The 55,237-nt window shown below is 65.5% G+C and carries 54 protein-coding genes (1 of these 54 cut by a window edge); 16 read left to right on the top strand and 38 right to left on the bottom strand.

Annotated features, from left to right (window positions below):
• The 3 genes from AvAM_RS24940 to AvAM_RS24930 all read left to right on the top strand — a co-directional run.
• Positions 1 to 289 carry the 3' portion of a nitronate monooxygenase family protein gene (locus AvAM_RS24940; RefSeq protein WP_137749599.1) on the top strand. It extends 665 nt beyond the left edge of the window, so the window shows 289 of its 954 coding nt (coding positions 666-954); its start codon lies off the left edge, out of view; its stop codon occupies positions 287 to 289.
• Positions 290 to 541: 252 nt separating this feature from the next.
• Positions 542 to 1,675, top strand: coding sequence for an ABC transporter substrate-binding protein (locus tag AvAM_RS24935; RefSeq protein ID WP_137749598.1), 1,134 nt, complete (start codon positions 542 to 544; stop codon positions 1,673 to 1,675).
• A 181-nt stretch (positions 1,676 to 1,856) separates the two neighbouring features.
• Positions 1,857 to 2,975: an acyltransferase gene (locus tag AvAM_RS24930; RefSeq protein ID WP_137749597.1), complete on the top strand. Its 1,119-nt coding sequence runs from the start codon at positions 1,857 to 1,859 to the stop codon at positions 2,973 to 2,975.
• A gap of 53 nt (positions 2,976 to 3,028) precedes the next feature.
• Here AvAM_RS24930 and AvAM_RS24925 read toward each other — a convergent pair whose 3' ends face one another.
• The 4 genes from AvAM_RS24925 to mdlC all read right to left on the bottom strand — a co-directional run bounded on the left by AvAM_RS24925 (position 3,029) and on the right by mdlC (position 6,910).
• Complete coding sequence (locus tag AvAM_RS24925; protein WP_137749596.1) at positions 3,029 to 3,421, bottom strand: hypothetical protein; 393 nt, start codon at positions 3,419 to 3,421, stop codon at positions 3,029 to 3,031.
• A 268-nt stretch (positions 3,422 to 3,689) separates the two neighbouring features.
• A complete protein-coding gene (gene rnk / locus AvAM_RS24915; protein WP_063462866.1) occupies positions 3,690 to 4,103 on the bottom strand; it encodes a nucleoside diphosphate kinase regulator in 414 nt (137 codons plus the stop codon).
• A 99-nt stretch (positions 4,104 to 4,202) separates the two neighbouring features.
• A complete protein-coding gene (locus tag AvAM_RS24910; RefSeq protein WP_137749595.1) occupies positions 4,203 to 5,213 on the bottom strand; it encodes a tripartite tricarboxylate transporter substrate binding protein in 1,011 nt (336 codons plus the stop codon).
• Between the two features lie 98 nt (positions 5,214 to 5,311).
• Positions 5,312 to 6,910: a benzoylformate decarboxylase gene (gene mdlC / locus AvAM_RS24905; RefSeq protein ID WP_137749594.1), complete on the bottom strand. Its 1,599-nt coding sequence runs from the start codon at positions 6,908 to 6,910 to the stop codon at positions 5,312 to 5,314.
• Between the two features lie 66 nt (positions 6,911 to 6,976).
• Here mdlC and AvAM_RS24900 point away from each other — a divergent pair, with 66 nt between their 5' ends.
• Positions 6,977 to 7,876, top strand: coding sequence for a LysR family transcriptional regulator (locus AvAM_RS24900; RefSeq protein WP_171012397.1), 900 nt, complete (start codon positions 6,977 to 6,979; stop codon positions 7,874 to 7,876).
• A 101-nt stretch (positions 7,877 to 7,977) separates the two neighbouring features.
• Positions 7,978 to 9,156 (top strand): PA0069 family radical SAM protein, encoded by a 1,179-nt coding sequence (locus AvAM_RS24895; protein WP_137749592.1) that lies wholly within the window; start codon positions 7,978 to 7,980, stop codon positions 9,154 to 9,156.
• Between the two features lie 153 nt (positions 9,157 to 9,309).
• Here the strand turns inward: AvAM_RS24895 and AvAM_RS24890 are convergent, their stop codons facing one another.
• Positions 9,310 to 10,365 carry a sodium-dependent bicarbonate transport family permease gene (locus AvAM_RS24890; RefSeq protein ID WP_137749591.1) on the bottom strand — a complete coding sequence of 352 codons (1,056 nt, stop codon included), beginning with the start codon at positions 10,363 to 10,365 and terminating at the stop codon, positions 9,310 to 9,312.
• 85 nt (positions 10,366 to 10,450) lie between these two features.
• On the opposite strand from AvAM_RS24890, the gene AvAM_RS24885 reads away from it, so the two are divergent.
• Positions 10,451 to 11,350, top strand: coding sequence for a LysR family transcriptional regulator (locus tag AvAM_RS24885; protein ID WP_137749590.1), 900 nt, complete (start codon positions 10,451 to 10,453; stop codon positions 11,348 to 11,350).
• An 18-nt stretch (positions 11,351 to 11,368) separates the two neighbouring features.
• On the opposite strand, the gene AvAM_RS24880 is transcribed toward AvAM_RS24885, so the two are convergent.
• Positions 11,369 to 12,337, bottom strand: coding sequence for a LysR family transcriptional regulator (locus tag AvAM_RS24880; RefSeq protein ID WP_137749589.1), 969 nt, complete (start codon positions 12,335 to 12,337; stop codon positions 11,369 to 11,371).
• A gap of 114 nt (positions 12,338 to 12,451) precedes the next feature.
• Here AvAM_RS24880 and AvAM_RS24875 point away from each other — a divergent pair, with 114 nt between their 5' ends.
• Entirely contained in the window at positions 12,452 to 12,784 is a 333-nt protein-coding gene (locus AvAM_RS24875) for a nuclear transport factor 2 family protein (protein WP_137749588.1), read from the top strand.
• Complete coding sequence (locus tag AvAM_RS24870; RefSeq protein WP_137749587.1) at positions 12,781 to 13,563, top strand: SDR family oxidoreductase; 783 nt, start codon at positions 12,781 to 12,783, stop codon at positions 13,561 to 13,563. The genes AvAM_RS24875 and AvAM_RS24870 overlap by 4 nt, the downstream gene beginning before the upstream one ends.
• A gap of 77 nt (positions 13,564 to 13,640) precedes the next feature.
• Here AvAM_RS24870 and AvAM_RS24865 read toward each other — a convergent pair whose 3' ends face one another.
• From AvAM_RS24865 to AvAM_RS24855, 3 genes are all read right to left on the bottom strand, one after another.
• Positions 13,641 to 14,153, bottom strand: a complete 513-nt coding sequence (locus AvAM_RS24865; RefSeq protein WP_137749586.1) for a hypothetical protein — start codon at positions 14,151 to 14,153, stop codon at positions 13,641 to 13,643.
• A 207-nt stretch (positions 14,154 to 14,360) separates the two neighbouring features.
• The gene (locus AvAM_RS24860) at positions 14,361 to 14,648 is read right to left on the bottom strand and encodes a GNAT family N-acetyltransferase (RefSeq protein ID WP_137749585.1); all 288 of its coding nucleotides are present in this window, start codon (positions 14,646 to 14,648) and stop codon (positions 14,361 to 14,363) included.
• A 100-nt stretch (positions 14,649 to 14,748) separates the two neighbouring features.
• Positions 14,749 to 15,618, bottom strand: a complete 870-nt coding sequence (locus AvAM_RS24855) for a LysR family transcriptional regulator (protein ID WP_137749584.1) — start codon at positions 15,616 to 15,618, stop codon at positions 14,749 to 14,751.
• A gap of 137 nt (positions 15,619 to 15,755) precedes the next feature.
• Here AvAM_RS24855 and AvAM_RS24850 point away from each other — a divergent pair, with 137 nt between their 5' ends.
• Positions 15,756 to 16,805, top strand: a complete 1,050-nt coding sequence (locus AvAM_RS24850) for an NAD(P)H-quinone oxidoreductase (RefSeq protein ID WP_137749583.1) — start codon at positions 15,756 to 15,758, stop codon at positions 16,803 to 16,805.
• 49 nt (positions 16,806 to 16,854) lie between these two features.
• Here the strand turns inward: AvAM_RS24850 and AvAM_RS24845 are convergent, their stop codons facing one another.
• The 11 genes from AvAM_RS24845 to AvAM_RS24795 form a co-directional block, all read right to left on the bottom strand.
• Positions 16,855 to 18,588 carry a phosphoethanolamine transferase gene (locus tag AvAM_RS24845; protein ID WP_137749582.1) on the bottom strand — a complete coding sequence of 578 codons (1,734 nt, stop codon included), beginning with the start codon at positions 18,586 to 18,588 and terminating at the stop codon, positions 16,855 to 16,857.
• Between the two features lie 35 nt (positions 18,589 to 18,623).
• The gene (fghA, locus tag AvAM_RS24840) at positions 18,624 to 19,508 is read right to left on the bottom strand and encodes an S-formylglutathione hydrolase (RefSeq protein ID WP_137749581.1); all 885 of its coding nucleotides are present in this window, start codon (positions 19,506 to 19,508) and stop codon (positions 18,624 to 18,626) included.
• A gap of 13 nt (positions 19,509 to 19,521) precedes the next feature.
• Entirely contained in the window at positions 19,522 to 20,637 is a 1,116-nt protein-coding gene (locus AvAM_RS24835; RefSeq protein ID WP_137749580.1) for an S-(hydroxymethyl)glutathione dehydrogenase/class III alcohol dehydrogenase, read from the bottom strand.
• Positions 20,638 to 20,695: 58 nt separating this feature from the next.
• Complete coding sequence (locus AvAM_RS24830) at positions 20,696 to 20,962, bottom strand: metal/formaldehyde-sensitive transcriptional repressor (protein WP_055402789.1); 267 nt, start codon at positions 20,960 to 20,962, stop codon at positions 20,696 to 20,698.
• A gap of 246 nt (positions 20,963 to 21,208) precedes the next feature.
• Positions 21,209 to 22,519 carry a citrate synthase gene (locus AvAM_RS24825; protein WP_137749579.1) on the bottom strand — a complete coding sequence of 437 codons (1,311 nt, stop codon included), beginning with the start codon at positions 22,517 to 22,519 and terminating at the stop codon, positions 21,209 to 21,211.
• Positions 22,520 to 22,584: 65 nt separating this feature from the next.
• On the bottom strand, positions 22,585 to 22,905 hold the full coding sequence (locus AvAM_RS24820; RefSeq protein ID WP_137749578.1) for a succinate dehydrogenase assembly factor 2: 321 nt from the start codon (positions 22,903 to 22,905) through the stop codon (positions 22,585 to 22,587).
• Positions 22,906 to 22,928: 23 nt separating this feature from the next.
• Positions 22,929 to 23,630 (bottom strand): succinate dehydrogenase iron-sulfur subunit, encoded by a 702-nt coding sequence (locus tag AvAM_RS24815; protein ID WP_137749577.1) that lies wholly within the window; start codon positions 23,628 to 23,630, stop codon positions 22,929 to 22,931.
• Positions 23,631 to 23,658: 28 nt separating this feature from the next.
• The gene (gene sdhA / locus AvAM_RS24810; RefSeq protein ID WP_137749576.1) at positions 23,659 to 25,464 is read right to left on the bottom strand and encodes a succinate dehydrogenase flavoprotein subunit; all 1,806 of its coding nucleotides are present in this window, start codon (positions 25,462 to 25,464) and stop codon (positions 23,659 to 23,661) included.
• Between the two features lie 31 nt (positions 25,465 to 25,495).
• Positions 25,496 to 25,861, bottom strand: coding sequence for a succinate dehydrogenase, hydrophobic membrane anchor protein (gene sdhD, locus AvAM_RS24805; protein WP_137749575.1), 366 nt, complete (start codon positions 25,859 to 25,861; stop codon positions 25,496 to 25,498).
• 84 nt (positions 25,862 to 25,945) lie between these two features.
• Positions 25,946 to 26,380 (bottom strand): succinate dehydrogenase, cytochrome b556 subunit, encoded by a 435-nt coding sequence (gene sdhC / locus AvAM_RS24800; RefSeq protein WP_137749574.1) that lies wholly within the window; start codon positions 26,378 to 26,380, stop codon positions 25,946 to 25,948.
• A gap of 134 nt (positions 26,381 to 26,514) precedes the next feature.
• On the bottom strand, positions 26,515 to 27,303 hold the full coding sequence (locus AvAM_RS24795; protein ID WP_137749573.1) for a GntR family transcriptional regulator: 789 nt from the start codon (positions 27,301 to 27,303) through the stop codon (positions 26,515 to 26,517).
• A 227-nt stretch (positions 27,304 to 27,530) separates the two neighbouring features.
• Between AvAM_RS24795 and AvAM_RS24790 the strand changes: the two genes are divergently transcribed.
• From AvAM_RS24790 to sbmA, 6 genes are all read left to right on the top strand, one after another.
• Positions 27,531 to 28,517 (top strand): malate dehydrogenase, encoded by a 987-nt coding sequence (locus AvAM_RS24790; protein ID WP_137749572.1) that lies wholly within the window; start codon positions 27,531 to 27,533, stop codon positions 28,515 to 28,517.
• An 18-nt stretch (positions 28,518 to 28,535) separates the two neighbouring features.
• Positions 28,536 to 29,627: a CoA ester lyase gene (locus tag AvAM_RS24785; RefSeq protein ID WP_249368392.1), complete on the top strand. Its 1,092-nt coding sequence runs from the start codon at positions 28,536 to 28,538 to the stop codon at positions 29,625 to 29,627.
• A 35-nt stretch (positions 29,628 to 29,662) separates the two neighbouring features.
• The gene (locus tag AvAM_RS24780) at positions 29,663 to 30,319 is read left to right on the top strand and encodes a hypothetical protein (protein ID WP_137749571.1); all 657 of its coding nucleotides are present in this window, start codon (positions 29,663 to 29,665) and stop codon (positions 30,317 to 30,319) included.
• Between the two features lie 129 nt (positions 30,320 to 30,448).
• A complete protein-coding gene (gene acnB / locus AvAM_RS24775) occupies positions 30,449 to 33,049 on the top strand; it encodes a bifunctional aconitate hydratase 2/2-methylisocitrate dehydratase (protein ID WP_137749570.1) in 2,601 nt (866 codons plus the stop codon).
• A 196-nt stretch (positions 33,050 to 33,245) separates the two neighbouring features.
• On the top strand, positions 33,246 to 35,792 hold the full coding sequence (locus AvAM_RS24770; protein WP_137749569.1) for an ankyrin repeat domain-containing protein: 2,547 nt from the start codon (positions 33,246 to 33,248) through the stop codon (positions 35,790 to 35,792).
• A gap of 379 nt (positions 35,793 to 36,171) precedes the next feature.
• Positions 36,172 to 37,161: a peptide antibiotic transporter SbmA gene (gene sbmA, locus AvAM_RS24765; RefSeq protein ID WP_137749568.1), complete on the top strand. Its 990-nt coding sequence runs from the start codon at positions 36,172 to 36,174 to the stop codon at positions 37,159 to 37,161.
• Positions 37,162 to 37,192: 31 nt separating this feature from the next.
• Here sbmA and AvAM_RS24760 read toward each other — a convergent pair whose 3' ends face one another.
• The 7 genes from AvAM_RS24760 to cyoA form a co-directional block, all read right to left on the bottom strand.
• Positions 37,193 to 37,759, bottom strand: coding sequence for a response regulator transcription factor (locus AvAM_RS24760; RefSeq protein ID WP_137749567.1), 567 nt, complete (start codon positions 37,757 to 37,759; stop codon positions 37,193 to 37,195).
• Positions 37,760 to 37,924: 165 nt separating this feature from the next.
• Positions 37,925 to 39,271 carry an ATP-binding protein gene (locus tag AvAM_RS24755; RefSeq protein WP_137749566.1) on the bottom strand — a complete coding sequence of 449 codons (1,347 nt, stop codon included), beginning with the start codon at positions 39,269 to 39,271 and terminating at the stop codon, positions 37,925 to 37,927.
• Positions 39,268 to 40,086: an SURF1 family protein gene (locus AvAM_RS24750; RefSeq protein WP_137749565.1), complete on the bottom strand. Its 819-nt coding sequence runs from the start codon at positions 40,084 to 40,086 to the stop codon at positions 39,268 to 39,270. The genes AvAM_RS24755 and AvAM_RS24750 overlap by 4 nt, the downstream gene beginning before the upstream one ends.
• Positions 40,086 to 40,529, bottom strand: coding sequence for a cytochrome o ubiquinol oxidase subunit IV (cyoD, locus tag AvAM_RS24745; RefSeq protein ID WP_137749564.1), 444 nt, complete (start codon positions 40,527 to 40,529; stop codon positions 40,086 to 40,088). The genes AvAM_RS24750 and cyoD overlap by 1 nt, the downstream gene beginning before the upstream one ends.
• A gap of 2 nt (positions 40,530 to 40,531) precedes the next feature.
• A complete protein-coding gene (cyoC, locus tag AvAM_RS24740; protein WP_137749563.1) occupies positions 40,532 to 41,176 on the bottom strand; it encodes a cytochrome o ubiquinol oxidase subunit III in 645 nt (214 codons plus the stop codon).
• Complete coding sequence (gene cyoB, locus AvAM_RS24735; protein ID WP_137749562.1) at positions 41,169 to 43,178, bottom strand: cytochrome o ubiquinol oxidase subunit I; 2,010 nt, start codon at positions 43,176 to 43,178, stop codon at positions 41,169 to 41,171. Before cyoB ends, cyoC begins: the two co-directional genes overlap by 8 nt.
• A 24-nt stretch (positions 43,179 to 43,202) precedes the next feature.
• Complete coding sequence (gene cyoA / locus AvAM_RS24730; RefSeq protein WP_137749561.1) at positions 43,203 to 44,267, bottom strand: ubiquinol oxidase subunit II; 1,065 nt, start codon at positions 44,265 to 44,267, stop codon at positions 43,203 to 43,205.
• Positions 44,268 to 44,509: 242 nt separating this feature from the next.
• On the opposite strand from cyoA, the gene AvAM_RS24725 reads away from it, so the two are divergent.
• Positions 44,510 to 45,850: an MFS transporter gene (locus tag AvAM_RS24725; protein WP_137749560.1), complete on the top strand. Its 1,341-nt coding sequence runs from the start codon at positions 44,510 to 44,512 to the stop codon at positions 45,848 to 45,850.
• 203 nt (positions 45,851 to 46,053) lie between these two features.
• Here AvAM_RS24725 and tolA read toward each other — a convergent pair whose 3' ends face one another.
• From tolA to AvAM_RS24670, 11 genes are all read right to left on the bottom strand, one after another.
• Complete coding sequence (tolA, locus tag AvAM_RS24720; protein ID WP_137749559.1) at positions 46,054 to 47,013, bottom strand: cell envelope integrity protein TolA; 960 nt, start codon at positions 47,011 to 47,013, stop codon at positions 46,054 to 46,056.
• 30 nt (positions 47,014 to 47,043) lie between these two features.
• On the bottom strand, positions 47,044 to 47,472 hold the full coding sequence (locus tag AvAM_RS24715; RefSeq protein ID WP_063462831.1) for an ExbD/TolR family protein: 429 nt from the start codon (positions 47,470 to 47,472) through the stop codon (positions 47,044 to 47,046).
• A 15-nt stretch (positions 47,473 to 47,487) separates the two neighbouring features.
• The gene (tolQ, locus tag AvAM_RS24710) at positions 47,488 to 48,201 is read right to left on the bottom strand and encodes a protein TolQ (RefSeq protein ID WP_137749558.1); all 714 of its coding nucleotides are present in this window, start codon (positions 48,199 to 48,201) and stop codon (positions 47,488 to 47,490) included.
• Positions 48,198 to 48,617: a tol-pal system-associated acyl-CoA thioesterase gene (ybgC, locus tag AvAM_RS24705; RefSeq protein WP_137749557.1), complete on the bottom strand. Its 420-nt coding sequence runs from the start codon at positions 48,615 to 48,617 to the stop codon at positions 48,198 to 48,200. The genes tolQ and ybgC overlap by 4 nt, the downstream gene beginning before the upstream one ends.
• A gap of 4 nt (positions 48,618 to 48,621) precedes the next feature.
• Positions 48,622 to 49,806, bottom strand: coding sequence for a pyridoxal phosphate-dependent aminotransferase (locus AvAM_RS24700; RefSeq protein ID WP_137749556.1), 1,185 nt, complete (start codon positions 49,804 to 49,806; stop codon positions 48,622 to 48,624).
• 109 nt (positions 49,807 to 49,915) lie between these two features.
• Positions 49,916 to 50,455 (bottom strand): transcription antitermination factor NusB, encoded by a 540-nt coding sequence (nusB, locus tag AvAM_RS24695; protein WP_137749555.1) that lies wholly within the window; start codon positions 50,453 to 50,455, stop codon positions 49,916 to 49,918.
• Entirely contained in the window at positions 50,452 to 50,916 is a 465-nt protein-coding gene (gene ribH / locus AvAM_RS24690) for a 6,7-dimethyl-8-ribityllumazine synthase (protein ID WP_137749554.1), read from the bottom strand. The genes nusB and ribH overlap by 4 nt, the downstream gene beginning before the upstream one ends.
• 5 nt (positions 50,917 to 50,921) lie before the next feature.
• The gene (gene ribBA / locus AvAM_RS24685) at positions 50,922 to 52,043 is read right to left on the bottom strand and encodes a bifunctional 3,4-dihydroxy-2-butanone-4-phosphate synthase/GTP cyclohydrolase II (protein ID WP_137749553.1); all 1,122 of its coding nucleotides are present in this window, start codon (positions 52,041 to 52,043) and stop codon (positions 50,922 to 50,924) included.
• Between the two features lie 386 nt (positions 52,044 to 52,429).
• Positions 52,430 to 52,723, bottom strand: coding sequence for a 2Fe-2S iron-sulfur cluster-binding protein (locus tag AvAM_RS24680; protein ID WP_137749552.1), 294 nt, complete (start codon positions 52,721 to 52,723; stop codon positions 52,430 to 52,432).
• Positions 52,724 to 52,735: 12 nt separating this feature from the next.
• On the bottom strand, positions 52,736 to 53,371 hold the full coding sequence (locus tag AvAM_RS24675) for a DUF938 domain-containing protein (protein ID WP_137749551.1): 636 nt from the start codon (positions 53,369 to 53,371) through the stop codon (positions 52,736 to 52,738).
• A gap of 546 nt (positions 53,372 to 53,917) precedes the next feature.
• A complete protein-coding gene (locus AvAM_RS24670) occupies positions 53,918 to 54,199 on the bottom strand; it encodes a DUF427 domain-containing protein (protein ID WP_137749550.1) in 282 nt (93 codons plus the stop codon).
• Positions 54,200 to 55,237: the final 1,038 nt, after the last annotated feature.

Here is a 55,237-nt window from a genome sequence, read left to right as displayed (position 1 = left end):
GGCCATCGTTGAAGGCAGCTCGGACGACATCGTTTACAGCAACCTGTTCACCGGCGTGCACGGCAACTACCTGGCCCCATCGATCCGTGCGGCGGGCATGGATCCGGACAACCTGCCCGAGTCCGACCCGAGCAAGATGAACTTTGGCGGCGACGCCAAGAAGGCCTGGAAGGACATCTGGGGCTGCGGCCAGGGCATCGGCGCCATCAATGCAGTGACCAGCACGGCCGAGATGGTGGCCAAGCTGCGCCGTGAGTACGAAGCAGCGCGCGCGCGCCTCAAGCTGTGATGCTGCGCTGATTCCTTGTTTTCCAGCCACCACCCATGCCAGTTGCATGGCGCGACGGCGGCCCGAAAGACATCCGCTTCGCCCACCAGGCGCCTGACGCGCACGGTGGGCGAAACCGTTTCTGGCTCCCTCACGCAAGGGCAAACCCCCATAAGCCAGCCTGGGTGGCTGCAGATAATGGTGATGAAAAATAACCAAAGCAAGCCTGCTTTGGTGACGGGTTCAGCACATTCTTTGCAAGGTGGGTGCGCAATGGTTCGTTCTTTTGTGGTGCTGGTGGCGGCGTTGTGCGCTGCGGGGTGGGCCCATGCCCGCAACGAGGGTGTGACGGCCGATGAGATCCGCCTGGGCGCGTCGGCGGTGCTGTCGGGGCCGCTGGGCCCGCAGACGGCGCAGTACGGCGAGGGCTCGCGGCTCATGTTCGACGCTGTGAACGCGCAGGGCGGCGTGCACGGCCGCATGATCCGCTACACCACGCTGGACGATGGTTTTGACCCGCAAAAAGCCGTGGAGAACACCCGGCAGCTGCTGGAGGCCGACAAGGTCTTCATGGTCTACAACAGCACGGGCACGGCGCAGACGGCTGCCATCCTGCCGCTGATCAAGGAGCATCGCACGCTGCTCTTCGGGCCGGTCACGGGCGCCTCGGTGTTCCGCGAGACCTTCAATCCCCACGTATTCCATGTGCGCGCAGGCTATGCCAGCGAGGCGAGCAGGATCGTCTCGCAGATGCAGCAGCAGGGCATCAGCCGGGTGGCAGTTTTTTATCAGGAGGACGGCCTAGGCAAGACCCTGGCGGCCGAGCTGAAGAAAGCGTCGGACGACGAAAAGCTGCCCTTTGTGGCCGAGATCAAGGTAGACCCCAAGCAGCCTGACTTTGCGGCCGCAGCAGCTGCCACCGAAAAGGCGCAGCCGCAGGCCGTGATCGTGGCCACAGCGGGCACCACCTTTACCCACTACATCAAGGCCGTGCAGGCCACGGCCGCGCGGCCTGCCTACTATGGGTTCTCGGTCGCCAGCCTCGATGTGATCAACCGCGAACTCAAGGACAAGGCGCGCGGCATCATCCTCGCGCAGATCATGCCGTCCCTGCGCAACGCCACCATCCCGGTGGTGGCCGAGTACCTGAACCTGCTGCGCGCCAAGTCGCCCAATGCGCAGCCTTCTGCGTCGCAGTTCGAAGGTTTTGTGCACGCGCGGCTGCTGGTGGAGGGCCTGCGGCGCACCGGGCGCAACCTGACCACCGAATCGTTCACCAAGACCATGGAAGACGCGGGCGAAATTTCTTTTGGCCGTTTCAGCGTGAAGTATTCGCCCAAGAGCCACAACGGCTCCACCTATGTGGAGCTGGCGATCGTGGATGCGGAAGGCAGCCTGCGGTACTGAGCCCGGAAGGGGCGTGGCCGTGTGAGGCACAAGCGGGTGTCGCCACCGGCGCAGGGCGGCCACCCCCAAACCCTGCCGACAGGAGACAATAGAGGTTTTTGCCCGCTGGTGCGGCCCCCGGGGCACAGGCTTGGCCCAGGCTCTGCCCCCACACCAGCGCATCTACCGACCCCGCGCAGCCATGTCGTCTTCTCCATCCCGCACGCCCCTGATCGACATGGTCAAGGGCATGGCGTGCATCACCATCGTCTGGCACCACCTGGCCTTTTATGGCCCGATGTCCGACATCGCCCAGCCCCTGGCCCCGGCGCTGATGCCCTGGCTGTATGACTACGGGCGCATGGCGGTGCAGGTGTTTCTGGTGCTGGGTGGCTACCTGGCCGCTGCCAGTCTGGCGCCCCAGGGCGTGGCACGGTTCGACCATGCGGGCCATGTGGTGGCCAAGCGATTCGTGCGGCTGGTGGTGCCCTACGCGGTGGCGCTGCTGCTGACGGTGGTGGTGGCCGCCCTGGTGCGGCCCTGGATGCAACACCCTTCGGTGCCTGATGAACCCACCCTGTCGCAATTGCTGGCCAACGCCCTGCTGCTGCAGGACATCGTGGGTGAAGGCGCCCTGTCGGCCGGGGTCTGGTACGTGGCCATCGACTTCCAGCTGTTTGCATTGAGCGTGCTGGTCTGGGCGGGCGTTCGGGCCTTGCCAGGCGCGTGGGCCCGGCGGCACAGGGTGGTGCTGGCCCGGGTGACCATCGTGGCTGGTGTGGCCGCGTCGCTGTGGGTGTTCAACCGCATGGCCGGGCTCGATATGTGGGCGATTTATTTCTTGGGTGCTTATGGCCTGGGCATGCTGGCCTTCTGGGCTGTGCGCTCGGCCGACCCGGCGGGGTGGCTGAGTGCCATCGTGCTGCTGGGCGGGGTGGCCCTGGCGCTGGACTTCCGGGGCCGCATCCTGGTGGCGCTGGTCACGGCACTGTGCCTGGTGGCGGCGCTGCGGTCCGAGCGTGTGCGTGCCTGGGGCGGTTTTGACCCCCTGGTGCGGGTGGGGCAGATGTCCTACTCGGTCTTCCTTGTGCACTTTGCCGTGTGTTTGCTGGTCAACGGCGTGGTCAGCCACCTGTGGCCTGCGTCGCCGCTGCCCAATGCGCTGGGCATGCTGCTGGCGTTTGGGTTGTCCCTCGCCGCCGGGCGCCTGCTGTACCTGCGGGTGGAGCAGCATGTGCCCACCTGGTCCACCGCCCTGCGCTGGCAAGCGGGGCTGGTGGGGGCGGGCATGCTGGTGGCCGTGTCCAGCAACTGGGGCTGACCCCTCGCTGCATTACCACCGTCGCTGGAGCGGGGCACGGGCGGTGGAGCGGTTCAAGGGCGCTGCAGCTTGCGCTCGCGCCGCTTGCGCTGCCGGTCCAGAAACCAGGCCATGAAGGGCAGGATCAGCATCGAGCCCGGAATCACCCAGATGAACAGGTAGGGGCTGACGGACGATGCGGACCGCATCACATCGCGCAGGTGGGTGCGCTCATCGGCCGTCCAGTTGCCCTGGCGGCGCTGCTGCACGAGCCATACCACCGATCCCTTCATGGTCGCCATCTCGCGCTTGAGGCGGCTTTTTTCGCGGCTGTTGCCCGCGAGGAACGAGCAGAACCACTCGGGGGCCCGCTCCATGCGGCTTTGGAAGGCGATGGTGGAGTCCGGGTCGAACTGGTCGATGGACGGTGGCAGGTCTTGCGCGTGCGGCGGGGGCGGTGTGGTCATGGCGGCTGCCATTGTCGCGGCTCATGGCGCTTTGCACCACCCCGATCCATGGCCCCCACGCCATCCAGACGGGGTCAATAGGAACAGACGGCGCTCAGCGCTCCAGGAGGCTCCTGCTACCCCATAACCTCAGAAACTGACGCGCCCAAAGGCCAGGGCAGCCAAGCAAGGGCCGCCCCGCAGCGAGGGCTGCGTCCCCCTGCCCGCAGCGCGCAGCGCTGCGAGAGCGGGGGGAAGCGGCGCAGCCGCTCAGGGGGGTGTTCCGAATTCAGCGGTGCAGCTCGCCCGCGCTTTCAGGCTGGTACAGGATGTCCTTCACCCGCACCGTCATCGACTTGCCACCCGGCCCGGGCCAGGCCAGTTCGTCGCCCACCGCCAGGCCCAGCAGGGCGCTGCCCACGGGCGCAAAGATCGAGATGCGGTCGGCGGTGCCATCGGCGTCGCGGGGGTAGACCAGCGTGAGGCAGAACTCCTTGCCCGTCTCCAGGATGGAGAACTGCACGGTGGAGTTCATGGTCACCACGTTGGGTGGAATCTCTTCGGGCGGCACCACGTCCGCCCGGTCGAGCTCTGCCTGCAGATCCGCCTTGCCAGGAAAGACGCTGGCCGGGATCGCGGCCAGCAGGGCTTCGATGCGGTCAACGTCGAGTGACGACAGGATGATCTGGGGCTTGCGCGCCATGGCAGTACCTCTGGGATGGTTGTGACAAAGCGCGGGACTGTAGACCATCGCGAATCTCGCACTGCCGTGCGCGGGCATTCACAGCGCCCCGCGCCGCCCTTAATCCCCCGTGATGTTGCGCGCCTTGATCAGCGCACCAAACCGCGTGCTGTCGATAGAGGCGCGCGCATGGAAGTCGGCCGGTGACATCGGCGCGGGCACGCCGCCCAGCGCTGTGATGCGTTCCTTCACGGCCGGGGTGGCCAGCACCTTGTTGATCTCGCGGTTCAGGCGCGCCACCACCTCGGGCGGCGTGCCGGCAGGAGCGTAAAAGCCAAACCACGTGTCGGCATCGAACCCCTTGAGGCCCACCTCGTCGAGAGTGGGCACATCGGGGAACAGGGGCGAGCGCTTGGCGCTGCCCACGGCCAGCAGGCGCAGCTTGCCCGCCTTCACGTGCTGCAGGCCGATGCCGGGATCGAACATGAAGTCCACCTGCCCGCCCAGCAGGTCCTGCATGGCGGGGGCCGCGCCCCGGTAGGGCACGTGCACGGCGAACACATGGGCCTGGGCCTTGAGCATCTCGGCCGCCAGGTGCGGCGAGCTGCCGTTGCCTGGCGTGCCAAAACTCAGCTTGCCGGGATGGGCCTTGAGGTACTGCATGAACTCCTGGATGGTGTTGACCGGCAGCGTGGGCCGGACCTCCAGGAACACCAGCACACGCGCAGCCGCAGCCACAGGCACCAGGTCCTTGGCGGGGTCGAACGGCATCTTGGGATACAGGTGCGGGTTGACCGACACCATGCCGCCCGAGCTCATGAGCAGCGTGTAGCCATCGGCGGGCGACTTGGCCACTGCCTCGCCGCCGATGTTGCCGCCTGCGCCACCCCGGTTCTCGACCACCACGGGCTGGCCCAGCGCCGTCTGCAGCGGCACTGTCACGGCCCGCGCGATCTGGTCGGCCGCGCCGCCCGCGGGGAAGTTCACGATCACCTTGATGGGCTTGCCGGGCCAGGCTTCGGTCTGGGCCTGCGCGGGTTGCAAGTGCAGCAACAGGCCGAAGGCCGCGCCCGCCAGGGCCAGCGCGCCCAGGAGGCGGCGTTGGGTGCGAAGGGGATAGGAAGAATGCATGTGTGTCTCCGTTAGGGCCCGGGTGTGCCGGGTCTTGTGCAATGAATCAAAAAAGCAGGCGGGCGACAGGTGCCGCGCCAGTGTGCAGGCTCCGCCTCTCAGGCCACATCCACCTCCACCAGCAAGGCGCGCGGATGCGCCAGCGCGTTGCGCAGCACCGGCGCCAACTGGCGGGCATCGCTCACGCGCACAGCCTCGCAGCCCTGGCCGCGCGCAAGGGCCAGAAAGTCGAGATCGGGCAGGTCGGTGCCTTCCAGCTTGTCGCCTTCATGAAAACCGAAGGTGGGCGCGAACTCCTGCAGGGCTGCGTAGCGGCGGTTCTTGAGGATGATGAAGGTGATGGGCAGTTGCAGCTGCGCTGCACTCCACAGCGCCTGGATGGAGTACATCGCCGAGCCGTCGCCAATCAGCCCGATGACCTTGCGGTCGGGCTTGGCCAGCGCCACGCCCACCGCAGCAGGCAGGCCGTAGCCCAGGCCGCCGCTGCACATGGTGTAGAAGGTCTCGCTCTGCAGAATGGGCAGATAGGCATGCATGGCCGCGCGCGAGCTGGGCGCCTCTTCCACCACGATGGAGGCCGCATCGCGCACCTCGGCCAAGGTCTGCATCACATAGGGCACGCTCATCAGGGCGCCGGGCTCTGAGGGTTCGACGCGAGACCGCGCGGCACGGGGTGGGGGCAGGGCGCGCGCCGCAGGCGCGTGGCGTGCCAGCAGGTCCTGCACGCCCAGGCGCACGCTGCCCACGGCCGAGGTGCCCTCGGGCGTCCAGGCTGCTGTGCCCGGGTCGTCGATCAGCTGCGCCAGCTGCGCGCCCGGCGGCACGTGGGGGCCAAAGCCTTCCACGTGGTACGTGAAGGCGGCGGCGCCCAGCGCAAACACCAGGTCGTGCCCGCCGAGCAGCGCCACGATCTTCTCGCGCATGGCGGGCAGCACGCCTGCAAACAAGCGGTGGTCCTGTGGAAAGCCACAGCGGCCGGACATGGGTGCAATCCACACGGCGGCGTTGTGCCGCTCGGCCAGGGCCAGCACATCGTCCCAGGCGCGGTCGCGGTCCACCGCGGCGCCCACCACGAAGGCGGGGCGCTGCGCGGCATCCAGCGCATCGCCAATGGCCTGAAGCACGCGGGGCTCGGGCCGCGACTCGGTGCTCACGGTGCGGGCCTGCACGGGCTCGCAGGGCTTGTCCCAGTCGTCGGCGGGGATAGAGACCAGCACCGGCCCACGCGGCTGTTGCATGGCGATGTAGTAGGCGCGCGCGATGGCCAGGGGCACGTCTTCGGCGCGGGCGGGCTCGATGCTCCATTTCACATAAGGCTTGGGCAGCTCGGTGGCCTGGCCCGAGAAAAGGAACGGGTCGAACGGCAGGATGGACCGCGCCTGCTGCCCGGCGGTGATGACCATGGGCGTGCGGTTTTTGTGCGCCGTGAAGATGTTGCCCATGGCATGGCCCACGCCTGCAGCCGAGTGCAGGTTCACAAAGGCCGCGTTATGCGTGGCCTGGGCATAGCCATCGGCCATGCCCACCACCACCGATTCCTGCAGGCCGAGGATGTAGCGGAAGTCCGGGGGGAAGTCGAGGAACAGCGGCAGCTCGGTGGAGCCGGGGTTGCCGAAGATGGTGTCTATGTGAAAGCCGCGCAGCAGGTCGAGCACGGCCTCGCGCACGGTGGGCAGATGGGGGTCTTGTGAAGGCATTGCGCCATCTTCGGGGCACGCCAGTCATCCATCAATACAATGAAATGACTAAGCGGTATTCATCCAATGCATATCAAGGACATTGACCTCAACCTGCTGCGCCTGTTTGATGCCGTCTACCGCACGCGCAGCGTGAGCCGCGCCGCTGACCTGCTGGACCTGACGCAGCCTGCCGCCAGCCAGGCACTCACGCGCCTGCGCCTGCTCATCAAAGACCCGCTGTTTGTGCGCGCAGGCGGCGGCGTGCAGCCCACGCCCAAGGCCGACCGGCTGGCCAACGCCGTGCGCAGCGCCCTGGGCCTGCTGGAAGAGGCACTCAACGAATCCGCCCAGTTCGAGCCGCTGCAGTCGCACAAGGTCTTTCGCATCCACATGAGCGACATTGGCGAGGGCCGTTTTCTGCCCGACCTGATGGTGGCGCTGCAGCACCAGGCGCCCGGCGTGCGGCTGGAGACGCTGCCCGTGCCGCGCCACGAGATCCCACAGCGGCTGGACAGCGGCGCCATCGACTTCGCTTTCGGCTTTTTGCCCACGGTGAAGGACACGCAGCGCGTGCAGCTCCTCCACGACCGCTACGTGGTGCTGCTGCGCGCAGGCCACCCCTTTGCCGCCACCCGGCGCAGCGGCCCGGTGCTGCTGGGTGCCCTGCGGCAACTGGAGTTTGTGGCCGTGCGCGCCCACTCCGACACCTTGCGCATCCTGGAGATGCAGCAGCTGCAGGACCGCATCCGCCTGACCACCGAACACTTCATGGTGCTGCCCGCCATCGTGCGCGCCACAGACCTGGCCGTGGTCATGCCCCGCAACATTGCGCGCACCTTTGCCGCCGATGGCGGCTACACCCTGATCGAGCCCGCGCTGCCGCTGCGCGACTTCACTGTGTCGCTGCACTGGAGCCGCCGGTTTGAAAGCGACCCCGGCAACCAGTGGATGCGCGGCCTGATCGAGCAGTTGTTCAAGGAGTGAAATGACCCGCTGGCTTGCGTGCGCTGGGTGCGCTGGGTGCGCTGAGCGCGGGCTGAGCAAACGATGCGCGCGTCGTCAAAAAACTGTATATTTATACAGTTATGCCGCGCACCTTCACGGACTCCTCCGACATCCCCGCGCCGCCCGAAGAGGTCCGCATTCCCTTGCAGGCCATTCGCGGCCGGGGTGCGGCCACGGCCATGGCGCACCGGTTTGCGCGCGACACGCGTGAGGTGGCCGACGACGGCTGGGGCCCACCGCCTGGAGACGATGATGGGGCAGGCTATGCCCCAGCCAACCCCGCCGCGACCCATGCTGCCACCCGCGTGCACCTCGAAACCGCGCGCAGCGCCATCTGCGCCAACGATTCACCCGACATCTTTTTCGAACTCTCGGTCAACCCCTACCGGGGTTGCGAGCACGGCTGCATCTACTGCTACGCCCGGCCCACGCACAGCTACCTCAACTTCTCGCCCGGGCTGGACTTTGAAACGCAGATCGTCGCCAAACACAACATCGCCAGCGTGTTGCGGGCCGAACTGGCCCAGCCGCGCTATGTGCCGCGCCTCTTGAACATCGGCTCCGCCACCGACTGCTACCAGCCCGTGGAGCGCGAGCTCAAGCTCACCCGCAGCGTGATCGAGGTGATGCGCGACGCGCGCCACCCGTTTTCGCTCATCACCAAGTCCGGCGGCGTAGAGCGTGACCTGGACCTGCTCGCCCCGCTGGCCGCGCAGCGCCTGGCTGCTGTGTACGTCACCATCACCACGCTCGATGCCGCGCTGGCCCGCCGCATGGAACCCCGCGCCGCCGCGCCCCACCGGCGCCTGCGCACCATCCGCGCGCTGGCCGAGGCGGGTGTGCCCGTGGGCGTGAGCGTGGCGCCGCAGATCCCCTTCATCACCGAAGACATGGAGCAGGTGCTGGAGGCCGCACGCGACGCGGGTGCGCGCAGTGCCTTCTACACCGTGCTGCGTCTGCCGTGGGAGCTGGACGCGCTATTCCGCGAATGGCTGCAGGTGCACTACCCCCAGCGCGCCGCGCGCGTGATGGCCCGGGTGCAAGACCTGCACCACCTCAGCGACGCCGAGCGCCGCGCAGGCAAAACCTACAACAGCGACTTCGCCACCCGCATGAAAGGCACCGGCCTGTGGGCCGACCTGGTTCGCCAGCGTTTTGCCACCACCTGCCGCAGGCTGGGCCTGAACCGCGAACGGGTGGAGCTGGACCTGGGCCAATTCCGCCCCGGTCTGCTGCAAGGGCAAAGCAGCCTGTTCTGATCCGGTTGTATGGTGTTGAGGGGCAAAAATATCAATAAAAATGGCCGCTTCCGCGCGTCCAGTATGCCTTTTTAGCTATTCAAATAGTAGCAATGGTGCAAGGCGCTGCAAGCGCATGCCGGGGGCGGCACGCGGCCTGCGTGCTGCGCGCCCTCACACCGCCCACAGGCTTTGCACCACCTGCGTGTACAGCGGAATGCCCAGCACGATGTTGAGCGGAAACGTCAGCCCCAGCGACAGGCTCACATACAGCGACGGGTCGGCCTCGGGGATGGCATAGCGCACCACGGCGGGCACGGCGATGTACGAGGCACTGGCCGCCAGCACCATCAGCAGCACCGCATCGCCAGCAGGCACTGCCGCCAGCCAGGCCAGCCCCAGCGCCAGCGCGGCGTGGGTGATGGGGCCCAGCACCGCATAGGCCAGCAGCCAGGGCGACTGCTGGCGCACCGCAGGCAGGTTGCGTGCTGTCGAGAGGCCCATGTCCAGCAAGAACAGGCACAACATGCCCTTGAAGAGGTCGCCCGAAAAAGGCTGCATGGCCGCCTTGCCCGCATCGCCCGTCAGCAGGCCGATCAGCATCGCGCCCAGCAGCAGCAACTGCGTGCCATCGGTGAACGACTCGTGCAGGATCTTGCCCACCGACAGGTGCGGGCCGCCCTTGCCACTCACAGGGCTCAGCCCATGCCCACCCAGGGTGGCGGCGCCTGCGCTGGTCATCCCCACCACGGGCGGGGTGCTGGTGGCGGCCAGGGCTTGCTGCTTTTGCCGCAGCGCATTGGCCAGCAGCACCGCCAGGATGATGGCGGGCGACTCCATCAGCGCCATCGCCGCCGCCATGTGGCCGCCGTAGGCGATGTGTTGCGACTCCAGATACTGCGTGGCCGTCACGAACGTCACCGCGCTCACCGATCCATAGGTGGCTGCCACCGCCGCCGCATTGAAACCCGACAGCACCCGTCGCAGCAGCGCATAGCCCACCAGCGGCACCACGATGGCCAGCAGCACCGCCAGCCCCAGGCTGGTGGCCACGCTGGGCGTGAAGCCCGACGCCGCCAGCGCAAACCCGCCCTTGAGGCCCAGCGCCATCAACAGGTAAATCGACAAAAACTTCGATATCGCCGCAGGCATCTCCAGGTTGGAACGGACCAGGCCCGCAAACACCCCCAGGGCAAAAAACAAGATCGCAGGGTCCAACAGGCTTTGCATCATTTACTCCTTTTGCGGCGATGGTAGGCAGCGCAGGGTGCAAAGTAAAATCGATTCGAATGTGGCTATCTATAGATAAAACTCTATGAACATCACCTTCCGCCAGCTGCGGCTTTTTCTGGCGCTGGCCGAAACCGGCAGCGTCAGCGCCGCCGCCCGCGTCATGCACGTCACCCAGCCCACTGCCTCCATGCAGCTGCGCGAGGTGACCCAGGCCGTGGGCCTGCCGCTGTACGAAGTCATCTCGCGCCGCGTGCACCTCACCGAGGCGGGGCATGCACTGGCCCGCACCGCGCGCGCCATTGCGGGCGAATGGGATGCCTTTGAGCAGCGCGTGTCGGGCGCCAAGGGACTCACCAGCGGGCGCCTCAAGGTGGCTGTGGTCAGCACCGCCAAGTACTTTGTGCCGCGCCTGCTGGGCAGCTTTTGCAAGCTGCACCCGCAGATCGACATCTCGCTGGAGGTGCTCAACCGCGACCACGTCATCAGCCGGCTGCGCAGCAACCTGGACGACCTCTACGTCATGTCCATGCCGCCCGCCGATTTGCCGCTGGAGGACCACATCCTCATGCCCAACCCGCTGGTCGTCATCGCCGCCGCAGGCCACCCACTCGCCCCCAAAAAGCGCGTCAAGCTCACGCAATTGCAGGCCGAGCGTTTCATCCTGCGCGAAAAAGGCTCTGGCACCCGCATGGCCACCGACGCGCACCTGCACCAGCTCGGTTTTGCCCCCGCCGCTGTGCTGGAGCTGGGCAGCAACGAGGCCATCAAGGAATCGGTGGAAGGCCAGCTGGGCGTGTCCATCGTCTCGCGCCACGCGCTGGGCGCGCACCACGAAGGCCTGGCGGTGCTCAACGTGGTGGGTTTCCCCATCCAGTCGCAATGGCACCTGGTGTGGCCCAAGGGCAAGCAGCTGTCACCGATTGCGGAGGTGTTTCGCGGGCATTTGATGGGGGAGGTAGAGAGGTGGATGGAAGGGCGGTGACGGGGCTGCGCGGCTGCATCACCGACGTGGTGCCCTCAGAGCTGCTGCCGCTTTCACCGAAAGGCGTTGCGAGCCAGGCTTGGGTTCTGGCAGATCGCGGTCCAGCAGGCAGTTGATAAAAGCCGTCAATGCCGGTGACGGATGGCGGCGGTTGGAGTAGTACAAAAACAGCCCCGGCTTTGCCACCGTCCAGTCGGCCAGCACCGGCACCAGCCGCCCCTGGCCGATGTGCTCGTCCACATGCTCCCGGTCAAACGCATAGGCGATGCCCAGCCCTTGCAGTGCCGCAGCCACGCCGATGTCTGAGTGGTTGGTTACCAGCGGTCCTTCGGCGGCAATCTCCACCCGCTTGCCTTTTTTCTCAAACTCCCAGCGGTAGGTTCGGCCATCCACCTGCAGCCGCCAGTTGATGCACGCGTGGCCGTGCAGGTCGGCGGGCGCCTTGGGCGTGCCGCGCTGCGCCAGGTAGGCGGGCGAGGCCACGGCAATCATCTTCACGTCCGGCGTCAGGCGCACGGCGATCATGTCTTTTTCCAGCCGCCCGCCCACGCGAATGCCCGCATCAAAGCGGCCCGCCACGATGTCGCTCAGCCCGTCGTCCACCACGATGTCCAGCACCACACCCGGGTGGGCCTGGTGGAACCGCCCAAGCCGTGGCGCAATGACCTGTGTGGCCGCCATGCCCAGCGTGTTGATGCGCAGCGTGCCCCCCATCTGGCCCGCCGCCGCACTGGCCTCGGCCACTGCATCGGCCATGTCCCTGAACAGCGGCGCGATGCGTGCATACAGCTGCGCGCCCGTGGCCGTGGGCGCCACGCTGCGCGTGGTGCGGTTGAGCAGCCGCGCGCCCAGGCGGGCCTCCAGCTGGCGGATCGTCTGGCTCAGCGCCGACGGCGACAGCCCCAAGTGCTCTGCCGCACGCGCAAAGCTTGCACGTTCAACCACGGCGGCAAACGCCTTCAGCTCCGCAAAGTCCGATCCGCGCATTGTGTATTGCTTTCTACATAGCCTATTCAAATTCTAGGCCATTCACTTATTGGTGATGCGGGCGCATCCTGACGGCTCCACCAACAGATTGACCCATCCAAGGAGATCGTCACCATGACCCCTTTGAACCTTCCCGAACCCATTGCCGCCTACTTTGCAGCGGACCGACAAAAGAACGCCGAAGCCGTTGCCCGGTGCTTCACGGCGCACGCCGTCGTCAAGGACGAGGGGCACACCCATTCCGGCACCGACGCCATCAAGGCGTGGAAGGCCGCCGCATCGACGAAGTACACGTACACCACCGAACCCTTTGCGCTGCAGCAGGACGACGGCCACCAGGTCGTCACCAGCCAGGTTGAGGGCAACTTCCCCGGCAGCCCAGTCGATCTGCGCTACCGCTTTCGCTTGGAACGCGGCCTGATTGCGTCGCTGGAGATCACCGTATGAGCTTCGACCTTCAACTGCGCGGCCAGCGCGCACTCGTCACGGGCGGCACCAAAGGCGTGGGCGCTGCAGTGGTGCAGGCTTTGGTGGACGCTGGTGTGCAGGTGATGGCCACCGCGCGCTCCGCCCCAGCGCACCCGATTGGCGGCGTGTTGTACGTGCCCGCCGACGTCTCAACCGCCGAGGGCGCTGCACAGGTCGCGCAGACCGTGTTTGCACACTGGGGCGGGGTGGACATTCTGGTCAACGTGGTGGGCGGCTCCAGCGCGCCCGGCGGGGGCTTTGCAGCGCTGGACGATGCGCAGTGGTTCAACGAACTGAACCAGAACCTCATGCCCGCCGTGCGCCTGGACCGCGCTTTGTTGCCCGCCATGCTGGCCCAGGGCGCGGGCGTCATCGTCCACGTCAGCTCCATCCAGCGCGTGCTGCCGCTGCCCGAGTCCACCACCGCCTACGCTGCGGCCAAGGCGGCCCTGTCCACTTACAGCAAGGCGTTGTCGAAAGAGGTCACGCCACAAGGCGTTCGCGTGCTGAGCGTCTCGCCCGGCTGGGTCGAAACCGAAGCCTCCGTCGCCCTGGCCGAGCGTGTGGCCACGCAGGCGGGCACGGACTACGAAGGCGGCAAGCAGATCATCATGCAGTCGCTGGGCGGCATCCCGCTGGGCCGCCCTGCCAGACCGCAAGAGGTGGCCGACCTGATCACGTTTTTGGTGTCACCGCGTGCGGGCGCGATATCGGGCTCGGAGCATGTGATTGATGGTGGCACGGTACCGACGGTTTAGAGGCACAGCAATGCGGCTTTTCACATGAGCCCTCGTGGAACGCCGCGAACTGACACCCGGTTGAGCTGCGGTCCGTCTTACCGCACTCCTGCCAGGCCCCCGCCGCCGACAGCCCGCGTTATGGGGCAGTTGATGACGATATCGGTGACTTCGAGCGAGACCAGGCCTTTTTCCTCGGCTGCCAATAGCTCCTCCTCCGATGTCAGCTCGGGCCCGGGATGGGGTGCCGTTCTCGTCACCAGGACGAGGCGCCACAGCGGGCTGTAGCTTCGGTCCGTGTTCGCCGCGCCCACGGGACGTGGCGCAGATTGAAAGATGCTGATCTGTTCGCCCTGAGGAAATTTGTACACCCGCTCCAGCACTGAGGGGCGCGCGGCGATGGCGTCGCGCAGGCGAGGGACGTGGTTCACACCGGCGGCCTCTGCCATGGCGCCGTCCGAGATGTCTGTCGTGATGTACTCCACCTGTCGCCCGTCAACCCAGGCACGGTGCAGCGGAAGTACCGTTTCTGTCCGTCCGGCATCAAAACGGGGCCCCGCGCATCCGATGAGCAGAACCACGGATGCAACGGCGATGGTGAGACGAATCAAGTGCGACACTCCTTGTGATGCTGAGCGTTGATCTGAGTAGCAGGTGGCGGCTGACCGACCTGAGTCGGCTCGCGTGACGGATTGGAGTGCTGGCGCATGGTGCTGCCATTTTTGCCCAATCGACCTCTGATACCAAGAAGCAAAAAGCCGCAGCGAGCGGATCCAATCGGTGGGCTGAGGCTGCTGCATCCCCCTCATAGGGCCTGCCTAAACCAGCACATCCCGAACAGCCACGTCCTTGTCAAACTGCGCCTTGGCAAACGGGCACAGCGGGACCACCTTGGTGCTTGTGGCCCTGGCCCATTGGACCAGTGCGTCGAGCAGCGCGCGTCCGACACCCTGGCCACTGAACGATGCATCCACCTCGGTGTGGTCCACGATGACCATCGTGGCGTTGGTGCGGCTATAGGTCATCTCGGCCAGGCGTTGGCCGTTGTGCTCGATGTAGAACGCACCTTTGGCGTCCTGTTCCTGGTGGTGAATGGTGTGTGGCATGGTGGGGCGCAAAGGGGTCTGCGTCAGAGTATGGTGCATCAGGTGCATCAGCGGCGGCCCGGCCTTGCCTGGCGGGGCGTGCTCCATCGGCCTGGGGCGCCTACTGGACTTGGAATGCCTCCGACAGAAACTCTGCCGTGGCGCGCACCCGTGCCGTGCGTTGCAGGTCGGGGTGCATGACTTGCCAGACCTCGTAGTCGGTCGCCCGGCGGCGCTCGGGCCAGATGCGCACCAGGCCTTCGCGCTCCCCCATCCACACCGGCATTTCACCCAGGCCAATGCCCGCCGCCACGCCCTTGCGCACCAGAAGGCTGGAGCGCACGGCCAGCGCGATCCGGGCCTGGCGCGCAGGCAAGCCCGCCATGGTGAGAAACGCTTTGTGCTCCAGGTAGGGCGCGTAGGCCACCAGGTGGTGGCCGCGCAGTTCGTCATCGGGCTCGGGTACGCCAAAACGCTCGACATAGTCCGCGCTGGCGAACAGGCCCACGGGCCACGATGCCACGCGGCGCACCACCAGGTCGGCGGCCTCTGGCCGCACGTTGCGGAATGCGATGTCCACCTGGCGGCGGCTGAGGCTGAGTAACTGGGTAGACACCTCCAGGTCCACTCGGATGTGGGGCCAATTCTGCTGCAGGCGCTCGATGGCGGGCATCAGCAGGTCGATGGCGATGGAGTCAGTGCTGGTAACGCGCACCAGGCCGCCCGGGCTGGTGTCCTGGCCCTCGATGCGGGTGCGCAGGTCCAGGGCCGCGCCTTCCATGCGGCGTGCGGCGGCCAGCGCTGTCTCGCCCGCAGCGGTGAGTAGGTAGCCGTCCTTGGCGCGCAGGAAGAGCTTGGTGCCCAGCTCGGCCTCCAGCGCATTCAGCCGCCGCCCGACGGTGGCCTGGTCCACCCCCAGGCTGCGCGCAGCGGCGCGCAAGGAGGGCGCGCGGGTCAGGGCGAGAAAAATGCGTGTGTCGTCCCAGTTCATGGTCGTATGGAGGTCGTAGACGAAGGCTGAGTGTGATGCAGATTTGCATCGCCGTAGAGCGAAATTGCTGCGTTTAAAGCACCATACGGAGCCCTATCCTTGAAGGCATTCAAGTCAATGCCTGAGGAGCAAACCCTATGTCGATACCTATGACCGCACCGCCCATTACCGAACAGCCCGCAACCACCCCACGCACCATGCAAGCTGTCGTGTTCGATGACTTCGGCGGCCCCGAGGTGCTGGTGGCGCGCGAGATCCCCGTCCCCGCGGTGCGCCCGCACGACCTGCTGGTGCGCAACGCCTCCATCGGCGTCAACCGGGCCGACCTGTTGCATCGCAAGGGGGCCTACGGCCGTGCCTACTTTGGCGATGCCGACACCATGGGGCTGGAGATTGCGGGCACCGTCGTCGCCATGGGGCGCGAGGTGCAGGGCTTTGCCGTGGGCGACCGTGTGATGGGCATCGTGGGCGGCGGGGCGTACGCCGAGCTGTCGCGCATCGACCACCGCATGGCCATGCCGGTGCCTGCGGGCATGGACTTGGTGGCCGCTGGCGCCGTGGCCGAGGTGTTTGTGACGGCGCACGAGGCGATGTTCCACCTGGCGCGCCTGCACGCGGGCGAGTCGGTGCTGATCCATGCCGCAGCGGGCGGCGTGGGGTCAGCCGCCGTGCAACTGGCCCATGCGGCGGGAGCGCGCGTGTTCGCCACGGCCGGGGGCGACAAGCGTGGCGCCGTGCTGGGCTGCGGGGCTGATGTGTTCATCGACTACCGCAGCGAAGACTTTCAGGCGGTGGTGGCGCAGGCCACGCAGGGCCGGGGCGTGGATGTGGTGATCGACTTCATCGGGGCTCCGTACCTGCAGCGCAACGTGCGGTCGCTGGCCGACGGCGGGCGCCTGGTGTCGGTGGGGCTGCTGGGCGGTGCGCAGGGTGCGGAGCTACCCATGGATGTGGTGCTGTATCGCCACCTGCAGATTTTTGGCACCGTGATGAAGTCCCGCCCGCCCGAGGTCAAGCAGGCCATGGTGCAGCGGTTTGCGCGGCAGTGGCTGCCGGCCTTGGCCGCCGGAGTGATCCGGCCGGTGATCGACAGCACGTTTGCACTGGCCGATGCCGCACAGGCCCATCGGCGCATGGAGTCTGGCGCCAGCATCGGCAAGATCCTGTTGCTGCCCGAGGCGCGCTGAGCGGGCAGTGCGTAGCGCCCATCGCCCAGTACCCAGCTTTAGGCCCACCTCAGTCTGCTGCGGCCGGCTTGCGGCACGCGGCAAACATGTCCAGCTCGGTGTTGTACGCCTCGGTCTTCACATCCATCAGGCCCAGCACCGAGTGGAAGTAGTGGTCGTGCGTGATGCGACGCTCGCCCAGGTCTTGCTGCAGGCAGCCCGTGGTGAGGTGGGTGCGGGCTTGCATGGCGGGTGACAGCCAGGTGATCCAGGGCACGTGTTTTTGCACGTCGGGCGCAATGGAGTAGGGCAGGCCGTGCAGGTAGATGTTGTTCTCCCCCAGCGACTCGCCATGGTCTGCTACGTAAATCATAGCTGTCTGGGCATGTTGTTCCTGCGCTCCCAGCCATTGGAGCACTGAATCGAGGAAATGGTCGGTCTCGACGATGCTGTTGTCGTAAGCGTTGACCACCTGCTCGCGCTGGCATTCCTGCAGCGCGGTAGAGGTGCACTCGGGGCCGAACTTCTTGTTCTCGGGGGCGGAGCGCTTGTAGTACGCGGGGCCGTGGCTGCCCATCTGGTGCATGACCACCACGGTGCCGCGCTGGCGTTGCTCTGCGGGCAGGGCGGCAATCTGGGCGTCCAGGTCCTTGAGCATCACGCGGTCCAGGCACTCGCCGCCAGCGCACAGCGCGGGGTCCTTCAGGGTGCTGGTGATGGTCTCGCCAACGCGGTCGCACACGCCCTTGCAGCCTGCCTGGTTGTCCACCCACAGCACGGCCAGGCCGGCGTGGTGCAGCACGTCGATCAGGCTTTCGTAGTTGGCCGAGCGGACCTCGTAGCCTGTGCGGCCCAGGTGCGAATACATGCAGGGTACCGACGCGGCGGTGCTGGTGCCGCAGGACCAGGCATTGCGTGCGCTCACCAGGTCCTTGCGGGCCGACAGGCGGGGCGTGGTGTCGCGCTCATAGCCGTTCAGGCCAAAGTTGCCGCTGCGGCCTGTCTCGCCCAGCACCAGCACCAGCAGAGGAGGCTTGGCCTGGCTGGCGTAGCTCACGCCCAGCTGGGCGTCGCGCCCCAGGGGCAGGATTTTGCTGGTGTCCATGCGCAGGGGCTTGGAGGCGATATTGCCCAGCGCGTACACGCTGTTGAGCGGGTTGATCAGGTAGCGCAGCTTGGTGTGGTTGCGCATGGTCGATGCAAAGTCCTGAAACACCAGCAGCAGGCACACCACGATGACGGCAATGGCGCCCGCCAGCAGCAGCCCGTTGTGCGCCACATGGCGCAGGGCCGTGAGGCGCTGCACGGGGCGGCGGTACAGCCACAGCAACGGCGGCGCAGCCAGGATGAGCACTGTGCCCAGCATGCGCAGGTTGAGCAGGTCGCCAGCTTCCTTCACGTCGGTCTGCATCACATTGACCAGCATGCTGGCGTCGATGGCGATGCCGTAGGCCAGCATGAAGTACGCGCCAAATGCGGCCATCAGCACCAGCACCAGCACGGCGGGTTTGAGCGTCCAGCGCCAGGCCAGCAGGCTCAGCAGCGCCGCATTGCCCGCTGCCACGATGAGCGCAAACGCCAGCGCAAAACCCCAGCCACGCAGGCTGCCCTGGCCGGGCAGTTGGGCCACCTCGCGCCACAGCGGCACGTTGCAGGCCGTGGCCAGCCAGGTGCTGACCAGCACCACCACCCAGGCGGGGTGCAGGGGCACGGGTGGCGCGGGTTGGGTGGCGGTGGGCGGGGCGTGCGGCGCGACGCCTGCAGCCAGGTGGGGGTGCAGCAGGCGCTGCAGGATCAGAGGCATGGGGTGCACTGTGGCGCCCCAGACTTAAGGGCGCATTAACGTGCGGAAGCCCCTGCGGAAGGTGCCGCCACGAGCTGCCGCGCGTGGTGCTGCAGGTGGTCGGCCATGAAGCTCTGCACAAAGTAGTAGCCGTGGTCGTAGCCCGCATGGCGGCGCAGCGCGAGTGGCTGGCCGATGGCGGTGCAGGCGGCTTCGAACAGGTGCGGGTGCAGCTGCTCGGCCAGGAATTTGTCGGCCAGGCCCTGGTCGATGAGGATGCCTGCTGGGTAGGGGGCGACGGGCTGGTGCTGCATGAGCACCGTGGCGTCGTGTTCGATCCAGGTGCTGCGGTCTGGGCCCAGGTAGCCGGTGAAGGCCTTGTCGCCCCAGGGGCACTGGGTGGGGGCGCAGATGGGCGCAAAAGCCGACAGCGACTGGAACCGGCCCGGGTGGCGCAGCGCCAGCGTGAGTGCGCCGTGCCCGCCCATCGAGTGGCCAGTGATGCCCAGGCGGCCGCCGTCAATGGGCAGCTGGGCGGTCACCAGGGGCAGCAGCTCGTCCAGCAGATAGCTTTCCATGCGCCAGTGGGTGCGCCAGGGCGCCTGGGTGGCGTCGAGGTAGAAGCCTGCACCCACGCCAAAGTCCCAGCTCTCGGCCTCGCCCGGCACATTGGCGCCGCGCGGGCTGGTGTCGGGCGCGATGAGGGCCAGGCCCAGCTCGGCAGCCAGGCGCTGGGCGCCCGCCTTGACCATGAAGGTTTCTTCTGTGCAGGTGAGGCCCGCCAGATAGACCACGGCGGGCACGGGGCCCTGCTGCGCCTGGGGCGGCAGGTACACCGCAAACTTCATCGGCAGGCCGATGGTGGTGGAGGCGTGCTGGTAGAAGCGCTGTTCGCCGCCAAAGCAGGCGTGGGCGCTGAGCAGTTCAAATGGCGTGGACATGGCGCTCCGGGCCTTACACGGCGTACTTGACGACCGAGCGGATCGACTTGCCCTCGTGCATCAGGTCAAACGCTTCGTTGATGTCCTTGAGGCCCATGGTGTGGGTCACGAAGGGTTCGAGCTGGATCTTGCCTGCCATTGCGTCTTCGACCATGCCGGGCAGCTCGCTGCGGCCCTTGACGCCGCCAAATGCCGTGCCCAGCCACTTGCGGCCGGTGACGAGCTGGAAGGGGCGGGTGCTGATCTCCTGGCCTGCGCCCGCCACGCCGATGATCACGCTCTGGCCCCAGCCGCGGTGCGCGCATTCGAGCGCAGCGCGCATCACGTTCACGTTGCCGATGCACTCAAAGCTGTGGTCCACGCCCCAGGTCGTCATCTCCACGATGACCTGCTGGATCGGCTTGTCGAAGTCCTTGGGATTCACGCAGTCGGTGGCGCCAAAGGTGCGGGCCAGGTCGAACTTGGAGGGGTTGGTGTCGATGGCGATGATTCGCCCGGCCTTGGCCAACTTGGCGCCCTGGATCACGGCCAGACCAATGCCGCCCAGGCCGAACACGGCCACGGTGTCGCCTTCTTGCACCTTGGCGGTGTTCTTCACGGCGCCCAGGCCCGTGGTCACGCCGCAGCCCAGCAGGCAGACCTGCTCGGGGTTGGCGTTGGGGTTGACCTTGGCGAGCGACACCTCGGCCACCACGGTGTATTCGCTGAAGGTGCTGCAGCCCATGTAGTGGTAAATGGGCTGGCCGTTGTAGCTGAAGCGCGTGGTGCCGTCGGGCATCACACCCTTGCCCTGTGTGGCGCGCACGCTCACGCACAGGTTGGTTTTGCCGCTCTTGCAGAACAGGCATTCGCCGCATTCGGCGGTGTAGAGCGGGATCACATGGTCGCCGGGCTTCACGCTGGTCACGCCTTCGCCCACTTCCACCACGATGCCCGCGCCTTCATGGCCCAGTACCACGGGGAACAGGCCCTCGGGGTCGTCACCGCTCAGGGTGAAGGCGTCGGTGTGGCAGACGCCGGTGTCGGTGATGCGGATCAGCACTTCGCCCTTCTTCGGCGGGGCCACGTCGATTTCGACGATCTGCAGGGGTTCTCCGGCTTTGAAGGCAACGGCGGCGCGGGATTTCATGGGGTGGTCCTTTCGGTGAATGGCTGGAATTGGGGTGAATGGAGTGGGAGCGGTCTATCTATTTGAGGTACGACCGCAGCAAGGCCAGGGTTTCGTCGATCGCCTGCTGCGAGGGGGCGGGCTTCTCTGCCAGCGTCTCGCGCACATGGCTGTCGAGCAGGTCGGCCATCAGCCCGTGCACTGCGCCGCGCATGGCGGCCAGCTGCTGCAGGATGGGGGCGCAGTCGCTGCCCGCCTCCACCGCGCGCTCCAGCGCCTCGGCCTGGCCTTTGATGCGGCGCAGGCGGGTGATGGCGCGTTGCTTGTCTTCGGGGGTGTGGGGCATGGTGGGGCAGTGGCGGGCTGGGGCCGTAGGGCTGCGTGCTGTGGGTGTGGTCTGTGTACTGGGTGGTAGTATAAAAGATGAGCCATTGCTGGTCGCGCGGTAGCCGTATAAAAAACCTTTTAACTAGGGGGGAGTATGTGCATCCTTCGGGGTTTGGCATTGTGTCGCGCCCATGAAAAAAGCCCGCAGGCACAAGGCCTGCGGGCTTTGGGAGGGGCTGACGGCGCGCTGGGCGCCGTGCCAGCGTCAGCGGCTGGCCAGCGGGGGCACGTCGCGGCGCACGGAGCCGGTGAACAGCTGGCGGGGGCGGCCGATCTTGTACTCGGGGTCGCCGATCATTTCGTTCAGCTGGGCGATCCAGCCCACGGTGCGGGCCAGGCTGAAGATGCCGGTGAACAGGTTCACCGGGATGCCGATGGCGCGCTGCACGATGCCGGAGTAGAAGTCCACGTTCGGGTAGAGCTTGCGCTGCACGAAGTAGTCGTCTTCCAGGGCGATCTTTTCCAGTTCCTTGGCCAGCTTGAACAGCGGGTCGTTTTCCAGGCCCAGCTCGGCCAGCACTTCATTGCAAGTCTCTTGCATGAGCTTGGCGCGGGGGTCGTAGTTCTTGTACACGCGGTGGCCAAAGCCCATGAGCTTGACGCCGGAGTTCTTGTCCTTGACCTGCTTGATGAAGTCGCCGATCTTTTCCACGCCGCCTTGGGCCTGGATGTCGTACAGCATGTTGAGAGCTGCTTCGTTGGCGCCACCGTGGGCAGGGCCCCAGAGGCAGGCCACGCCAGCGGCGATGGCTGCGAACGGGTTGGTGCCCGACGAACCGCACAGGCGCACGGTGGAGGTCGAAGCGTTCTGCTCGTGGTCAGCGTGCAGGATGAAGATGCGGTCCAGCGCGCGTTCCAGCACGGGGTTGACCTTGTACTCTTCGCAGGGGGTGCCGAACATCATGCGCAGGAAGTTGCCTGCGTAGGACAGGTTGTTCTGCGGGTACATGTAGGGCTGGCCCATGCCGTACTTGTAGGCCATGGCGACCAGCGTAGGCATCTTGGCGATCAGGCGGATCGCGGCGATCTCACGGTGCTGCGGATTGTTGATGTCCGTGCTGTCGTGGTAGAAGGCCGACAGGGCGCCCACCAGGCCGGTCAGCACAGCCATGGGGTGTGCGTCACGGCGGAAGCCGCGCAGGAAGAACTGCATCTGCTCGTTGACCATGGTGTGGTTGGTCACGCGGCTGGTGAAGTCGGTCTTTTGCGCCACGTTCGGCAGATCGCCGTACAGCAGCAGGTGGCAGGTTTCCAGGAAGTCGCAGTTTTCAGCCAACTGCTCAATGGGGTAGCCACGGTACAGCAGCTCGCCCTTGTCGCCATCGATGTAGGTGATGGCGGACTGGGTGGCTGCCGTGGACAGGAAGCCGGGGTCATAGGTGAACATGCCCGTTTGTGCATACAGCTTGCGGATGTCGATGACATCCGGGCCAATGCTGCCCTGGTAGACCGGCAGGTCCACGCTGGGGCTGCCATTGCTGAATGACAGGGTGGCTTTGTTGTCAGCTAGCTTCATTGTTACTTTCCTTGGGTAGGTTGCCGGGATTCCGGGGGTCGGGCCTTGTTTGTCTCGGGTCTCGTTCAGGGCCTTGGTCGTGCTGCGCCACCGCTGAGCCGCAACATGCCGAGCACCTCACGCACTTCTTCTGTATCCAGTTCGCCTTCGGGTTCGCGGCGCGCAAGCACCAGATCCAGGAGGTCGTTGTCCGCCAGGTCCATCAGCTGGTTCATGCCGTGGGCCTGGCGCCAGGTCAGGCCCGCCCCATGCTTGGCGAAGAAGTTCTCGATGTAGAGATCGTTCTCCAGCAGGCCGCGCCGGCAGCGCCAGTGCAGCTTTGCGCGTTCGCGGTCGTCCAGCAGGTCGCTGGCCGATGGCAGGGCAGGGGTGAGGGCTTCGGACATGGCGGTGGTGCTTGCGAAAAAGGTCAAACGGCGCGGCGCACCATCAGTTCCTTGATCTTGCCAATCGCCATCGTGGGGTTCAGGCCCTTGGGGCACACGTCCACGCAGTTCATGATGGTGTGGCAGCGGAACAGGCGGTACGGGTCTTCCAGGTTATCCAGGCGCGCACCCGTGGCTTCGTCGCGGCTGTCGGCGATGAAGCGGTAGGCCTGCAGCAGGCCGGCAGGGCCCACGAACTTGTCGGGGTTCCACCAGAAGCTGGGGCAGCTCGTGGAGCAGCTGGCGCACAGAATGCACTCGTACAGGCCGTTGAGCTCTTCGCGCTCTTCGGGGCTTTGCAGGCGTTCCTTCTCGGGGGCCAGGTCCTCGGTGATGAGGTAGGGCTTGATCGAGTTGTACTGCTTGAAAAACTGCGTCATGTCCACGATCAGGTCGCGGATCACCGGCAGGCCGGGCAGGGGCTTCAGAACGATGGTGCCCTTGAGGGTGTTCATGTTCGTGAGGCAGGCCAGGCCGTTCTTGCCGTTGATGTTCATGGCGTCCGAGCCGCATACGCCTTCGCGGCACGAACGGCGGAACGACAGGCTGGGGTCTTGCTCCTTGAGCTTGACCAGGGCGTCCAGCAGCATGCGCTCGTGGCCATCGAGTTCGATCTCGATGGTCTGCATGTAGGGCTTGGCGTCCTTGTCCGGGTCGTAGCGGTAGATTTGAAAGGTGCGCTTCATGTTGTTCTTTCGTGAGGCTGCTGGATCTTCAGAACGTACGGACCTTGGGAGGCACGCTGTCCACCGTCAGGGGCTTGAGGTTGACGGGCTTGTAGGTCAGGCTGTTGTTTGCGCTGTGCCACAGGGTGTGCTTCATCCACTCCTTGTCGTTGCGGCCCAGCGGGAACTCGGCGTGGTCGGCAGGGTGTTCGTAGTCGTACACGGTGTGTGCGCCACGGCATTCCTTGCGGGCAGCGGCCGAGGTCATCGTGGCCTGGGCCACTTCGATCAGGTTGTCCACTTCCAGCGCTTCCATGCGGGCCGTGTTCCAGACCTTGGACTTGTCCTTCAGCGTCACGCCGCTCACGCGGTCGCGGATGGCGTTGATCTTGACCACGCCTTCGTCCATGCTGGCCTGCGTACGGAACACGCCGGCGTGTTGCTGCATGCTGGAGCGGATGTCGTTGGCGATGTCTTGCGCGTAGATGCCTTCCTTCGAGTCCTGCAGCTGGTTCAGGCGGGCCAGGGTGCGGTCAGCGCCGTCGGCGGGCACAGGCTTGTGTTCGCCCGATTCCTTGACGAAGTTGACGATGTGCTTGCCGGCCGACTTGCCGAAGACCAGCAGGTCCAGCAGCGAGTTCGTGCCCAGGCGGTTGGCGCCGTGCACCGACACGCAGGAGCATTCGCCCACGGCATAGAGGCCGTTGACGATGTTGTTCTGCTGGCCGTCGTGCACGACCACCTGGCCGTTGATGTTGGTGGGGATGCCACCCATCTGGTAGTGGATGGTGGGCACCACAGGGATCGGTTCCTTGGTGATGTCCACGTTGGCGAAGTTGTGGCCGATCTCTTCCACCGATGGCAGGCGCTTGCGGATGGTGTCCGCGCCCAGGTGGTCCAGTTTCATCAGGATATAGTCCTTGTTCGGACCGCAGCCACGGCCTTCCTTGATTTCCTGGTCCATCGAACGCGACACGAAGTCGCGCGGAGCCAGGTCCTTCAGCGTGGGCGCATAGCGCTCCATGAAGCGTTCGCCATTGCTGTTGAGCAGGATGGCGCCTTCACCGCGGCAGCCTTCGGTCAGCAGCACGCCCGCGCCAGCCACGCCGGTGGGGTGGAACTGCCAGAACTCCATGTCCTGCAGCGGGATGCCGGCACGCGCCGCCATGCCCAGGCCGTCGCCGGTGTTGATGAAGGCGTTGGTCGATGCCGCAAAGATGCGGCCAGCGCCGCCGGTGGCCAGCAGCACGGCCTTGGCGTGCAGCTCGTACAGGTCGCCGGTTTCCAGCTCCAGGGCTGTCACGCCGACCACGTCGCCTTGTTCGTTGCGGATCAAGTCCAGCGCCATCCACTCCACGAAGAAGTTGGTCTTGGACTTCACGTTCTGCTGGTACAGCGTGTGCAGCATGGCGTGGCCGGTGCGGTCGGCCGCAGCGCAGGCGCGCTGCACGGGCTTTTCGCCGTAGTTGGCGGTGTGGCCGCCGAAGGGGCGCTGGTAGATGGTGCCGTCAGGGTTGCGGTCGAACGGCATGCCGAAGTGTTCCAGCTCGATCACCACGTTGGGTGCTTCGCGGCACATGAACTCGATGGCGTCCTGGTCGCCCAGCCAGTCCGAGCCCTTGATGGTGTCGTAGAAGTGGTAGTGCCAGTTGTCCTCGCTCATGTTGCCCAGCGAGGCGGACACGCCGCCCTGCGCCGCCACCGTGTGCGAGCGGGTGGGGAACACCTTGGACAGGCAGGCCACGTTCAGGCCTGCACGGGAGAGTTCCAGCGAGGCACGCATGCCGGAGCCGCCGGCGCCGACGATGACAACGTCGAACTTGCGCTTGGTGATGTTAGCTTTTGTGTAGCTCATTGTTGTTTGCCTTCAGTCGCGGGGTGATCAATCAGAGACGCCACAGAACCTGGATGCCCCAGCCGGCACAGCCGACCAGCCAGACGATGGTGAAAACCTGCAGCGCCAGGCGCAGGACCACGGGCTTGATGTAGTCCATCAGGACTTCGCGCACGCCGACCCAGGCGTGCCAGGCGAGCGAGATGATCACGGTGAAGGTCAGCACCTTCATCCACTGGGCCGAGAAGATGCCCGCCCATTTGTCGTAGCCCATGGGGCCCTTGTTGAAGATCACCTGGGCCAGCAGGGCCAGCGTGAACAGGGCCATCAGGATGGCCGTGACGCGCTGGCTGAGCCAGTCGCGCAGGCCATAGTGGGCGCCGACGACGACGCGCTTGGAACCGTAATTGACGGACATGGATGTTTTCCTTTTGTCTTGTTCTGCGGGGGGGGGCACTTGGGGCAGCGGCCGCTGCCGTTTTCTGTGGGGACAGTCGGTGGGTCAGTACAGGCCGAACAGCTTGGCACCCAGCACCAGCGTCAGCGGGATGCTGATGGCCAGCACCGCCAGGGACGAGGTCTTGCCGAATTGCTTGTTCACGGCGCTGTGGCTCACATCCATCCACAGGTGGCGCAGGCCGGCAGTGAAGTGGTGCAGGTACGACCAGATCAGGGCCAGGGTCGCCAGCTTTACGAACCAGCCGGGCACGAAGCCGATGCCGATGCCGAACGCCGCCGTGAAGCGGGCGAACGAAATTTCGGACGACACCGAGGTGTCGAACATCCAGATGATGAAAGGCAACAGCAGGAACATGATCAGCCCGCTGGCGCGGTGCAGGATCGAGACCCACGCCGCAGGGGTCATGCGGTAGGTGGTGAGGTCCTTGAAGGCATTGATGTTGCGGAATTCAGGCCGTTTTTTGGCAAGCTCGGTCATGTTGAGTGCTTTCGTGGATGTAACTTCTTTGTAATTCGGAGATGCAAAGAACGCAAAATTCTATTGCAACGCAACAATGGGGCATCTGGCAACGTCGGAATTTTCGACGTCTTTGCTCGGGTGCCAGCCTGCTGTCAGCTCAATTCATTACGGTAATGGTGGGTATCTGTGAGGTAGAGACCCCGGCGTAACTCCATGGGAACATCGTTGTAGGTGTAGGCAATTCGCTCCACGCTCAAAAGCGGCGTGGCGGGGGTGATCTGCAGCAACTGGGCCTGCTCCTCGTCGGGCAGCACGGCGCGAATCTTTTCTTCGGCGCGCACCATGCGCACACCGAAATCCAGCTCGAACATGGCGTAGGTGGGGCCCTGGTAGTTGGCCAGCTGCTCGGCCGTGAGTCCTTTGAAGGCCTGGCCGGGCAGCCAGATGTCTTCCAGAATCGTGGGCACCCCGCCAAACGACAGGATGCGCTTGGCCTGCATGACGGCGTCGCCGCTGCGCAGGGCCAGGGCGCGTGCCACGTCGGCGCTGGCGCGCACGCGGCGGCACTCGATCACGCGGCGCTGGGCGGGGCCTTCGACCCGGGCGTCGCCGGTGTCGGGCAGCAGCTTCAGAAAGCGGTACTGCACATGCTGCTCGGCGTGGGTGGCAACAAACGTGCCTTTGCCCTGGCGGCGCATGACCAGGTTCTCCGCCGCCAGCTCGTCGATGGCCTTGCGTACTGTGCCCTGGCTCACCCGAAAACGTGCGGCCAGTTCCATCTCACTGGGGATGGCCTCGCCGGGTTTCCACTCGCCCTGCTGCAGGCTCTGCAGGATCAGCCCCTTGATCTGCTGGTACAGCGGGCTGAACGCCGGCGTGGTGGCACCCGCTGCGCCGGAGGGCGTGGCGGTGTTGTCGGCGGCGAACGGCAGGGAGGACATGGCGGGTGGGCGCTGGGTTTGGTGTGTGGCGCAGCGGTTGCCCCATGACAACCGAACGACAAACGGGTTGCAATCATATCTTATATAAGACATAAGACAAATTGACCGGGGTGCCCAATCGGGGGTAAACTCCAAGGCTGTTTTGCGGGGCACGGGCTGCTGGTAACAGGCGCTGGTGCTTGCGTTGCACACACACCTGTTTTCCTTACTTCCCTGGAGTTTTCATCATGAGCAAGAAGCCTGTTCGCGTAGCCGTCACCGGTGCCGCTGGTCAAATCGGTTACGCCCTGCTGTTCCGTATCGCCTCCGGCGAAATGCTGGGCAAGGACCAGCCGGTCATTCTTCAGCTGCTCGAAATCCCCGACGAAAAGGCCCAGAACGCGCTCAAGGGCGTGATCATGGAGCTGGAAGACTGCGCCTTCCCGCTGCTGGCCGGTATTGAAGCCCACAGCGACCCGCTGCAAGCCTTCAAGGACACCGACTACGCCCTGCTGGTGGGTGCACGTCCTCGCGGCCCTGGCATGGAGCGTGCCGACCTGCTGGCCGCCAACGCCCAGATCTTCACCGCCCAGGGCAAGGCCCTGAACGCCGTGGCTTCGCGCAATGTGAAGGTGCTGGTGGTCGGCAACCCTGCCAACACCAACGCCTACATCGCCATGAAGTCGGCGCCTGACCTGCCGGCCAAGAACTTCACCGCCATGCTGCGCCTGGACCACAACCGCGCTGCCTCGCAGCTGGCTGCCAAGACCGGCACCAAGGTGGGTGATATCCGCAAGCTGACGGTGTGGGGCAACCACTCACCCACGATGTACGCCGACTACCGTTTCGCCACCACAAACGGCCAGTCCATCAAGACCATGATCAACGACCAGGTCTGGAACGCTGAAACCTTCCTGCCCACCGTGGGCAAGCGTGGTGCGGCCATCATCGCCGCCCGTGGCCTGTCGTCGGCAGCTTCCGCCGCCAACGCGGCCATCGACCACATCCGTGACTGGGCCCTGGGCTCTAACGGCGAATGGGTCACGATGGGCGTGCCATCGAACGGCGAATACGGCATCCCCGCCGGCATCGTGTTCGGCTTCCCAGTCACCACGGAAAACGGCGAATACAAGATCGTCGAAGGCCTGGAGATCGATGCCTTCTCGCAAGAGTGCATCAACAAGACGCTGGCCGAACTGCAAGGCGAGCAAGACGGCGTCAAGCACCTGCTGTAAACAAGCCCGGTGAACGCAATGCAGCCGACGCCCCTGGCATCGGGCCTTCGGGCCGCCCCGGTCCCCGCGCAGGGGCAGGGCGCTGCGCTTTCTTCTGCCCTGCCTGCTGGCAGCGTGCATCCACGGGATGTGCTGCTGGGTGCGCAGGCGCAGTCAGGATTCCTGCCTGTGTGCGACCACTACAGTGGCGTGGAAGCACGCATGCGCAAAAGCCTGCAGTTGCAGGCCGAGATGGCGCAGGAGCTGGGCACCTGCGTCTTTGATGTCACTCTGGATTGCGAAGACGGCGCTCCGGTCGGCTTCGAGTCCGACCACGCGCGGCTGGTCGCCAGCCTGGCACTGGGCGCCGAGCCCACGGCCCGGGTCGCTGCCCGCGTGCACGCGGTAGACCACCCGGCCTTTGCCAATGATGTCGCCACGATCGTGGGCGAGGCAGGCCACCGGCTCTGCCACATCATGGTGCCCAAGGTCGAGTCTGTGGACGACGTGCTGCAGGTGGAGCGTGCGCTGGAGCGCGCCTCCGCCCCCCAGCTTCCCATCCATGTGCTGATCGAATCCCCCGCTGCCGTGCACCGGGCCTTCGAGATCGCCGCCCATCCCCGGGTGCAGAGCCTGAGCTTTGGTCTCATGGACTTTGTGTCGGCCCATGGCGGGGCGATCCCGGCCCAGGGGATGACGTCGGCCGGGCAGTTTGCCCACCCGCTGGTGGTGCGCACCAAGTTGGAGATCGCCGCCGCCTGCCATGCCCACGGCAAGGTGCCCTCGCATTGTGTGGTGACCGAGTTCACTGACACCGTGGCCATGCAGGGCGCGGCCCGCCGTGCGGCCCAGGAGCTGGGTTACACCCGCATGTGGAGCATCCACCCTGCGCAGATCCGCCCCATCCTGCAGGCCTTTGCGCCGCAGCAGGACGATATCGAGAATGCCTCAAAAATAATAGCGGCTGCCGCTCAGGCTGATTGGGCTCCGATCAGTTTTGAAGGCGTGCTGCATGACCGTGCCAGTTACCGCTTTTACTGGCAGATCCTTGAGCGCGCCCACCACACCGGGCGTGCACTTCCCTCGTCTGTGCGCCACTGGTTTGGCGCATCGGCGGTGGTTCCATCGTGAACCTTCTTCCTGAACACCCCTACGCAGGACTTTCCATGAAATCCATCTTCGCCTCCGCTCTCTTGCTGCTGGCTCCGGCCCTTGCCCTGGCGCAAACAACGCCTGCCCAGCCTGCTGCCAAGTCCGAGACCAAGGCTGCCGCAGCCAAGCCTGCTGCCAAACCCGCACCCAAGACGGCGGCCAAGCCCGACGCCAAGTCCACCAAGACCGCCGCCAAGGAACCTGTCGCCAAGAAGGCCGCCGTGGCCAAGGCCGAGCCCACCAGCAGCCGCACGCAGCTCAAGAGTGCGACCAACCAGGTGGCAGCTGGCATCATCGCTGCAGAAGCTGCCCTGTCGCCCGCCGAGCTGGCCATTGCCGAGCGCGTGCACACCGGCCGCATGCCCTGCGAGCTGGGGGCATTTGTCACGGTGACCGCCGACCCCGCCACGCCCGGCCACTTCCATGTGGAAGGCAAGGGCTTCAAGTACTACATGGCTCCCGTGGCCACGACCACTGGCACGGTGCGCCTGGAAGACCAGAAGGGCGGCGCCGTCTGGCTGCAGATCGCCAACAAGTCCATGCTGATGAACCAGAAGCTGGGCCAGCGCCTGGCCGACGAGTGCATGAGCGCCGAGCAGGTGGTGGTGGCCGAAGCCATCAAGAAGAACCCACCCGTGAGTGTTCTGGAACCCCTGCCTGCAGCCAAGTAAACCGCCAGGCATCCAACCCACAGAGTCCGAGAAATCCACGAACCCCCTTGTGTGTGCCGGCGTGATGGCCCTTGAGGCCCTTGCAGCCAGGCGCGCCGCCCCACTTTAGAACGCAACCGGAGAAAAATGATGTTGAAAGCCTACCGTGACCATGTGGCCGAGCGTGCCGCCCTGGGCATCCCACCGCTGCCGCTGGATGCCAAGCAAGTGGCTGAACTGATCGAACTGATCAAGAACCCGCCCGCTGGCGAAGACGCATTCCTGCTGGACCTGCTCACGCACCGCGTGCCCCCAGGTGTGGACGACGCTGCCAAGGTCAAGGCCAGCTTCCTGGCTGCCGTGGCGCACGGTGACATCAAGGTCGGCCTGATCTCCAAGTCCAAGGCCACCGAGCTGTTGGGCACCATGGTCGGCGGCTACAACGTGCACCCCCTGATCGAACTGCTGGACGACGCCGAAGTGGCGGGTGTGGCCGCAGAGGCGCTCAAGAAGACGCTCCTGATGTTCGACTTCTTCAATGACGTAGCGACCAAGGCCAAGGCGGGTAACGCCAAGGCGCAGGAAGTGATGCAAAGCTGGGCCAACGCCGAGTGGTTCACCTCGCGCCCCGAAGTCGAAAAGAAGATCACCGTCACCGTGTTCAAGGTGCCCGGCGAGACCAACACCGACGACCTGTCGCCCGCGCCCGATGCCTGGAGCCGTCCCGACATCCCGCTGCATTACCTGGCCATGCTCAAGAACACCCGTCCTGACGCGGCGTTCAAGCCTGAAGAAGACGGCAAGCGCGGCCCCATGCAGTTCATCGATGACCTGAAGAAGAAGGGCCACCTGGTTGCCTACGTGGGTGACGTGGTCGGCACCGGTTCTTCGCGCAAGTCGGCCACCAACTCCATCGTCTGGGCCACCGGCCAGGACATCCCGTTCGTGCCCAACAAGCGCTTCGGTGGTGTCACGCTGGGCGGCAAGATCGCTCCCATCTTCTTCAACACGCAGGAAGACTCGGGCTCGCTGCCGATCGAAGTGGACGTCTCCAAGCTGGAGATGGGTGACGTCATCGACGTGATGCCCTACGACGGCAAGATCGTGAAGGACGGCGCCACCGTGGCGGAGTTCCAGCTCAAGAGCGACGTGCTGTTCGACGAAGTGCGTGCCGGCGGCCGTATCAACCTCATTATCGGCCGCTCGCTGACCAGCAAAGCCCGCGAATTCCTGGGCCTGCCTGCGTCCAACGTGTTCCGCCTGCCCACCGCCCCCGTTGCGACGAATGCCGGCTTCACGCTGGCGCAGAAGATGGTCGGCCGCGCTGTCGGCCTGCCCGAAGGCCAGGGCGTGCGCCCCGGTACCTACTGCGAACCCAAGATGACCACCGTGGGCTCGCAAGACACCACCGGCCCGATGACCCGCGACGAGCTGAAGGACTTGGCTTGCCTTGGTTTCTCGGCCGACCTGGTGATGCAGTCGTTCTGCCACACGGCCGCCTACCCCAAGCCCGTGGACGTGAAGACCCACCGCGAGCTGCCAGCCTTCATCTCCAACCGCGGCGGCGTGGCCCTGCGTCCTGGCGACGGCGTGATCCACAGCTGGCTCAACCGCCTGCTGCTGCCCGACACCGTGGGCACCGGCGGCGATTCGCACACGCGTTTCCCCATCGGCATCTCCTTCCCCGCAGGTTCCGGCCTCGTGGCCTTCGGTGCCGCCACGGGTGTGATGCCCCTGGACATGCCTGAGTCCATCCTGGTGCGCTTCAAGGGCGAAATGCAGCCCGGCGTGACCTTGCGCGACCTGGTGCACGCGATTCCGCTGTACGCTATCAAGCAGGGCCTGCTGACGGTGGCCAAGGCTGGCAAGATCAACGCCTTCTCCGGCCGCATCCTCGAAATCGAAGGCCTGCCAGACCTGAAGGTCGAGCAAGCCTTTGAACTGTCCGACGCCTCGGCCGAGCGCTCTGCCGCCGGTTGCACGATCAAGCTGAACCCCGCGCCGATCAAGGAATACCTGACGTCGAACATCGTTCTGATGAAGAACATGATCGCCGACGGTTATGCCGACGCCAAGACGCTGCAGCGCCGCATCGAGAAGGTCGAAGCCTGGCTGGCCAAGCCCGACCTGCTCGAAGCCGACAAGGATGCCGAATACGCCGCCGTGATCGAGATCGACCTGGCCGACATCAAGGAACCCATCGTCTGCTGCCCCAACGATCCGGACGACGCCAAGTTCCTGTCCGAAGTGGCGGGCACCAAGATCGACGAAGCCTTCATCGGCTCGTGCATGACCAACATCGGCCACTTCCGCGCAGCTGCCAAGCTGCTGGGCGGCCAGCGTGACATCCCCGTCAAGCTGTGGGTGGCACCGCCCACCAAGATGGACGAGAGCGAGCTGATCAAGGAAGGCCATTACGCCGCGTTCGGCACGGCCGGTGCGCGCACCGAAATGCCCGGCTGCTCGCTGTGCATGGGCAATCAGGCGCAGGTGCGCGAAGGCGCGACGGTGATCTCCACCTCCACCCGCAACTTCCCCAACCGCCTGGGCAAGAACACCAACGTGTTCCTGGGCTCGGCCGAGCTGGCTGCCATCGCCTCGCGCCTGGGCCATCTGCCCACCAAGGAGGAGTACCTCAAGGAAATGGGCGTGATCGACGCCGACAAGGCAAGCGTCTACCGCTACATGAACTTCGACCAGATCGAAGAGTACGCGGAAGCCGCCAAGGGTGCGGCAGTCGCGTCCTGCTGACGCGCTGCGGATGCCCGGACGGCGGTGTAGACCGCCTCCGGACCCGACACAACGGCCCTTCGGGGCCGTTTTTTTGCTTTTGGAACCTCTTTTTTGCTTCTTGGCCCTGATCGCAAAAATGTGACAGTCACGGTTTTGTCATGAAACCGTTCCTATGCTCCGGCCACAACAACAATAAAAAGAAAGAGAGGCATGCATGGCATCCATAGTGGGTCGGGCAGGGGCGCTGCTTTTCACGGCCATATTTGCGGTCGGTTTTGGCCTTGGCGGTTACTGGGCGGGCTTGCGGCCTTTGGCCCAGACCCTGCAGGCGGCATGGCAGGTGCGAAGCTGGGTGGCTGTGCCAGCGCAGGTGCTCCAGGCGGACCTGCGGCAGCGGCGGGGCAGTGAAGGGGGCATCACCTACGCGCTGCAGGCACGTTACCGCTATGAATTCGGCGGTGCCCGGTACGAGGGCGTGCAGGTGGGGCTCGACGCGCCTGGCGGGGCCGACAACCTGGGCGACTGGCAGCAGCAGTGGCACCGCCGTTTGCAGGAGGCGCAATCGCGCAACCAGACCGTCACCGTCTGGGTGGACCCTGCCCAGCCTTCCCGCTCCTTGATTGACCCACACATTCGCTGGCCGCTGCTGATGGCCCGGCTACCGTTTGCATTTGTCTTCACCGGGGTGGGGCTGGTGGCAGCCTGGGTCTTTGTGTGGCTGCTGCTGGGGCGCGGTGGGGCGCCTGCGGCCCAGCAGCCGCCAGAGGGCGGCGCCGAGCAGGGGCCGAGCCTGGATGACGGTGCGCGCAGCTCCTTGCAGGGCACGGCTGCCGGAGCCTGGTTTTTTGCCTTGTTCTGGTGTGGCATTGCGTTCCCCATGGCGGGCGTGCTTTGGTCCGACCGGGGTGCATCGGGGTGGGCCAAGGCCTTCATGGGGGTGTTTGTGGTGGTGGGGCTGATGCTGCTCTGCTTTGCCGCAGGCCAGACGCGCAAGGTTTGGCGCTACCGGGGCACGGCGTTCACGGCCCTGCCGTCCCGGCCCCAGGCGGGGTGCTTGGCAGAGGTCACTTTGTGGCTGCCCCCCCGGGCGGCGGCGCAGCAGGATGCCCCGGCCCTGCGCCTGCACCTAGCGCAATACCGGGTGGATGAGTCCAGCTCTGGCTCGCCGGAGCGGCGGGTGGAGGTGGTGGAGGCCAGAACCACGGTGCAGCCCACTCCGCAAGGGGGCGTGCGCTTGGTCGCCAGCTTTGACTTGCCAGAGGATGCGCCCACCCATGGCGCACAGCGGTCTGGGGAGCGCGTGGACTGGCGGGTGGAACTGCTGCGGCCCGATGGCTCCCTGGAGCTGTCGTACGAACTGCATGTCCAGGCCGGGCCCCCCAATGGTGGTGCAGACGGCCCGGACCGGTTTGACGGGCGCGCTGCCTGGGCGCGTGAAGCACCGATTGCGCCGCTGCCGGGGCCCGAAGCCGAGCGCGGGCCGGTGCCGTGGCCGCATGGAGTGGTGGTGCAGGAATTGCCGCATGCCTGGGTGCTGCACTTTTCCCAACCAGGGTGGCGCTGGGCCGCAGGGGCGGCGCTGGTTCTGCTGGCTGTGGAGTGGGTGGTGAATGGCCGCTGGAGCGGGCAGGGCCTGGTGCTGCCTCGCTCCCTGGGCGGGATGGCGGTGATGGCCGTGCTGCTGGCCTTTGCATTGCACGCCGCCACCCGGCGCTGGACGCTGCGGGTGCAGGACGACGGCGTGGTGGTGCAGCGCAGGTCGTGGCTGTGGTCGTCGGTGCAGTCCGTGCCGGGCGAGGCCAGCCAGTCGCTGGTGCACAAGCTGCTGGCGGCAACGGGCAGCGGGGCCCACACGCGCCCCTACCACGCGGTGTACGGGCGCAATGTGCGCGGGGCGCTGGTGCGGCTGACGCCCGGTCTGGCAGGCGCCGATGTGGCCAGCGCCGTGGGGCAAGCCGTGGCGCAGGCCTGGCGGGATCGGCGTGGGCGTTTCGCAGCCGGAGGGCAGCGCTCTTCAGAGCCAGACCACTCACGCCCCGCCTGGGGCGGGTGGCTGGCTACGGGCGTGGTGCTGGCGGCCACATTTTGGGGTCTGCCGGAGAGGCTGCCACCCGGAGGGGCCCGAACCGCTGCAGCACCCGCGCGGGTCTGGTCGCCAGCGGATGCACAGCTGATGGATGCACAGAATGCGGGCGACGCCACCGCGCTGGAGCAGGCGCTGCGTGCAGGAGCCGATCCCAACCTGCTGGCCGACAACGGATCGTCCGTGCTCATGCTGGCGGCGCACCGGGGGCAGATGGCGCATGTGGAACTGCTGCTGCAAGCGGGCGCTGCGCCCGACCTGCGCCAGACCCAGAAGGACAGCGAGCGGGGCGACACCGCGCTGCTGCGGGCGATGTACGGCGGCCACCTGGCCGTGGCGCAGCGGCTGGTGCAGGCCGGGGCCAGCCTGCAGGCCCGCAACCGCTGGGACTGGGGGCCTGTGCACATGGCAGCGCAAAGCGGCTGTGTGCCCTGCCTGCAGTGGCTGGTCGAACAGGGGCAGGCCCTGGACGAGCCCGCGCCCGCGAGCCGGGGCGAAACCCCGGCCATGCTGGCGGCGGCCAAGGGCCAGATAGAGGTCCTGCAGTGGATGCAGGCGCGTGGCCTGGACCTGGCCCGGCAGGACCAGCACGGCAAGAGTGCGCAGGACTGGGCGCGGTGGCGCGGGCAGGCAGATGCCGAGCGCTGGCTGGCAGAGCACCTGGGGCCCCGGCAGTAGGGGCCCTGATGGGGCGCTCCCGGTGCATGGGCAGGTGGGCAGGTGTGTGCCGCCGCACCTGCCCCGGGTCGTGCTGAGTCGCACCCGGTCATACCGGCCACAGGGCGCCTGCGGGTTGCTGCGGGAAGGTCCGAGGGCGGCCACAGGCGTTTGCCGATAGTATTGCTATCATTTTTGAAGCAATATTTGAGACCCATCGCGCGGTAACGGCCATTTTTGCCCTATTTTTGATGGGGTATACCGTGCAGAATCTGCTCACCACGCGAGCGCCCCGTGTCGCGGGGCCAACTTGCGGAGCCAGCAGCCGCAGCGGAACGTTCAGGCCCGGCCGCTGTCAGAGCCGGGCGAGTCCCTTCATCACAACAACACCCCGTCCACGATGTTCAAGTCCTTCTTTTTTGCCCGCCGCTGGTGGGCCTGGTCTGTTCTGGGTTCTGCCGTGATCCTGCTGGCCACGGCCTACCGGGTGCAGCTCGATGTGCAGATCAACGAATGGTTTGGCAGCTTCTACGACCTGATCCAGGAGGCGCTGGGCAAGCCCGGCAGCATCACCGCCGATCAGTTCTGGGGCCAGCTTTCCACCTTTGCGCGCATCGCCATGATCTATGTGACGACGGCAGTGCTGGTGGATTTTTTCAGCAAGCATTACATCTTCAGATGGCGGCAGGCGATGAACGAGCACTACATGGCCGCCTGGCCGCGTTTGCGGCACATCGAAGGCGCCGCCCAGCGCGTGCAGGAAGACACCATGCGCTTTGCCCGCACCATGGAAGACCTGGGCCTGAGCTTCATGCGCAGCCTCATGACGCTGGCGGCCTTTTTGCCCGTACTCTGGACGCTGTCGGACAAGATCACCGAGCTGCCGCTGATCGGCGCCGTGCCCCACGCGCTGGTGTGGGTGGCGCTGGCCTGGTCGCTAGGCGGCACCTTGCTGCTGGCATGCGTGGGGGTGAAGCTGCCGGGGCTGGAGTTTCACAACCAGCGCGTGGAAGCGGCCTACCGCAAGGAACTGGTGCTGGGCGAGGACGATCCCGCCCGCGCCGCGCCCCCCACGGCGGCAGAGCTGTTTGCTGCCGTGCGGCGCAACTACTTTCGGCTGTTCTTCCACTACCTGTATTTCGACGTGGTGAAGTGGTCCTACCTGCAGGTGAGTGTGCTGGTGCCATTGATCGCACTCGGCCCCACGCTGATTGCTGGTGCCATCACGCTGGGCGTGATGCAGCAGATTGCGCGGGCGTTCGACAAGGTGCTGGAGTCGTTCCAGTTCCTGGTGCTCAACTGGAGCACGGTGGTGGAGCAGATTTCGATCTACAAGCGCCTGCGGGCGTTTGAGCGGCAGATGCTGGAGGTCGCGCCGGCCTCTGCCTGAGTCGGCAGCGGGCGTCGCTTGGAACAGGTGCTTAGCGCACCTGCTTCTTTTCGAGCTTGCGCATGAGCGTGCGCCTGTGCATGCCCAGGCGCCGGGCGGCTTCCGAGAGGTTGAATCCGGTCTCGGCCAGCACCTCGTTGATGCGTTCCCACTCCAGCGTCTTGATGGAGCTGGAGCGGTTGGTCAGCTCCACCTCGGTGTTGCCTTCCTTGAGCCCGAAGGCCACCTCGATGTCGTCGGTGTTGGAGGGTTTGGCCAGGTAGTGGCAGGCACCCAGCTTCACGGCCTCTACCGCCGTGGCGATGCTGGCAAACCCCGTGAGCACCACAATGAGCATGTCGGCATCGGCCGCATGCAGGCGCTGCACGCAGGCCAGGCCTGAGGCATCGCCCTTGAGTTTCAGGTCCACCACGGCATAGCCCGGCGTGTGGTCGGCCAGCAGGGCTTCCACCTCGGGCAGGCTGGCGGCCTGCAGCACGCGGTAGCCGCGCCGCTCGAACGAGCGCGTGAGCGTGCGCGCAAAGGCCTCGTCGTCTTCCACGATCAGCAGCAGGCGCTGCCCGTCGTCGTCATCGTGTGCGTTGTCTTCGGTGTGCATGGCTCAGAGGCTGAGAGTTTTTTGGCCGAGCCCGAAAGGCGCGCGAAAATGCTTCGGATCTAGGCGTAAAGCACAGCCATAGCTCGGGCTATGGCGAGCATTTGCAACGACGAGCTGGAGTGTTTTGGCGTGCATGGCGGGTTGGGACAAAAGATTCTCAGCCTCTCAGGTCTTGGTGCCGGGCAGGGCGATGGCGGCCAGGGGCAGCTCGATGGTCACTTGTGCCCCGCCCTCGGGCAGGTTGCGTGCCGCCACGCTGCCACCCAGGGTGCGGGCCACATTGAGCACCAGGTACAGGCCCAGCCCGTGGCCGGGGCGGTTCTTGGTGGACTGGTACGGGGTTCCCAGTTTGGACAGCATGTCGGGGGCAAAACCGGGGCCCCGGTCCGTCACGGTGATGTTCAGCACGTCGGCATTGCGCGTGACGGCCAGGCGCACCCAGTCGGGCGAGGCGTCACGGGCATTGTCCAGCACGTTGAAAACCATCTGCTGCAGTGTGGTGTCCGACACCATGGGCGTGTCGGTGCCGAACTGGTTGTCGTATTCGAACGTGGGCATCGACCGCGTGCCGCGCCATTCGTGGGCCAGGGCATCGACAAAGGTACACACGGTGGTCTGCACTGACTCCTCGCCACGTGCCTCGCCCGCCGACAGCAGGATGCCGCTCACGATGCTTTTGCAGCGCTGCACCTGGGCCTGCATCTCGCGGATGTCTTCTTGCAGCGGGGTGTTGTCTGCCAGGCGCTTGTCGTGCTGCCAGTCGCCCAGGATCACGGCCAGGGTGGACAGCGGCGTGCCCAGCTCGTGCGCCGCGCCCGAGGCCAGCAGACCCATGCGCACGATGTGTTCTTCTTCCACCCTGCGGCGGCGGGCTGCGGCCAGGCGCGCGTCGCGCTCGCGCAGGTTCAGGTTGATGCGGGTGATGAACACCACCACCAGCGTGGCGTTGAGCACAAAACACACCAGCAGGCCCAGCACATACAGGCTGGAGAGCCCCTGGTGCAGGTCCTGCGGCAGCTCCAGCGGCAGGTGGTGCGTGGCCAGCACGCCAAAGCACAGCAGCGTGATGACGACGATGGACCAGATGTAGGCACCACGCAGCAGCACGGCGCCGATCGTGATCTGCAGCAGGTACAGGAAGACAAACGGGTTGGTTGTGCCGCCGCTCAAATACAGCTGCACGGTGAGCACGGCCACGTCAATCAGCAGGGCCAGGAACAGCTCGATGGTGCGCACCATGACCCCCGTGCGCAGCCGCAGCAGGCTCACCACGTTGAACACGGCCAGGCAGCCCACCACCAGCAGCATCTCGCGCAGCGGCAAGCTCAGGTTCAGGCTGTAGTGCGCCATCTCGATGGTGAACACCTGGCCCACCACGGCGATCCAGCGCAGCTCGATCAGCTGCTGCAGGTTCTTGATGCCCGCCGCCGCATCGGCCGCACGCGGGCTGCGCTGTTGCTGTTGTTGCTGCTGAGGCGTGGCGGTGGGTTCTGCGCGCGGGGTGGAGGTCATGGGTGGGGGCTGGCGGCCGGTTGGGCGCTGCGCGCATCGCGCAGGTGGCGCTCGTAGCGTGCCACATACCAGCCTGCACCCGCAACCATGAGGGCCAGGCCATACCAGGTCAGTGCGTAGACCAGGTGGCTGTTGGAGAAGCGGACCACTGTCATGCCCGCGCGTGGCCAGCGGGTATCGGTGGCCGAGGTAGCTGAGCTACCCGGGGCTGGTGGCAACCCCGCATCGATGAAGAAAGGGGCGGTCTGGGGCAGCTGCAGCGCGCGGCCCATGGCAGCGATGTCGCGCGAGTACCAGCGCTGCTCCGCTGGCGCATTGGTGCGCAGGAATCCGCCGTCCGGCTCGCTCATGCGCAGCAGGCCTTGCACCGTTGCGGTGGTGGGGGCCGGGGCGGGCAGGGGCGTAGCCAGCCACTGGGCGCGCTGCTCCTGCGGCACAAAACCCCGATTCACCAGCACCTGGGAGCCATCGGCCAGCTGCAGGGGCGTCATCACCCAGAAACCCGAGCCCAGCTCGGTCAGCGCCTGGGCGAGCACGGTTTTATCGGCCAGCCACTGGCCTTGCACGGTGACGGGCAGGTATTCGTGGCTGGCAGCGCTGACCTGGGGCCACTCCGGGCGCAGGGGCAGGGCCACGGGGGCCGCATGCACGCGCTGCTCCACGCGCTCGATCAGCGCGAGCTTCCAGGCACGGCGCTGCACCTGCCAGGTGCCCAGCGCGATAAAGCCCAAAAACAAGGCGATGCCCACTACCGCGAGCACCGCCTGACGGAGCCGCCGGGCCTGGGAGCCCGGGGCTGTGGGGTGGGGCGGCATCAAGGCGTCGAGTGGCCCGGCGCCTCGTGCGTCGGTGGTGTGGGGGTGGGGTGCTCGGGCATCATGTTCGCGTTCATGTGGAACATCACCCACAGCGTGCCGGCAATGGCGATGGCCACGAACACCACGGTGAAGATGGTGGACAGCATGGTCCAACCGCCTTCCACCTTGCCGTTCATGTGCAGGAAATACACCATGTGCACCAGGATCTGCACCACGGCAAAAGCCCCCAGCACCAGCACGGCGGTGTTGCGGTCGGCGATCACCTTGGCCATGACCAGCCAGAACGGGATGGCCGTGAGGATGACCGACAGCACGAAGCCGATGGTGTAGTCGCGCAGGCTGCTGTGCGGGCCCACATCGCCATGGTGGTCGCCGTGGTGGTCATCGTGGCCGCCATGGCCGTGGGCATCGTGTGCGTGTGTTGTGTGTTGTGCGCTCATAGTTACAGCACCCCCATCAGGTACACAAAGGTGAAGACGCCGATCCAGACCACGTCCAGAAAGTGCCAGAACATCGACAGGCACATCAGGCGGCGCTTGTTCTCGTGGATCAAGCCGTGTTTGCCGATCTGCACCACCAGCACCACCAGCCAGATCAGGCCGAAGGTCACGTGCAGGCCGTGCGTGCCCACCAGCGTGAAGAAGGCCGACAGGAAGGCGCTGCGCTGGGGCGTGGCGCCCTGGTGGATCAGGTGGGCAAATTCATAGAGTTCGAGGCCCAGGAAGCACAGGCCGAAGAAGCCCGTCACAGCCAGCCACACCAGCGTGCCCTTCACGTCGTTCTGCTGCTTGCGCAGCATGGCAAAGCCGAAGGTGATGGACGACAGCAGCAGGAAGGCCGTGTTGATGGCCACCAGCGTCAGGTCGAACAGCTGCGCGCCCGTGGGGCCCGCCGCATAGCTGCGGCCCAGCACGCCATAGGTGGCAAACAGGGCGGCAAAGATGAGGCAGTCGCTCATCAGGTAGAGCCAGAAGCCCAGGGCCGTGCCGTTCTCGGGGTGCGGCTCGTGCGCGGGATGGTATTGGCGCAGCGGCAGGGCTGCGCTCGCGGCGCCTGCCGCGCCAGGGGTGTAACGGATATCAGACATGGCTGGCACGCAGTTGTTGGGTGCGGAGGTTTTCCGTCTCTGTCACTTCAGAGGCGGGAATGTAGAAGTCGCGCTTGTAGTTGAAGGTGTGGATGATGGCCGCCAGGATCACGCCAGCGAACGACACACCGGCCAGCAGCCACATGTGCCAGATCAGCGCAAAGCCCAGCACCAGCGACAGCGCCGAGATCACCGCACCCGAGCCGGTGTTGGCGGGCATGTGGATGGGCGCATAGCCACTCAAAGGACGCTGGTAGCCATGTTTCTTCATGTCCCACCAGGCATCGATCTCATGCACCACGGGGGTGAAGGCGAAGTTGTAGTTGGGCGGGGGCGACGAGGTGGCCCATTCCAGCGTGCGTGCATCCCACGGGTCGCCCGTGTGGTCGCGCAGCTGGTCGCGCTTGAGGTAGCTCACCACGATCTGGATCAGGAAGCAGCCAATGCCTGCCGCAATCATCGCGGCGCCGATGGCGGCGATCACGAACCAGATCTGCAGCGACGGGTCTTCAAAGTGGTTGGCACGGCGCGTGACGCCCATCAGGCCCAGCACATACAGCGGGCCAAACGCCACCCAGAAGCCCACCACCCACAGCCAGAAGGAGCGCAGGCCCCAGGTGCGGTCGAGCTTGTAGCCAAAGGCCTTGGGATACCAGTAGTTGATGCCGGCAAACAGGCCGAACAGCACGCCGCCAATGATCACGTTGTGGAAGTGGGCGATCAGGAACAGGCTGTTGTGCAGCACGAAGTCGGCCGGGGGCACGGCCAGCAGCACGCCGGTCATGCCGCCGATGGCGAAGGTCACCATGAAGGCCACGGTCCACATCATGGGCAGCTCGAAGCGGATGCGGCCCTTGTACATGGTGAACAGCCAGTTGAAGATCTTCGCGCCCGTGGGGATCGAGATGATCATCGTCGTGATGCCGAAGAAGGTGTTCACGCTGGCGCCGGAGCCCATGGTGAAGAAGTGGTGCAGCCACACCAGGTACGACAGGATGGTGATCACCACCGTGGCGTAGACCATGGAGGTGTAGCCGAACAGGCGCTTGCGGCAGAACGTGGCCACCACTTCGGAGAAGATGCCGAAGCAAGGCAGGATCAGGATGTAGACCTCGGGGTGGCCCCAGATCCAGATCAGGTTCACGTAGAGCATGGGGTTGCCGCCCAGGTCGTTCGTGAAGAAGTTGGTGCCTGCGTAGCGGTCCAGCGACATCAGCACCAGGGCTGCCGTGAGCACGGGGAAGGACGCCACGATCAGCGCGTTGGTGCACAGGGCCGTCCAGGTGAATACGGGCATGCGCATCAGGTTCATGCCGGGCGCACGCATCTTGATGATGGTGACGATCAGGTTGATGCCCGAGAGTGTGGTGCCCACCCCGGCAATCTGCAGTGCCCAGATGTAGTAGTCCAGCCCCACCCCCGGGTTCTGCGCCCCCAGGTTGGACAATGCCAGCCAGCCCGCGGTGGAGAACTCGCCCAGGAACAGCGACACCATCACCAGCACGGCACCCGCCGTGGTCATCCAGAAGCTGAAGTTGTTCAGGAAGGGGAAGGACACGTCGCGCGCACCAATCTGCAGCGGCACGAGGTAGTTCATCAGGCCCGTGACCAGCGGCATCGCCACGAAGAAGATCATGATCACGCCGTGGGCGGTGAAGATCTGGTCATAGTGGTGCGGCGGCAGGTAGCCCATGTTGTCGCCAAAGGCCATGGCCTGTTGCAGGCGCATCATCACGGCGTCGGCAAAGCCGCGCAGCAGCATCACCAGGCCCAGGATCATGTACATGATGCCGATGCGCTTGTGGTCGATGCTGCAGATCCAGTCGCGCCACAGCGGGCCCCAGAGCCGGAATTTGGTGATGGCGGCCATCACGGCCAGGCCACCCAGCAGGGTGGCGATGAAGGTCCACAGCACGATGGGCTCGTGCGCCATCGGTATGGAGTCCCAGGTGATTCGGCCCAGGGCCCAATGCGGTTCGGTTACAACGGGTGAGGTGGACATGTTCGTCAGTCTCTTATGCGCGGATCATTGGCGGGAGAGGGTGCGGTCGTAGACCGTGGCGTGGCGCGCTTCGAGGGCGGCCACCACCTGGGCGGCGTTGTCCACGGTGCACACGTCCTGGGGCAGGTTCAGGCCCTGGGCCTTCATGAAGGCCTCGCCACCGCGCTCGTCGATGGACATCATGTGGTGCATGCACATCTTGCCGTCTTCGACGCAGCGGTTGAGCACCTTGTCGTACAGGCCGTCTTCCACGCTGGCAAAGCGCTGCACGGGGTCGCGCTCGCTGGGCTTGACCAGATCCATGTAGACCTGGCGCGTGAGGGGCTTGCCTTCGGACTTGTTCTTGGCAACCCACTGGTCGAAGTCACCCTGGCTCAGGCCATGGAACTTGAAAGTCATGCCCGAGAAGCCCGAGCCGCTGTAGTGCGAGGACATGCCCTTGTACACGCCGGGTTGGTTGATCACGGCGTTCAGCTCGGTCTGCATGCCGGGCATGGCGTAGATCATGCCGGCCAGGTCGGGCACGTAGAACGCGTTCATCGTGGACGTGGCGGTGAGCTTGAACAAAATGGGGCGGTCCACTGGCGCGGCCAGCTCGTTCACCGTGGCAATGCCCAGTTCGGGGTAGAAGAACAGCCACTTCCAGTCCATGGCCACCACCTGCACTTCCAGGGGGGTGGATTGCGCATCCAGCGGCTTGGTGGCCGAGATGCGGTCCAGCGGGCGGTAGGGGTCGAGCTTGTGGGTGCCGATCCAGGTCAGCGCGCCCAGGGCAATGATGATCAAGAGGGGTACCGTCCAGATCACCAGCTCCAGCGAGGTCGAGTGGTGCCAGTCAGGGTCGTAGTCGTCTTCGGTGTTGGCGGCGTTGTTCTGGCGGTACTTCCAGGCAAACCACAGGGTCAGGGCGATCACCGGCACGATGATGATCAGCATCAGCAGCGTGGCCTGGATGACCATGTGGCCTTGCTGCGCAGCGATGTCGCCAGCGGGGTTGAGGACGACCGCCTTGCTGCAGCCTGCCAGGCTGCCGAGGGCAGCCATGGCGGCCAGCCAGGCGGGCACGCGGGGGAGTGATAGTTTGGGCATGTGGAAGCGCAATCGGGGCGTTCAATTACGGGTAAACGCGGATAACGTAGTGCCGCCGAATGTAATAGCCCTAGCGAATTTGTACATTGGACATTTTGTCCAAGGTCAACGAGGCTCGCCCCGTTTTGGTGCATGGAGGTGCGTTGTCCTGCAGTCAGATCAGTAAAACCGCACTTGTGGGCGGTTCGACTTGCGTGTAGAACGGTGTTGTCTTATTCACACAACGACAAGGAGTCTTGTTCATGAGCAGCCCCGCCTCTGCCACCTACCCTGCGGCCGGTTTTCAAGAAAGCCCCGCCTCTCTCTCGCGGGCTGATACGCATGAAGACGTCACCCCCAGCGAAATCGCTGTGGGCGTGATCATCGGACGCTCGTCCGAGTATTTCGACTTCTTCGTTTTCGGGATCGCCTGCGTTCTCGTCTTCCCATCCTTCCTGTTTCCCTTCCTGTCGCGTCTGGACGGCACGCTGATGGGCTTTGCGCTGCTGGCGGTCGCTTTTGTCGTGCGTCCGGTGGGCACGGCCATCTCCATGGCCATTCAGCGGCGCTGGGGTCGGGGCACCAAGCTGACCGTTGCGCTCTTCCTGCTGGGCGTGTGCACGGTGGGCATGGCGTTTTTGCCCGGTTACAAGGATGTGGGTCTGACGGCCGTGGTGGCGCTGCTGATCCTGCGCGTTGGCCAGGGGCTGGCGCTGGGCGGATCGTGGGACGGCCTGCCATCGCTGCTGGCCATGTCGGCCCCCAAGGAGCGCCGGGGCTGGTACGCCATGATCGGCCAGCTGGGCGCCCCGCTGGGGTTTGTGCTGGCGGCGGGCCTGTTTGCCTACCTGTACAGCAGCCTCTCCGTGCAGGAGTTCCTGGCCTGGGGATGGCGTTATCCCTTCTTTGTGGCCTTTGCCGTGAACGTGGTGGCCCTGTTTGCGCGCCTGCGCCTGGTGGTGGGGCAGTCGTACTCTGAGCTGCTCAAGGACCGGGAACTCCAACCCGTGCCCGTGAGCCGCGTGATGCGCGACGAAGGCAGCAACGTGCTGCTGGGCGCGTTTGCGGCACTGGCCAGCTTTGCGCTGTTCCACCTGGTCACCGTGTTCCCGCTGTCGTGGATCACGCTGTATTCCGAGCAGCCCGTCACCCAGATCCTGGGCGTGCAGATCGTGGGCGCCTTCCTGGCCGCTGGTGCCATCATGGTGTCCGGCTGGCTGTCAGACCACCTGGGCCGCCGCAAGCTGCTGGGCGGCATGGCGGTGCTGATTGGTGTGTTCAGCTTCATGGCACCCGTGCTGCTCAACTCCGGCGAGGTGGGCAGCACCATGTTCCTGCTGCTGGGCTTTGTGCTGCTGGGCCTGTCGTATGGCCAGGCATCGGGCACTGTGACGGCCAACTTCTCGCCCCAGTACCGCTACACCGGCGCCGCCCTGTCGGCCGACCTGGCCTGGATCATCGGCGCGGCGTTTGCCCCCCTGGTGGCCCTGTACCTCTCGGCCCAGTTTGGCCTGCTGGCGGTGACGGTGTACCTGCTGTCGGGCGTGGCCTGCACGCTGGGCGCGCTGAACCTGAACCGCCGCATGGAGCGGCGGGATCGGTAACTGCCTGATAGCGGGTGCCCAGGTGATTTGCTACTGTATTGATAGCTGCTTGGGCATGACCAGCAGGCGGTAGAGGCCAAAAAAGGCATAGAAAAAACGCCCGGTAGACGCCGGGCGTTTTTGTTTTCTGGGCAAGTCAGAGCGCTGTACCGGGCTTCGCCAGAACCGCCGTCTGAACGGCCGGGATAGAGTGCGATCCCGTGTCAGTCCTGGGGCCTGAAGCCAATGGTCAGCGAAGACGGCACCCGCCCGTCCACATCGCGCGGCAGAGTCTCTGTCTTGTCCAGCGCACGCAGCACGGCGTCGTCCCAGGCCTTGTTGCCGCTGGGCTGCACCAGGCGCTTGCCCACAATGGTGCCGTCGGGCGACAGGCGCACTTCGACCTCCGCACGCGGGTTGCCCGAGATTGCATCGGGGTACACGATGTTGGGCTTGACCTTGGCTGCCACCTTGCCGCCGTAGCTGCCTGACGGGCCGGCGCTGCGCTGTGCGGTGCCGGTGGCGTTCTCGCCCCCCGTGGCCCCCGCCATGCCCTGGATGCGGCGCATGTTGGCCTCGCGCTGTTCGGCCAGTTGCTTGGCCTCGGCGTCTGCCTTGCGCTTGGCGGCCTCATCGGCCTTGCGTTTGTCTTCAGCCAGCTTCTTCTGCTTGTCCTGCTCGGCCTTCTTCTGCTCGGCCAGTTGCTTTTCGCGCTGTTCCTTGTCTTTTTCCTTTTGCAGGCGCTCTTTTTTCTCCTGCTCCAGGCGGTCGCGGCGTTCTTCTTCCTTGCGTTCGCGTTCTCGCTTCTCGCGCAGATCCTGTTGCTCGCGGGCTTTCTTCTCCTGCTCCAGGCGCTTTTTCTCGCGCTCGATGGCGATGTCCGCCTCGCGGGTGTCAGGCGGCTCTGCGGCCCGCACGGGGGGCGGAGGGGGCGGGGTGACCTGCTGCACCGGCGGCGGTGGTGGAGGCGGTGGCGGCTCCACGGCGCGCGGCGCTGCCTGGGTGGGCACGGCAGCCCACAGCTCGGCCTCTACGGCGGGCTGGTCGGCCGTGCTCTTCCAGTTCACGCCCCAGGTGAGTGCGCCAATCAGCACCGCATGCACCAGCACCGCCAGCGTGATGGCGCGCAGGCGAGCCGGGGGGCGGGGCGGGGCAAACTGGTCGCGGTCGGTGTGGGCTTGCATGGGCGTGAGAGCGGCGCGGGGGAATTCGGTTCAACCGCCTTGTTTGACGGAGAGGCCCACACGCTGCACGCCCGCCTTTTGCAAGGCATCCATGGCTTTCACCACGGTTTCGTATTGCACGCCCTTGTCAGCGCTGATGACCACCGCGCTCGCGCTGTCGGCGCCCTGGGCCTTTTGCCAGCGGCTGGCGGCATCGCCGATCTCGCGCTGGTTCAGGCTGCGGGTGGCTTCAGGCGTCTTGAACTGCAGCGTGCCGTCTTTGTTGACGATGACCTGGGCCACCACCTTGGGCATGTTCTTGCCCTTGCCGACGCTGGGCACATCGACCACGCCGGGCGTGAGCATGGGCGCCGTCACCATGAAGATGATGAGCAGCACCAGCATGACGTCGATGAACGGGACCATGTTGATCTCGTTGATGGTGCGGCGGCCTCGGCCGCGGGATGCCATGGCGGGCATGGGGCGCCTCCCAGATCAGTGGCCCGAGGCCGTGTGGCCTGTGGACGCGGGCTGCGCCCCCAGGTTGCGCTGCAGGATGTTGGAGAACTCCTCGATGAAGGTCTCCTGGTGCGTGGCCACGCGGTCGATGTCACGCGCAAAGCGGTTGTAGGCGATCACGGCAGGGATGGCGGCAAACAGGCCAATCGCCGTGGCCACCAGGGCTTCGGCAATGCCAGGTGCCACAGTGGCCAGCGTGACCTGTTCCATGCCGGCAAAGCCGGTGAAGGCATGCATGATGCCCCACACCGTGCCGAAGAGGCCCACATATGGGGATACCGAGCCGACCGAGGCCAGGAAGGACAGGCTGGACTCCACCACATCCATCTCGCGCTGGAAGCTCGCGCGCATCGCACGGCGGGCGCCATCGAGCAGCGTGCCGGGGTCCGCGATTCGGCGCTCACGCAGCTTCTGGTACTCGCGCATGCCGCTGGCAAAAATGCGTTCCATGGGGCCTGCCTGCTTGGCGTTCTGGGCGGCAGCGGCATACAGATCGTTCAGGCTGGTGCCCGACCAGAATTCGCGCTCGAAGTCCTCGTTCAGGGTCTTCACGCGCTTGAGTGCAAACAGCTTGCGGAAGATGGCCGCCCAGCTCGCCACCGACACGCCCAGCAGCAGCAGCATCACGAGTTGCACCACCCAGCTGGCGTGCAGCACCAGGGAGATGATGGACATGTTTTGGGAGTTCATGGTGTGAGTTGTTCCAGAAGGGGGCTCGGGATTCTTGCGGGGCGCATCGTGGCGGCATCGACCCATCCGATGCGGATGGTGCCTTCGGTCAGCAAGGTGGGGGGCTGGTCGGTCATTTGCTCTGGTTTCAGGAGCGCCTGCTGCACTATTGTCAACGATGCCCGGCCTGCGTCCTGCAGGGCGGCAGTAACAATCAGTTCATCGTCCAGCCGCGCGGGGCGGTGGTAGCGCAGCTGCGCGTCGGTTACGACAAACATGCCGCCGGTATGTTCCCGAAGAAGCTGTTGACCCACGCCCAGCGAGCGCAGCCACTCGGTGCGCGCGCGCTCGAAGAACTTGAGGTAGTTGGCATAGAACACGATGCCACCGGCATCGGTGTCTTCCCAGTAGATGCGGACGGGGAACTCGAACGCCATGGGTTCAGCCGAGCAGCGTGCGCAACCGCGCCACAGACTCTTCCAGCTGCGCCATCGAATTGGCGGTGGAGAAGCGGATGAAGCGCTCGGGCTCGGCCGTGCCAAAGTCGCGACCCGGTGTCACGGCAATGTGCGCGCGGCGCATCAGCTCAAACGCAAAGTCCCAGCTGCCAGTCACACCCAGGCGCTGCGCAGCCTGCGTGCAGTCGGCCCACGCGTAGAAGGCGCCATCGGGCATCACGGGCACATTCAGGCCCAAAGATTGCAGCGCGGGGATGAAGAAGTCGCGCCGCGCCTTGAATTCGGCGCGGCGGCGTTCGTATTCGGCAATGCTCTCGGCTTCAAAGCAGGCCAGCGCCGCATGCTGTGACACGGTGCTGGCGCAGATGAACAGGTTCTGCGCAAGGCGTTCTACCACGGGCACCATGGCCTCAGGCACCACCATCCAGCCCAGGCGCCAGCCTGTCATGTTGAAGTATTTGCTGAAGCTGTTGATGCTGACGATTTTGTCGTCGATGGCGAGTGCAGTGTGGCCAAACTCTTCCTCGTACGACAGGCCCAGGTAGATCTCGTCGATCATCGTGATGCCGTCGTGCGATCGCACCACGTCATGGATGCGGCGCAGCTCATCGGGCGCAATCGAGGTGCCTGTGGGGTTGGACGGCGAGGCCAGCAGCACGCCGCGCGTTTTTTCATTCCACGCCGCACGCACCTTGTCGGCGCTCAGCTGGTAGCGCTCGGCCGCCGTGGTGGGCAGCAGCACGGCCTTGCCTTCTGCGGCGCTCACGAAGTGGCGGTTGCAGGGGTAGCTCGGGTCGGGCATCAAAATTTCGTCGCCCGACTCGATGAGCGCCAGGCAGGCCAGCTGCAGCGCAGCCGATGCACCCGCTGTGACCACGATGCGGCGCGCAGGCACATCGACGCCAAAGCGGCTCTGGTACCAGCCGCTAATGCGCTCGCGCAGGGCATCCAGCCCCAGCGCGTTGGTGTACTGCGTGGCGCCGTTGTGCACAGCGCGGGCTGCGGCTTCCTGCACCAGGGGTGGGGCGGTGAAGTCGGGCTCGCCGATGTTCAAGAAGATCATCGGCTCACGCGTGCCCGCCACCTCGCGGGCCAGGGCCTGCGCGGCCTTGGCGACCTCCATCACATAAAACGGTTCAATGCGCTCGGCGCGCGTGGAAAACTTCATGGAATGGCATCCTGCCCAGACCGAGCCTTGTGGGCCTTTCGGGCGTGGGGGCTAAGAGGGAAAAAACGAAGCCGCCCCGGTTCAAAAGGCAGGACGGCGGCGGGCTGGGTCAGGCGGCGCCTGTGCCTGGGGCCTTGTCGGCCGCCACTTCCACTGCGCGCAGCTTCGGGGCCAGGCCGTTGAGCACGGCGTTCACGTATTTGTGGCCGTCCGTGCCGCCGAACTCCTTGGCGAGTTCGATGCACTCGTTCAGCACCACGCGCCAGGGCACATCCAGGCAGTTCTGGAACTCGTACACGCCGATCCACATGGTGGCGTGCTCGATGGGCGAGATCTCGGCCATCTTGCGGTCCAGCAGCGGGGTAATGAGTGCGTCCATCTCGGCCGCGTTGGCGATGCAGCCGTGCAGCAGCGCGTCGTAGTGCACCGAGTCCGCCTTGTGAAAGCCCGCCAGGTCGCGCGTGAAAGCGTCGATGGCATGGGCGTCGTTGCCGCCCACCAGGTGCTGGTACAGCGCCTGCAGCGCAAACTCGCGCGCGCGGCTGCGGTTGGACTTGGAGGCTGCCTTGCGTGTGCCGGTGCTCTTGAGGCCCGTGCGGCTCTGCTTGGGCGGGCGTGCCGACGATGGCGTGGGGGTGTTTTCGCTCATGACAGTTCGTCCAGCAGGTTGGCCATTTCCACCGCCACGCGGGCCGCATCGGTACCCTTTTCGGTCTGGCGGGCGATGGCCTGTTCCATGTTCTCGGTGGTGATGATGGCGTTGGCAATCGGGATCTGGTAGTCCAGCGACAGGCGCGTGACGCCCGCGCCGGATTCGTTGGCCACCAGCTCGAAGTGGTAGGTCTCGCCTCGGATGATGCAGCCCAGCGCAATCAGCGCGTCGTATTCATCGCTTTCGGCCATGGCCTGCAGGGCCACGGGCACTTCGAGCGCTCCGGGCACCAGCACATGCTTGATGTGCTTTTCTTGCACGCCCAGGGCCAGCAGCTCTGCGCGGCAGGCGGCAGCCAGGGTGTTGGTGATGCTTTCGTTGAAACGGGCCTGCACGATGCCGATGTGCAGCTTCTTGCCGTCCAGTTTGTCTGCGGTGCCTTTTTCTGCGCCAAACATATTTTTTATTCCTTGGGGATGAAGCCGGTGATTTCGAGGCCGTAGCCCGCCATGCTGGGCATGCGGCGCGGCTGGCCCATCAGGGCCATCTTGTGCACGCCGCATTCGCGCAGGATCTGCGCGCCCACGCCGTAGGTGCGCAGGTCCATGCGGCCGCGCTCGGGGGCCTGGGCCGCACGGGCCGTGCCTTCAAACTGGGCCAGCAGCTGGGCAGCGCTTTCGCCGCAGTTGAGCAGCACCGCCACGCCCTTGCCTTGCTTGGCGAGGTATTGCAGGCTGGTGTCCAGGCCCCACGAGTGCATGGAGCGGTTGACTTCGAGCGCGTCGAACACCGACAGTGGCTCGTGCACGCGCACGGGCACCACGTCGTCAGCGCTCCACTGGCCCTTGACCAGCGCCAGGTGCACGGCCTGGCTGGGCTTGTCGCGGAAGGCGTGGGCGGTGAACTCGCCGTAGGCCGTCTGCAGCGTGCGCGTGCCCACCTTTTCGACCAGCGATTCGTTGCGGCTGCGGTATTCGATCAGGTCGGCAATGGTGCCGATCTTGAGGCCGTGCTCGGCCGCAAACAGCTGCAGATCGGGCAGGCGGGCCATGGTGCCGTCGTCCTTCATGATCTCGCAGATCACCGATGCGGGGCTGCAGCCCGCCATGGCGGCCAGGTCGCAACCGGCTTCGGTGTGGCCGGCGCGCATCAGCACGCCGCCGTCCACCGCTTGCAGCGGGAAGATGTGACCGGGCTGCACCAGGTCGCTGGGCTGGCTGTTGCGGTCCACGGCCACCTGCACGGTGCGGGCGCGGTCGGCGGCCGAAATGCCGGTGGTCACGCCCTCTGCCGCTTCGATGGAGACGGTGAAGGCCGTGCTGTACACGGTGCCGTTGCGCGCGGCCATGGGAGGCAGCTTGAGAAACTCGCAGCGCTCGCGGCTCAAGGTCAGGCAGATCAGGCCCCTGCCAAAGCGGGCCATGAAGTTGATGGCCTCGGGCGTGACATGGTCGGCAGCCAGGACGAGGTCGCCTTCGTTTTCGCGGTCTTCTTCATCCACCAGGATGACGATGCGCCCGGCGCGCATCTCGGCCACGATGTCCTCGACGGGCGAGATCGGCACGGGGGTGAGGGGGGTGTTCATGGAAGGTTGGGGCTTTCTGTGGGAGCCTCTGGCGGCTTGCCAGCTGGCGGTGTGCTGCAGCACAGGTTCCCGTGGCCGAAGGCAACTGCTGTGCCCCCAAGAAACCGCCCCAAAGAACATGCGATGCGGCGCTGCCGCACGTCAAAGGAGCTGGGGAGCCTCTATATGAATCATCGCACCGCGTGCATCTGCGGTCTCGGGCTGTCTGCTGCGTTGCAAATGCTCGCAATAGCCCCGCTATTGCTGTGCTTTGCGCCTTGCAACCCATCCCGATCCGCAGCGCACACGCCGCGTCATTCATGCAGAGGCTCCCGTGCCCCCAAAGGCGTGGATTTTAGTGCACCGGGGCCCGTTCCGTCTCTGAACGGGGTTGCGCTTGAGGCAGATCAGATGGCGCTGCCCTGCAGCACCACGTCTGATGTGGGGTAGGCCACGCAGGGCAACACGCAGCCTTCTTCCTTTTCTTCGGCCGTGAGGCCCGGCCATTCGATGGCGTAGCGCACCGTGCCTTCCATCAGCTGGCCAAGGCAGGTGCGGCAGGTGCCGTTGCGGCAGGAGCTGGGCCAGTCGATGCCGCCTTGCTCCATGGACAGCAGCAAGGGCTGTTCGGGCCAAGCGTCGCACTGGGTGCCTTCGGGCTCGACCTTGGCGATGAAGAAAGGGGCGGCGGGTGTGTTCATGGGCGTGTGAATTCAGAGGTTGCGGGCGGCGTGGGTCCACACCAGCAGCAGGTTGTTGGCGGGCATTGCATGGCGTGCTGCCAGTTGCAGGCTGGCCTGGGCGGCATTCGCCGCCACGTCTTCGATGCGGCGAATGCCCCAGGCGGCGTCTTGTGCGCGCAGGCTGGCGTCAAAAGCCAGGTTGCCGGGGGCCGTGGGCACGCCGTCTTCCAGGTAGGGGCCATAGGTGACCAGGTGGCCGCCCGGCGCCAGGTGGCGGGCCGCGCCCTGCATGAGCCCGGTGCAGCAGGCCCAGGGGGCGATGTGCAGCATGTTGGCGCAGTAGATCAGGTCGAACGGAGTGCCAAAGGCCGGGTCGTCGGCAGGCCAGGGGTTGTGCAACACATCGAGCCGCAGCGGCGCGCGCACGTTGTGTGCCTGCGCCTGTGCGGCCCAGCCAGTGATGGATCCAAAGTGGGTGGCCTGCTGGTCGGTGGGCTGCCAGCTCCAGCCGGGCAGGGCTGCGGCAAAGTGCGCGGCGTGTTGTCCGGTGCCGCTGGCAATCTCCAGCGCCGCCCCTGTGGGCGCCAGCAAGGCCAGCAGCTGCGCCAAGATGGGGCCCTGGTTGCGTTCTGCGGCAGGACTGTGCTGGAGGAGGGCGTTGGACATGGGCTTTTTTGGCCGTTTGCGCGCATCTGTCAAGCGCTAGCAGCTATGAAATAAGGAGCGTCAAGGGGTGCGCCGGTGTGCAATGTACCGCAGATGGGATGCCCCGCTGGATTGCCTGTTTTTTAGGCGCTGCAAGCTTATTCCTTGCAAATCAAGCACTTAAGCCTGTCATACAAGGCTTGTCCACAGTTATCCACAAGATTGTCCAGTGGCGGGCGGGATAACCGGGGCTGGCCGGGCCCTGGTGGTGGGTGGTTTGCCAGGGTTTGCAAGCTGCTTGCTGGTTGCCTGTTATTTAATCAATGCAAGGATATTCCTTGTTAATCAATCACTTAGGTTCTTCATACAAGGCTTGTCCATGGTTATCCACAAGATTGTCCAGTGAGGATCGGGATAACCGCGGCTGCGTTTTGAAGTGTTGCCTAAAAAAGATGCAATGCAGGGCTTGCCCTTACAAATCAAGCACTTGGAGTTGTCATACAGGACTTGCCAAAACTTATCCACATGATTGTCCAGCGCCCGCAGGGATAACCCACAGGCCGTGGTTCAGGCCGTGACCTTGACGCCTTTCCAGAACGCCACGCGGCCCCGGATTTCTTCGGCCTCGGGCTTGGGGTCGGCGTAGAACCAGGCGGCATCGGCGTGCATTTCGCCGTTGATCAGCAGCGACAGGTAGCTGGCCTGGCCCTTCCAGGCGCACATGGTCTTGTGGTTGCTGAAGGTGAAGTATTCGCGCTTGAGGGCGCTTTCGGGGAAGTAGTGGTTGCCTTCGACCACTACGGTGTCGTCGCTTTCGGCGATGACAACGCCGTTCCAAGTTGCTTTCATGGGTGTCCTTTTTCTGGGTGTTTGTTGGCGGGGGGTACCTTACCCGATTGGTTTGTGGAGTGGGGGGTTGGCTGGCCGCGTGCTTGTGTTGAGTGCGGAGGCCGGGTCTCGGCCCGGCGGCCGAGGTACTTGTTCTTTGCTTCGCCAAAGAAAAGTACCCAAAAGAAAGGCGACCCCCAGCCTGCGACCCCTGCGCTTCGCTACGGGGCAAACCTGCGTCGGGTCGCTTGCGGGGTGCGCCGTGGAACTCGCTCTGCGCTGCGCGCGCCGCTCGGACAGCCACGGCGAGTCAGTTCACGAAGCACGCGCGCTCCGACGCGCGTGCCACCCCACAACCGCCCCGCCGCAGGCGCAGCCAGCAGGGGGTTGGGCAGCCGAACATCCAAACAGCCGAACAGCCCTACGGGCCATCGCCTCGCGCTGCGCAGGCGGGGCCGAGCGCAGCGAAGCAATGGCCCGTGTGGATGTCCGCACCCCGGGTTCCCTTCAGGATGCGCCGAGGAGCGCAGCGGCCAGCGGATCAGGGCTCGCGATTGTCTGAGCGCAGTGAAACGAAGCGAGTTCGAGCGAGACCCCGCTGGACGCGAGCACCGCAGGTTGCCCGCAGCGAAGCGAAGGGACGCAGCCTGTAGGGTCGCCTTTTCTTTGGTGACTTTCTTTTGGCTAAGCTGTTCAGACCGGACACATGGGTAACAGGTGTGCGGGGACATAGGGAACACCTCGTCAATTGGAAGCCGTCAAAGCGTTCATGTCCAGGCGCATGAATCGCTGGTGACAGAAGTACAGGTCAAAGCACCCGTCGTGCAGGTCATCCGGGCGCAAGGCCACTGGCAGCCTGTGCAGGGCGCTGGATAGCCGCAACTTGTGCCCCTGAAACTTCACAAAGCCATTCCAGCCCACTGTGATCACATGGTCACGCTCGGAGTACTCGATGGGCGCCAGGCTCGTTGGCATGGGCCTGAGGCTCATGCGGTAGCGCTGCGCCGGTGTCTGCATCGCGAGGGCTTCGTGAGGCCGCTGGTTGTTATAGATCTCGCG

This window comes from Acidovorax sp. NB1, from assembly GCF_005405905.1.
GTDB lineage: Bacteria > Pseudomonadota > Gammaproteobacteria > Burkholderiales > Burkholderiaceae_C > Acidovorax.
This window is presented reverse-complemented; position numbering and strand designations above follow the sequence as displayed.

Bases quoted from the DNA above. Each gene is read 5' to 3' on its own strand.
- AvAM_RS24935 (WP_137749598.1), top strand. From the start codon at position 542: ATGGTTCGTTCTTTTGTGGTGCTGGTGGCGGCGTTGTGCGCTGCGGGG.
- AvAM_RS24930 (WP_137749597.1), top strand. From the start codon at position 1,857: ATGTCGTCTTCTCCATCCCGCACGCCCCTGATCGACATGGTCAAGGGC.
- AvAM_RS24925 (WP_137749596.1), bottom strand. From the start codon at position 3,421: ATGACCACACCGCCCCCGCCGCACGCGCAAGACCTGCCACCGTCCATC.
- rnk (WP_063462866.1), bottom strand. From the start codon at position 4,103: ATGGCGCGCAAGCCCCAGATCATCCTGTCGTCACTCGACGTTGACCGC.
- AvAM_RS24910 (WP_137749595.1), bottom strand. From the start codon at position 5,213: ATGCATTCTTCCTATCCCCTTCGCACCCAACGCCGCCTCCTGGGCGCG.
- mdlC (WP_137749594.1), bottom strand. From the start codon at position 6,910: ATGCCTTCACAAGACCCCCATCTGCCCACCGTGCGCGAGGCCGTGCTC.
- AvAM_RS24900 (WP_171012397.1), top strand. From the start codon at position 6,977: ATGCATATCAAGGACATTGACCTCAACCTGCTGCGCCTGTTTGATGCC.
- AvAM_RS24895 (WP_137749592.1), top strand. From the start codon at position 7,978: ATGCCGCGCACCTTCACGGACTCCTCCGACATCCCCGCGCCGCCCGAA.
- AvAM_RS24890 (WP_137749591.1), bottom strand. From the start codon at position 10,365: ATGCAAAGCCTGTTGGACCCTGCGATCTTGTTTTTTGCCCTGGGGGTG.
- AvAM_RS24885 (WP_137749590.1), top strand. From the start codon at position 10,451: ATGAACATCACCTTCCGCCAGCTGCGGCTTTTTCTGGCGCTGGCCGAA.
- AvAM_RS24880 (WP_137749589.1), bottom strand. From the start codon at position 12,337: ATGCGCGGATCGGACTTTGCGGAGCTGAAGGCGTTTGCCGCCGTGGTT.
- AvAM_RS24875 (WP_137749588.1), top strand. From the start codon at position 12,452: ATGACCCCTTTGAACCTTCCCGAACCCATTGCCGCCTACTTTGCAGCG.
- AvAM_RS24870 (WP_137749587.1), top strand. From the start codon at position 12,781: ATGAGCTTCGACCTTCAACTGCGCGGCCAGCGCGCACTCGTCACGGGC.
- AvAM_RS24860 (WP_137749585.1), bottom strand. From the start codon at position 14,648: ATGCCACACACCATTCACCACCAGGAACAGGACGCCAAAGGTGCGTTC.
- AvAM_RS24855 (WP_137749584.1), bottom strand. From the start codon at position 15,618: ATGAACTGGGACGACACACGCATTTTTCTCGCCCTGACCCGCGCGCCC.
- AvAM_RS24850 (WP_137749583.1), top strand. From the start codon at position 15,756: ATGTCGATACCTATGACCGCACCGCCCATTACCGAACAGCCCGCAACC.
- AvAM_RS24845 (WP_137749582.1), bottom strand. From the start codon at position 18,588: ATGCCTCTGATCCTGCAGCGCCTGCTGCACCCCCACCTGGCTGCAGGC.
- fghA (WP_137749581.1), bottom strand. From the start codon at position 19,508: ATGTCCACGCCATTTGAACTGCTCAGCGCCCACGCCTGCTTTGGCGGC.
- AvAM_RS24835 (WP_137749580.1), bottom strand. From the start codon at position 20,637: ATGAAATCCCGCGCCGCCGTTGCCTTCAAAGCCGGAGAACCCCTGCAG.
- AvAM_RS24830 (WP_055402789.1), bottom strand. From the start codon at position 20,962: ATGCCCCACACCCCCGAAGACAAGCAACGCGCCATCACCCGCCTGCGC.
- AvAM_RS24825 (WP_137749579.1), bottom strand. From the start codon at position 22,519: ATGAAGCTAGCTGACAACAAAGCCACCCTGTCATTCAGCAATGGCAGC.
- AvAM_RS24820 (WP_137749578.1), bottom strand. From the start codon at position 22,905: ATGTCCGAAGCCCTCACCCCTGCCCTGCCATCGGCCAGCGACCTGCTG.
- AvAM_RS24815 (WP_137749577.1), bottom strand. From the start codon at position 23,630: ATGAAGCGCACCTTTCAAATCTACCGCTACGACCCGGACAAGGACGCC.
- sdhA (WP_137749576.1), bottom strand. From the start codon at position 25,464: ATGAGCTACACAAAAGCTAACATCACCAAGCGCAAGTTCGACGTTGTC.
- sdhD (WP_137749575.1), bottom strand. From the start codon at position 25,861: ATGTCCGTCAATTACGGTTCCAAGCGCGTCGTCGTCGGCGCCCACTAT.
- sdhC (WP_137749574.1), bottom strand. From the start codon at position 26,380: ATGACCGAGCTTGCCAAAAAACGGCCTGAATTCCGCAACATCAATGCC.
- AvAM_RS24795 (WP_137749573.1), bottom strand. From the start codon at position 27,303: ATGTCCTCCCTGCCGTTCGCCGCCGACAACACCGCCACGCCCTCCGGC.
- AvAM_RS24790 (WP_137749572.1), top strand. From the start codon at position 27,531: ATGAGCAAGAAGCCTGTTCGCGTAGCCGTCACCGGTGCCGCTGGTCAA.
- AvAM_RS24785 (WP_249368392.1), top strand. From the start codon at position 28,536: ATGCAGCCGACGCCCCTGGCATCGGGCCTTCGGGCCGCCCCGGTCCCC.
- AvAM_RS24780 (WP_137749571.1), top strand. From the start codon at position 29,663: ATGAAATCCATCTTCGCCTCCGCTCTCTTGCTGCTGGCTCCGGCCCTT.
- acnB (WP_137749570.1), top strand. From the start codon at position 30,449: ATGTTGAAAGCCTACCGTGACCATGTGGCCGAGCGTGCCGCCCTGGGC.
- AvAM_RS24770 (WP_137749569.1), top strand. From the start codon at position 33,246: ATGGCATCCATAGTGGGTCGGGCAGGGGCGCTGCTTTTCACGGCCATA.
- sbmA (WP_137749568.1), top strand. From the start codon at position 36,172: ATGTTCAAGTCCTTCTTTTTTGCCCGCCGCTGGTGGGCCTGGTCTGTT.
- AvAM_RS24760 (WP_137749567.1), bottom strand. From the start codon at position 37,759: ATGCACACCGAAGACAACGCACACGATGACGACGACGGGCAGCGCCTG.
- AvAM_RS24755 (WP_137749566.1), bottom strand. From the start codon at position 39,271: ATGACCTCCACCCCGCGCGCAGAACCCACCGCCACGCCTCAGCAGCAA.
- AvAM_RS24750 (WP_137749565.1), bottom strand. From the start codon at position 40,086: ATGCCGCCCCACCCCACAGCCCCGGGCTCCCAGGCCCGGCGGCTCCGT.
- cyoD (WP_137749564.1), bottom strand. From the start codon at position 40,529: ATGAGCGCACAACACACAACACACGCACACGATGCCCACGGCCATGGC.
- cyoC (WP_137749563.1), bottom strand. From the start codon at position 41,176: ATGTCTGATATCCGTTACACCCCTGGCGCGGCAGGCGCCGCGAGCGCA.
- cyoB (WP_137749562.1), bottom strand. From the start codon at position 43,178: ATGTCCACCTCACCCGTTGTAACCGAACCGCATTGGGCCCTGGGCCGA.
- cyoA (WP_137749561.1), bottom strand. From the start codon at position 44,267: ATGCCCAAACTATCACTCCCCCGCGTGCCCGCCTGGCTGGCCGCCATG.
- AvAM_RS24725 (WP_137749560.1), top strand. From the start codon at position 44,510: ATGAGCAGCCCCGCCTCTGCCACCTACCCTGCGGCCGGTTTTCAAGAA.
- tolA (WP_137749559.1), bottom strand. From the start codon at position 47,013: ATGCAAGCCCACACCGACCGCGACCAGTTTGCCCCGCCCCGCCCCCCG.
- AvAM_RS24715 (WP_063462831.1), bottom strand. From the start codon at position 47,472: ATGCCCGCCATGGCATCCCGCGGCCGAGGCCGCCGCACCATCAACGAG.
- tolQ (WP_137749558.1), bottom strand. From the start codon at position 48,201: ATGAACTCCCAAAACATGTCCATCATCTCCCTGGTGCTGCACGCCAGC.
- ybgC (WP_137749557.1), bottom strand. From the start codon at position 48,617: ATGGCGTTCGAGTTCCCCGTCCGCATCTACTGGGAAGACACCGATGCC.
- AvAM_RS24700 (WP_137749556.1), bottom strand. From the start codon at position 49,806: ATGAAGTTTTCCACGCGCGCCGAGCGCATTGAACCGTTTTATGTGATG.
- nusB (WP_137749555.1), bottom strand. From the start codon at position 50,455: ATGAGCGAAAACACCCCCACGCCATCGTCGGCACGCCCGCCCAAGCAG.
- ribH (WP_137749554.1), bottom strand. From the start codon at position 50,916: ATGTTTGGCGCAGAAAAAGGCACCGCAGACAAACTGGACGGCAAGAAG.
- ribBA (WP_137749553.1), bottom strand. From the start codon at position 52,043: ATGAACACCCCCCTCACCCCCGTGCCGATCTCGCCCGTCGAGGACATC.
- AvAM_RS24680 (WP_137749552.1), bottom strand. From the start codon at position 52,723: ATGAACACACCCGCCGCCCCTTTCTTCATCGCCAAGGTCGAGCCCGAA.
- AvAM_RS24675 (WP_137749551.1), bottom strand. From the start codon at position 53,371: ATGTCCAACGCCCTCCTCCAGCACAGTCCTGCCGCAGAACGCAACCAG.
- AvAM_RS24670 (WP_137749550.1), bottom strand. From the start codon at position 54,199: ATGAAAGCAACTTGGAACGGCGTTGTCATCGCCGAAAGCGACGACACC.